Raw genomic sequence first — 57,118 nt, forward strand, 5'->3', positions numbered from 1 at the left:
GGAGTCCACGCAAAACTACCGGTTCGAGTCTTCCTCGCTGATCCTGGACCGAGTCGAATTCGATTCGGAAGCTGCATCGTTGAGAGAGTCCGCCGGCCAGGACGGTTGGATCTGCGGATCCTTTCCCGGCGACGACACAGCGTTGACCGCGTTGTGTGGCGTGCGAGACCGCCAGGGGTGGAGTTGGCAGAGTTGGCATTTGTACCCGGGGGAGGGGACAGGAGTGATCGTGAAGACGCGCAGTAGGTGGCGCCCGTGAGGGGGCGGACGTGGTTTGCTCCGGTGATGGTGGCGGCCGCAATTATGGTGTCGGCGTGCGGTGGTGGAGCCAAAGACTTCATCGCGGACAACTATTCCAAGACGTCCCAGGATGGCGACGTCGTGTTGTACTCGTCGAAAGATCCAGTGGGCACGACCGTCTCACGGATTGTCGACGCGGACGAACCAGCGGCGCGAAGTGCTGACGGCGGCAACGAATACCTGCGCTACGACGACGACATCGTCACTGTCAGTTCGGCTTCGGGCGGTGGCAGCACCATCAAGGTAGAGGACATCGACGGCACGTATCGCAGCGGCGGATACGCGTACCTGGGACCGGGCTTCAACCCGGGATCCCCGGCGGGTGGAAGCAGTGGCAGCGGCGGCTCGGGTAGTGCCAAATGACGGTAATGCTCAATGAGAAGGAGAACGGCGTGACGAACATCTTTGCATCCACTTCCGTCGAGATCGGAACGGTGGATCCGGCATTGCTCGTCGGGGGCGTTCTCGGCACCCTCGCCTACTTCGTCGTCGGTGCAGCGGTTCTGGCGACGGGATTCCTGGTCCTCGACCTCATGACACCCGGAAATCTCCGCCACCAGGTTTACGTCGACAAGAACCCGAACGCTGCGATTCTGTTGGCCTCCAATCATCTTGCGCTGGCGATCATCGTGGTGACGGCAATCCTGACCAGTTCGGACGGCTTTGCTCAGGGACTCGCCGACTCCGCGGTGTACGGACTGTTCGCGATCGTGTTGCAAGCGATCGCGCTGCGATTGATGAACGCATTCCTTCCCGGCAAGTTGGTTGCGCTGGTGCAGGATCCGAAGATGTGTGGCGCCGCGTGGGCTGTGGGTGTGAGCTTGCTGTCCATCGGTTTGGTGAACGCCGCAGCGCTCACCTGATGGTTGCCGCTGATCCCGATGTGACAGTTGACGAGCGTTCGACGATGCTCGGCCCGCGCGCACGCGTCCTTCTCCTTGCGGCTGTTGCGGCGTGCGCTGCGTGTGGCCTGATCTACGAGCTGGCCCTGTTGACACTCAGCGTGAGTCTGACCGGCGGCGGCATCACCCAGACGTCGTTGATCGTCGCGGGATTTGTTGCGGCTCTGGGTATCGGAGCGCTGGCCGCCAAACCTCTGCTGGGACACGCTGCCGTTTCGTTCGTGACGGTCGAGATACTGCTCGGGCTGATCGGCGGATTCAGTGCCGTCACGCTGTACGTGACCTTCACGTTCTTCGGTTCCAGCGCAGCAGTTCTGGTGGCGGCGACCGCGCTGATCGGCATCCTCGTCGGTGCCGAAGTGCCTCTGCTGATGACGCTCTTGCAGTCCGGTCGCAGCGACAACGACGCACAGAGCACCGGAAAGGTACTGGCCAACCTCAATGCCGCCGACTACCTCGGCGCATTGATCGGTGGTCTGCTGTGGCCGTTCGTACTGTTGCCGTGGGCAGGAATGATTCGCGGTGCCGCACTCACCGGCATGATCAATCTCGTGGCTGCGGCAGTGGTCGCGCTGATACTCCTTCGGTGGCAGCTCAGCCTGCGCGCACGATCGATCGCCGTCGTCGCAATGCTGTTGGCAGCAAGTTTGATCGGATGGTTGCTGATCGCGGCCTCGGACATCGAGACCACGTCGAGGCAGCGGCTCTACACCGATCCCGTGGTGGCCGCCGAGCGATCGGTGTACCAGGAAATCGTCGTCACCGAGCGGGGGAACGACGTGCGCCTGTTCCTCGACGGAGACCTGCAGTTCTCCAGTGTCGACGAGCATCGGTACACGGAGTCGCTGGTGTATCCGGCCCTGGTGAACGACCCCCGGCGCGTGCTGATTCTGGGCGGCGGTGACGGCCTCGCTGCACGGGAAGTGCTGCGAATGAGCAGCGTCGAGCAGATCGTTCAAGTGGAACTTGATCCGGCAGTCATCGAGTTGGCCAACACGCGTCTTCGTGATCTGAACGAGGGAGCGCTCGAGGATCCACGGGTGGACGTCGTACTCGACGACGCGTTTCGGTGGCTGCGAGAGCGTCCGGAACCGGGTTTCGATGCGGTGATCGTCGACCTCCCGGATCCTGACACCCCCGCACTTGGCCGCTTGTATTCGATGGAGTTCTACGGACTTGCCGCTGCCGCGATGAATCCGGGCGGGCTGATGGTCGTCCAGTCCGGCAGCCCGTACTCGACACCGGATGCGTACTGGAGAACGGTGTCGACGGTATCGGCTGTCGGACTGAGCGTCTCGCCCTATCACGTTTTCGTGCCGAGCTTCGGTGACTGGGGATATGTGCTCGCGCAAAGAGGTTCCACGCCGCCCGAGCTTCGTCTGCCCGCTGATGTGCCGAACCTGCGGTTCCTCGACGAGCCGACGCTGGCGTCGGCCTCGGTGTTTCCTCGCGATCGCCCGAGGCGGGAGTTGGAACCCTCGACGCTCGACCGGCCACGCATCGTCGACGATATGCGCAAGGGCTACGAACGCTGAACTCCCGACCGAGTAGCTTGAATCGAGACTCTCGGCCACGACGGAGGTACGGATGACTGTTCGGATCGAGGAGCACGCACCGGGAGTTCGGTTGCTCACGATGAAGCGCAGGAAGCATTCGCAGCTTTTCATGAAGAAGAGGTGATCGAAATGAACGGTGCACAGTCGCTCATCCAAAGCCTGGTCGACTCGGGCGTCGAGGTGTGCTTCGGCAATCCAGGAACGTCCGAGATGCATTTTGTCGCCGCACTCGATTCCGTTCCGCAGATGCGGGCGGTACTCGGCTTGTTCGAGGGCGCCGTGACCGGTGCCGCGGACGGCTACGCACGGATCGCCGGAAAGCCTGCCGCGACGCTGCTCCATCTGGGCCCCGGTATGGCGAACGGACTGGCGAACCTTCACAACGCGCGCCGCGCCCACACACCGATCGTGAACATCGTCGGGGACCACGCGACCTACCACCACGGTTTCGACGCTCCTCTCGAATCGAACATCGATGCGCTGACCGAATGGTTGGAGGGGTGGAGTCGACGTTCCGAATCCACCGCGACCGTCGGTAGCGACGCGGCCGACGCCGTTGCCGCCTCGATGAATCCGCCCGGACGCATTGCCACACTTGTCCTCCCTGCCGACGTCTCGTGGGGCGAAGGTGGAGTTCTTGCGGGTCCTCGGGACATACCGGGGCGGGCGGAAGTTTCTGCAACACAGATCGACTCGGTGGTGGGCGCGCTCAATGCCGAGGGTCGCGCCACGCTACTGCTGGGCGGCGCAGCCTGTTCCGAAGCTGGGCTGCGCGCCGCTTCCCGAATTGCGGTCGCGACCGGTGCACAGATTCTGATCGAGACTTTTCCAGCCAGGCTTCAACGAGGTGCGGGGCTACCGTCATTCGAGCGCTTGGGATACTTCGCCGAGCACGCCACCGAACAACTTCGCGGAACAACTCAGCTGGTTCTGGCCGGAGCGGTTTCGCCGGTCTCGTTCTTTGCGTATCCCGGAAAACCGAGCGATCTGGCACCGGAGGGTGCTGCGGTGACAACGCTGGCAAGCGTCGGCGACGATGTTGCCGGTGCACTGGAGGCAGTGGCCGAACTCGTGGCACCGGGAGTCGAACCTGTTTTGCAGGAAGCGAATCGGCCGGCGCTGCCGAGCGGGCCTCTGGACGTTCGAAATTGGGCCGACGTGATCGGCGCCCTGCTGCCAGGCGACGCCATCATCTCCGACGAGGCGGCGACTTCCGGTTGGGCGATCCCGATTGCCCTTGCCGGAGCGCCGCGCCACGACGTGCTCACGCTCACCGGAGGTGCCATCGGCCAGGGCATCCCGGTGGCGACGGGCGCCGCTGTGGCAGCGCCGGAGCGACCGGTGATCAATCTCGAAGCCGACGGAAGCGCGATGTACACCATCACGGCGTTGTGGACGCAGGCGCGAGAGATGTTGAACGTCACGACGATTCTGCTCAACAATCGCGCATACGCCATCCTGCGTGGCGAACTGCAACGAGTCGGCGCAGAAGGTGGCGGCGTCGTCGCACAGTCGATGCTGGATCTGTCATCTCCGAACATGGACTACGTCAAGATCTCCGAGGGGTTGGGAGTGCCCGCGTCGCGGGCGAACACAGCGGAGGAGTTGGCCGAACAGTTTGCCGCAGCGCTGGCGGAACCCGGCCCGCATCTCATCGAGGTCATGCTGCCTCCGACGTCGTGATTTCGACCTCGAATCGATCGTCGATCGTGCATTCAACTGGAGGTTTTCGGTGCTAGCTGCGATCGGTTTGTCTCTTCCGGCCTGCTTTTCGTCTCGATGCCCATGGCGGTGATCGTGCTCGTCATGATCACCGCTGGAGCACATCGAGGGGCGGCATCTTTTCTACTCGGGTGGGTCCTCGGAATCTCGGCAGTCGTTGCAGCGACCATCGTGATCGCGGACTACTCGTTCGCGGAGTCGCAGTCGTCGCAGACTTCGGTGTGGTCGAGTGTCGTACGAATCGTGTTGGGTCTTGTCCTGTTCGGCTTGGCATACAAGCAGTGGCGCGCGCGTCCGCGAAACGGGAGTGAGCCGACAGTTCCGAAGTGGATGAAGAGCGTCGACGGGTTGACTCCGCGGAAGGCGTTCGGGTTGGCGTTCTTGTCCGCGGCGGTCAATCCCAAGAATGCAGCGCTGGCGGTATCCGGTGCGGCCACTATCGCGGTCGCCACGAATGTCGTTGCCCAACAGATTGTTGCCGCGGTGATCTTCACGGTCATCGCGAGCGTCGGCATCGCGTCGCCGATCCTGGTGAAGGTGTTCTCCGGCAAGCGTGCCGACGAGATCCTCGCGTCCGCGAAGGCATGGATGACCGCCAACAACGCGGTGATGATGACGGTCATCCTGACGATCCTCGGTGCGACCGTGCTGGGCGAGGGGCTCAGTGGGCTGCAATAGGTCGCCTACCATTGGCGGGTGACTGATTTCGACGACGACGCTGCCGGTTCCATTGCCTCCGCTGCTTTGGCTGTTCTGCGCGAGCAAGGCCCGCTGAGTCTCGAAGAGTGGGCGACCCATCTCGAGGAGTACGGAACTGCGACCGAGTTGGCCGATGTACTCGAGTACCTGTCCGAACCGATGCTCGGGTACCTGCCCAACGGAAAGTACGTCGCTCTCGACACGGTCCTCGAAGGGCTCGTGTTCACTCACCGGCTCAGCGAAGTCGAAATTGCGTCGGACATCCTTGACGCGAGCCCCGACCTGGAACCGATCTTGGCATTCGGCGACGACGACGGGGCGATCCGGGTGGCCCTGGCGGAAGAAGCAGCCTCCGAACGCGGAGCTGCTCCCTTCCGGAGTCGACGAGTTGTGGTACTTCCGGCCGGAACCCTCGTCGAGTGCGCCGACGGTGATCTCGTCGGCTTGGCTGTCGAAGACGGAACACTTGCGTTTCGTCTGGTCGAGATCGAGGACGAACCCGATCTTGCTCCGGCGCTCGGCGAACTCTTCGAGGAGGACGGAGTCGAGGCCCTGGATTCTGTGTGCTGGCAACTCCTGATCGAGGATCCGTCACTCTTCACGGTTCCTGTTGCGCCGCTGGGTGAGATCTTCGAGGTGGCAGGTTACGAGCACGAGCGTGAGCTACTGGCTCGGCGGGGATTCGACTTCGACGCCTACGACCTGCAGATTCGGACAGCCTTGGTGGCCAGTACCTACGACCTGACCCACGACGAGGCAGTCTCTGCCGTTGCGTTTGTCGATCTGGCGGACCGCGGATACACCGACGCGGTCATCGCCGACTTCGATATCGCGGACTGGGCCCACCGTCATGTGAGCGCTGCTCCGGACTCTTTTGTCTCACTGGCAGATCCGGGTGCTGCAGTGGCCGTGTTCGATCTCGGATTTCGGAATCAGGACCCGGTGACCGACGCAATCCTCGAAGCGCTTGCCTCCGAACTGGCTGAGCGAGGGCCACGGTCGGTGCGGGCGGCGGCTCATTGGCTCGCCGGTAAGGCTGTCGATCGGCTGGGGCGCGTCCTCGAAGCGGAGGCGCACTACGAGAAAGCGCTCCTTGCCGAATCCGGTTGGGGTCCGGCTTTGTTCGAGCTGGCTCAGTTCGCGTCGGACCGGGGCGACGCGACCCGGGCGCTGTCACTGCTCGGGCGGATCGACGGCGGAACCGAAGAGAATCTCTACGCCGTTCTGCAGGACTTCGTGCCATCCGATCACCCGGAACTCGGTCGAAACGACAAGTGTTGGTGCGGTTCCGGCCGCAAGTACAAGGTTTGCCACCTCGGAAAAGCCGATGAATCCGTCAAGGCGGACGGTCGGTGGCTGTACAAGAAGGCATGCCTGTTTGCGTTCGCCTCCGAATTCGTCGACATCGTGACCGGGCTCGACGATCTCGAAAACGAAAATCTCTCCGAGGACGAACTGATCGCGGCCACGATCTTCGACGGCTCGGCACTGGACGTCGCTCTGTTCGAGGGTGGAATCTTTGCCGAATTCTTGGCCAGACGCAGCGAACTACTTCCGGAGGCGGAAGTTGTGACAGCCGCACAGTGGCTCGGAATCCGGAGGTCGGTGTACGAGGTGATCGAAACGTCCGACACCGGCGTCGTGCTGCTCGATCGTGGGTCCAAGGAGACCGTCACGGTTGCTCACTCGGTCGAAGGCGAGCCAGGTGATGTGATCAGTGCTCGGGTCCTGACGGCCCCCACTGGCGCGTTTGCGGTGGGTGTTGTGGTCATGGCTACGGAATCGCAGGCCGCGAGGGTACTCGAGGTTCTCGCTTCAGAAGATCTCGAGGCCGAAGAACTGGTGCGCGAGTTGCGCGGAGGCGCCGATCACTCGACCGATGACCGGTGACGATGTATCGAGTCGACCCCGTTAAAGTTGGATAGGTGAACGAACCGATGGATGCCAATGACTTGATCGCCGAAGCCGCGATGGAGTTGTTGCGTGAGCACGGCCCGCAGACAGCGGCGGACTGGGGCACCCTGTTGGCTGACGCCGGGCACGGTACAGCCGAGGACATGGCCGAATTTGTCGAGTACGTCGAGGACCCGTTGCTCGGCTACTTGAGTGAGGAGCGGTACGCCGCACTCGACACGTTGTTCGAGCATCGAGTGCTGACCCATCGGCTCACCGAAGCCGAAATAAAGTCCGGCGTTCTCGACGCGAACCCCGATCTGATGATGCTGCGGGTGTTCCTCGATCGTGACGACGACGAGATTCATGGCATCAGCGTCGTGCACCGCGGGATAGACGACGACCTGTTGGCTGATCGTGGGATCGAAGATCCGGAGTTCCCACACGACGAAGGCTTTCTACTCGACACCGACACCCTTGCCGAGTGCTCGGCAGGTGACTTGATCGGATTGTTCGTCGCTGACCGTGAGCTGACGCTCTGCACCATCCCCGAGGTACTGGATCCCGCACCCGGATTCGGCGAGCACCTGGCGACGGTCCTTGCCGACATCGGTGCTGACACCCTCGATGCCATTGTCTGGCAGTTGATGCTCGACGAGCCGTCGCTGTTCCGTCAGCCGACCGCCCCGCTGGGCGAGATGCTCGAGGCGTCAGGTTACGTCCGCGACGGTGACTACGTTGCGGTCGACGGATTCGATTTCGAGGCATACCACCTGGCGAACCGGGCCCGCATGCTCGAGGTCCGCGAGAATCTGCACCCCGAAGAAGCCGCGTCGGTGATCGCCTTCGTCGATGTGGTCATGGCCGCGAAAGCCGAAGGCGTCGACGATGTCTCGGACTGGGCGCGCAAGCAGATCAAGGAGGATCCGCAGGCCTTCGCAGGCCTCGCCGAGCCGCCCGCGGCTGCGGCAGCGTTGGAGCTGTTGTCCGAACTCGACGATCATGATTCCGTATTGCATTCTGTTGCAACTGCTCTCGCCGAAAAAGGGTCGCGTCGTGTCAAGCCGGCAGCGCACTGGCTGGCGGGCAAGGCTTCGGATCGTCTCGGCAAGATCCTGGCCGCTGAGGCGTCGTACGAATCAGCGCACGATCTCGATCCCGACTGGACTCCCGCGATCTTCGATCTGGCGCTACTGGCCGCCGATCGAAGCGATGTGACGCGCGCGCTGGCTTTGCTGGGCCGAATCGAGGGTGGCGAGTCCGAGGTTCTGCACGAGGTTCTTCAGCGCTACGCCCCGGCCGAGCATCCCGAACTCGGACGAAATGACAAGTGCTGGTGCGGTTCCGGTCGAAAGTTCAAGGTTTGCCATCTCGGTAAGTCCGAGGTGACGTTCGACGACCGGGCCAGCTGGCTCTACGTCAAGGCTCAGTTGTTCTCGCGCACGCCGGAGTACTTCGACGCCGTGTTCGATCTTGCGCTCATCCGTGCCGAGCAGTTCAACAGCGAAGAAGCACTGACGCTGGCCGTCGAAGGTGGTTTGGCCGTCGACGCTGCCTTGTTCGATGCGGGTATTTTCGCAGCTTTTGTCGAGCGCCGCGGAGAACTGCTGCCTGCCGACGAACGCGAACTGGCCGATCAGTGGTTGTCGATTCCGCGCTCGGTGTACAAGGTCGCCTCGACGGAGCCGGGACAGTTGGTGACCCTCAGCGACGTCCGCAACGGGCATCTGGTGAAGGTCACGGACGAGTGGGGCTCGCTGAACCTCGAGCCAGGCACACTCGTGTGTGCTCGTGTTCTTCCGGCCGGGTCCACGATGCGCACGTTCGGTGGCATCGAACCGCTTGCGGTAGAAGACAAGAAGGAGTTGATCCAACTGATCGAGTCCGAGGACACCGAGCCGGGTCAGCTGGTGGAGTTCCTCAGTCGCGGCCTTGCCGGTGCGCCTTTCCGGTAGCGTGCACTACCAAAAAGGCGCACGGGGCCGGAGGCCTCAGGGCGTGACCTGAGCCAACATCATCTGCTCGAAACCCTCACCGTACGGCGGGAGCATTCCCCATTCACCGCGTGGGTCATGCTGCGCTGCTTCGAATACCGTTCGCGCGTGACTGAACTCGAGGAAACCCTCACGGCCGTGGTAGTGCCCGATGCCCGAAGCCCCGACGCCGCCGAAGGGTGCGTCGCTCAGCCCGGGGTGAGACATCGCGTCGTTGATGGTGACGCCGCCCGAGACGGTGCGTTCGAGTACGGATTCCTTTTCGTCCAGATCGGTTCCGAAGTAGTACAGCGCCAACGGTTTCGGTCGTGAATTGATGTCGGCGACGACGTTGTCGAGTTGGTCGTACGGCAAGACGACGACGGCCGGCCCGAAGATCTCCTCCTTCATGATCTGCGCGTCGGTCGGAGGGTCGACCACGATTCGCAGTGGGCGACGACGAGTGTCTGCGGAGAGTTCTTCGTCGGGAACGGTGATGATCCGTGCCCCACGTTCTTCGGCGTCCGCGATGTACCCCTCGATGCGTGCGAGGTGACGATCGCTGACTATCGAGACCATGTCTTTGTTGTCGGCGATCGTGGGAAACAGTCCCGTGAACTGGTCGGTGAACGCGTCGATGAATGCTTCCGTGTTCTCGCGCGGAACGTAGATCAGATCGGGAGAGACACAGAGTTGACCGGCGTTGGTGGACTTCGCGATAGCCAAACGCGAAGCAGCAGAGCTGATATCGGCACTGCGGCTCAAGACGCTCGGTGACTTGCCGCCGAGTTCGAGGGTAACCGGCACCAGGTTCTTCGCAGCATTGGCCATGACCAGCTTTCCGACGGTCGTGCTGCCGGTGAAGACGAGGTGGTCGAAAGGCAGCGACGTCAGCAGATCAGCGACTTCCGGGCCGCCGGTCACCACCGCGACCTCCACGGGGTCGAGAGTTCGACGAGCCGCCTCGGCCAGGACGGCCGCAGTATTGGGCACGATCTCCGACGGTTTGAGAACGGCGCGATTTCCTGCTCCGAGGGCGCAGGCGAGCGGGCTCAGGAGAGTGAACAGGGGAGCATTCCAGGTTCCGATGATGCCGATCGAACCCTTCGGCTGGTACGACACGTACGCAGTGGCACCCAACTGGTCCTGCATCGCTCCGGTAGCTCTCGGTGAGCGAATCATCCACTCTTCGAGCGAATCACGAACGTGCTTGAGTGAAACCATCGACCCGAGAACGTCATTCATCACCGAGTAGGCCGGGATTCGGCCGCCGAAGTCTTCGTTGATCGCCTCGGTCAGATCCTTGTGGTTTGCCACCAGGAGATCGACGACGCGTTGAATGCGCTCGCGTCGTGTCTGCGCGGACGGAAGACCAGCGGCTCGAGTTGCTTCCTGCTGAGCGCGCAGAATCTCTTCGAGATCAGTGGTGACGGCGGCATCGGTGCTCATGGGCACTCCTCGTAGTGGCGAAGTATTGACCGGACCGTATCGACGCGGTGCGAGTGGATGTCCTTTTCGTCTCGTTGACCGGGACGGATTCGATTGGTAGAGAGAACACATGTCGCAGACACAGGTAGAAGACACTGCAGTGAAGATTTCCGTAGAGGAATCGGTGGGACTCGGTTTCCTGACGCTCGATCGGCCGGCGCGGCGCAATCCGCTCTCGGCGGAGACCATGCGTGAGGTGACGGCTGCCCTTGTCGAATTGTCTGTAGACGAGCGCGTGCGGGTCGTGATCGTGCGCGCCGAAGGCCCGGTGTTCTCCGCCGGACACGATCTGACGGAGATGATCGGGAGAACCCTCGAGGACGAGCGGGCGATCTTCGACGGCTGTACCGAGATGATGGAGACCGTACAGCGGATTCCGCAGCCGGTGATTGCCGCAGTACAGGGCCCGGCTATCGCGGCGGGCTGCCAACTGGCCGCGTCGTGTGATCTGGTTGTTGCTGCGTCGAATGCTGTCTTCGGCACGCCGGGCGTCAAGATCGGACTGTTCTGCTCGACGCCCATGGTGGCGCTGAGCAGGGCAGTAGGGCGCAAGCGCTCGATGCAGATGTTGCTCACCGGGCAGACGATCGACGCCGACACCGCTGCGGACTGGGGTCTGGTGAACTTCGTCGTCGCGCCCGAAGACCTGGACCGAGAGGTGCGCGAACTGGCCGCCAAGATCACGACGGCCAGCCCCTTGACGGTGAAGATCGGTAAGCAGGCGTTCTATCGCCAGATCGATCTGCCGCAAGCGCAGGCGTACGAGGCGATGGCGGAAACTATGGCAACCAATGCCGTGACCTGCGACGCTCAGGAAGGTATGCAGGCCTTTGTGGACAAGCGAAAGCCCGAATGGCGCAATAAGTAACGATCGCTCTTCCGGTTTAGTTGGACGTCCTATAACCTGAGGCGCATGAGCCTGGATCCACGCACCAACACTGTCGACGGAGTGCTTCGGCGCTCGGCAGCCAAGTACCCCGACCGTGTAGCCGTCGTCTTCGAAGATCGCACTCGCACCTACCGCGAACTCGACGACGCGGTGACGCGGGTCGCCGCCTACTTGCTCGGTCTGGGGCTCGAACACGGCGACCGCGTCGCGGCATACGGAACCAACTCCGACGCCTATGCAATCGGATTTCTTGCCTGTGCACGAGCAGGTTTGGTGCATGTTCCGGTCAATTACGCACTGAAGGGGGAGGAACTCCGGTACCTCGTGGCGCAGTCAGGCGCCCGCGCGGTGTTGGTGGATCCGGCATTGGCGCCGACGCTCGACTCGGTACGCTCCGACCTCGATCTCGATCACGTGATCGCACTGCGGGACGCGGAACTGTCCGTCGTCACGATCGGTGAGGCAGGCGAGGTGCCGGTCTTCGAACCGCGTGCGACGTCGACCGATCTGGCGCAACTCCTGTACACCTCGGGCACCACCTCGAAGCCCAAGGGCGCCATGATGTCTCACGGTGCACTGGTTCACGAGTACGTGTCCTCGGTGATCGCGCTCGGCCTCGACAAGAACGACAACCCGCTGATCTGCATGCCGATGTACCACTCCGCGGGCATGCACGTCTTCATGCTGCCGTACCTGTCCGTCGGCGCGACGGTCAGTCTGATGCAGGCGCCGGACATCCCGGAAATCCTGCGCCGTGTCGAAGCCGAAAAGATCGGATCGCTGTTCCTGGCGCCGACCGTGTGGGTACCGCTGGCCAACCATCCGGACCTCGAGACCCGCGATCTGTCGTCGCTGAAGAAGGCGCAGTACGGCGCCTCGATCATGCCGGTCACCGTGCTCAATCGTCTGCGCGAGCGCTACCCGGACATCGGTTTCTACAACTGCTTCGGCCAGTCCGAAATCGGCCCACTGGCAACAGTTCTCCAGCCCAGCGAGCATGCTGATCGCCCGTCTTCCTGTGGTCGCGCGGTGTTCTTCGTCGAAACCCGCGTCGTCGACGCCGACGGAAACGATGTCGCCGACGGTGAGTCCGGCGAGGTTCTCTACCGCTCACCGCAGCTGTGCAACGGCTACTGGGAGAATCCGGAAGCCACCGCCGAGGCCTTCCGTGACGGCTGGTTCCATTCGGGCGATCTGGTCGTGCGGGACGAAGAAGGTTTCATCACGGTCGTCGACCGGATCAAGGACGTCATCAACACCGGCGGCATCCTGGTGGCGTCACGCGAGGTCGAAGATGCGGTCTACACGCACCCCGCCGTGGCAGAAGTTGCCGTGATCGGTACGCCCGACGAGAAGTGGATCGAGGCCGTCACCGCGATCGTCGTGCTCAAGGACGGCAACGACGAGTTGACGCCCGAGGCGTTGATTGCCCACGTCAAGGAGCGAATCGCTCCGTTCAAGGTGCCCAAGCATGTCCGTTTCGTGGCCGAGCTTCCGCGCAACCAGAGCGGCAAGCTAATGAAGCGGGAACTGCGCACCGTCTGAAGCTTGCTATAGGTTCTGCCTTACCTTCGGTTCGTTTTCAGGTCTTTGACTCCGATTGCCTCACGGTATTGACTTCGGGGGACGGCATGGACTTCGGAAACAGCAAGGTGAGTGGTGGGAATGCAGGTCGACGCAGATGACTTCGCAGATATCTTGGCGACTGCGCGGGAGTTCATCCGTAAGGAAGTAGTTCCGCGTGAGCAGGAGATAGCCGACACCGACGCCATTCCTGAGGACATACGCAAGAAGGCCGCAGCTATCGGGCTCTTCGGTTACGCGATCCCTCAGGAATGGGGTGGGCTCGGACTCGACCTCACCCAAGACGTCGAACTGGCAATGGAATTCGGCTACACGTCTCTGGCGCTGCGTTCGATGTTCGGTACCAACAACGGAATTGCCGGACAGGTGCTGGTCGGCTTCGGTACCGACGAGCAGAAGGCTCAGTGGCTCGAGCGCATCGCCTCCGGTGATGTCGTGGCTTCCTTTGCTCTCACCGAACCCGGCGCGGGCTCCAACCCGGCCGGCCTTCGGACCAAGGCAGTGCTGGACGGATCCGACTGGGTGATCGACGGCAACAAGCGGTTCATCACCAATGCTCCACTGGCACAGCTGTTCGTGGTGTTCGCGCGCACTCGCCCGGCGGATTCCGATGGTCCGGGAATTGCAGTGTTCCTGGTTCCGGCTGACACGCCAGGTGTCACGGTCGGTCCCAAGGACAAGAAGATGGGTCAGGAAGGTGCTTGGACCTCCGAGGTCACCTTCGACAACGTCCGAGTTCCCGAGTCGGCCCTCGTCGGTGGCGACCAGGACACCGGATACCGCGCAGCGATGACGTCTCTCGCGCGCGGACGAGTCCATATCGCGGCGCTCTCGGTGGGAGCAGCACAGCGAGCGCTCGACGAATCTGTCGCGTTCTCCGTGGTCACGGAACAGGGCGGCACCGCGATCGGCGACTTCCAGCTGGTTCAAGCGATGCTGGCAGACCAGCAAGCCGGTGTGATGGCAGGGCGCGCGATGGTGCGCGAGGTGGCCGCGCGGTACGTCAGCGGTGAGGATCGCCGTCTCGGGCCTTCGGCGGCAAAGCTTTTCTGCACCGAGATGGTGGGCAAGGTCGCAGATCTCGCCGTGCAGATCCACGGGGGCAACGGGTACATGCGCGGTGTTCCGGTCGAACGCATCTACCGTGAAGTTCGCCTGTTGCGCCTGTACGAGGGAACCAGCGAGATCCAGCGTCTGATTCTCGGTGGTGGGCTCGTGGCGCAAGCGAAAAAGCAAAACCAACGCTGACACATTTTCCAGACGAGCTTTAACCTCACGAACGGAGTGGACATGGGATTGTTGGACGGCAAGGTTGCGGTAGTGACCGGCGGAGCCCAGGGCATCGGGCTCGAAATTGCGCGCACCTTCATCAAGGAAGGCGCGACCGTCGTTCTCGGCGACATCAACGAAACCGTCGGAACGGCTGCGGTCGCCGAACTCGGTGGAGAGTCGGTCGCCCGTTTCGCTTCCTGCGACGTGCGTGACTCCGGACAGGTCGAGGCCATGCTCGATCTGGCCGAAAGCGCTTTCGGTCCAGTCGATGTCATGGTCAACAACGCCGGCATGACGCGCGACGCCACGATGCGGAAGATGACCGAGCAGGACTTCGACGACGTGATCGCCGTTCACCTCAAGGGCGCCTGGAACGGAACACGCGCTGCCGCCGCCCGCATGCGCGAGCGTGAGACGGGCGCGATCGTGAACATCTCGTCGATCTCCGGCAAGGTGGGCATGCTCGGGCAGACCAACTACTCGGCCGCGAAGGCCGGCATCGTCGGTCTGACGAAGGCCGCGGCAAAAGAGGTCGCGTTCAAGAACGTTCGCGTCAACGCCGTTCAGCCCGGACTGGTCCGCACGGCGATGACCGAGGCGATGCCCGAACGGATCTGGAACGAGAAGCTTGCCGAGATTCCGATGGGGCGCGCAGCCGAGCCTTCGGAAGTTGCTTCGGTTGTGCTGTTCCTCGCGAGCGACCTCTCGAGCTACATGACCGGCACGGTTCTCGAGATCACCGGCGGCCGCCACATCTGATCCGTCCTGTTCGAGTGCAAGAATTCAGAGTGTGAGAATTCTGGGTGTAAAACTTCTGGGGTGACTACTGACATGGGACAGCCGAACTCGGATCTTCCGCTCGACGGAATCACCGTAGTTGCACTCGAACAGGCGGTGGCGGCACCGCTCGCCACCAGGCATCTCGCGGACATGGGTGCGCGGGTGATCAAGATAGAACGCGTCGGCGAGGGTGACTTCGCGCGTCACTACGACCAGGCGGTTCACGGTCAGGCATCACACTTCGTGTGGCTCAACCGTTCCAAGGAATCGATCGCCGTCGACGTGAAGTCGGACCCCGGCCGGCAGATCCTTCTCGATCTGGTCGCGCGAGCCGATGTGTTCCTGCAGAACCTGGCTCCCGACGCAGCCGCGAGACTGGGGTTCGGCGCGGAGGAACTGCGCGATAAATACCCACGGCTCATCGTGATCGACATGTCCGGCTACGGCAGTGCCGGCCCGCGGCGCGAGCGCAAGGCCTACGACATGTTGGTCCAAGCCGAGACCGGAATGATCTCCGTGACAGGCACACCGGAGACGGCCACCAAGACCGGCATCCCGGTCTCCGACATCGCGGCAGGAATGTACGCGCTGACTTCGATTCTGAGCGCCCTGTTCCGTAGAGAGCGAACGGGCAAGGGAGCGCTCGTCGAGGTCTCGATGTTCGATTCCACCGTCGAGTGGCTGGGCCATCCGATGTACATGAAAATGTATGCGGACAAGCAGATTCCACGTGTCGGTCTCGGCCATGCCGCGATCGTTCCCTACGATTCGTATCCCACGGCCGACGGCGAAATCCTGATCGGCGTCCAGAACGATCGTGGATGGCGAGCGCTGATGGTGGACGTGTTCGAGCGAGAGGATCTGGTCGATCATCCGCGTTACCGCACCAACATCGTGCGCGTCGAAAACCGTGGCGAGGTAGACGAATTGGTGGGCTCTCTGACGCGTCTGTACTCGACGACAGATCTGGATCAGCGTCTGGCCGCCGCTGGTGTTCCGGCCGCGGCACTCAACGACATGGCCGGTCTGCTGGAACATCCGCAGCTGGAGAAGCGTGCCAGGTGGCGGTCCGTGGGCACCGAGAACGGTCCGATCGATGCCGTGCTGCCTCCGATGACGTATTCGGATGTCGAAATGCGCATGGGTGACGTTCCAGCACTCGGCCAGCAGACGGATTCTCTGCTGGCCGAGTTGGGACTTACGGGCGACCGGATCGCGGAACTTCGCCGCGACGGATCGATCGGTTAACGCTTCTAGCGTCGCAGGTTCTCGAACACCGCGGCAATCCCTTGTCCGCCACCGATACACATGGTCTCGATCCCGTACCGTGCCTGGCGCCGGTCGAGTTCGCGCAGCAGATTGGCGAGGATCCGCCCACCGGTAGCGCCGACGGGATGTCCGAGCGAGATCCCGGAACCGTTGACGTTGAAGCGCTCCTCGATGTCCTGCGCGCTCAATCCCCAAGCCTTGGCGCACGCGAGAACCTGTGCGGCGAAGGCCTCGTTGACTTCGATGAGGTCGATGTCGTCCAGCGACAGATCGACACGGGAGAGAGCCTTCGCCACGGCAGGCACCGGTCCGATGCCCATCCGGTTCGGCTCCACACCGGCCACACCCCAGCTGACCAGTTTCGCGAACGGCCGCAGGCCCAGCCGTTCGGCGTTGGCCGCAGTGGTGACGATGGCCGCGGCTCCGGCGTCGTTCTGGCCGCAGGCGTTTCCGGCGGTGACTGTTGCTTCAGGGTCGACGCGACCTCGAATGGGGCGCAGTGCAGCAAGATCGGACAGTTGTATCCCTCGGCGCGGATGCTCGTCTTGGGTGACGACTGTCTGCTCACCACGGCGTCCGGGCACCGAAACGGGAATCGTCTCGTCGTCGAAGTACCCACTGTCTTGGGCGTGAACGGCCCGTTCGTGCGATCGCACCGCGTATCGGTCCTGCTCGTCGCGGGTGATCGAGTACTCCCGGCGCAAGTTCTCGGCGGTCTCGATCATGCCGCCTTCCACCGGAAAGTTGACTCCGCCGGAGTTCGTGCGCGGTTTGGCCAATCGGTCGTGGAACTCGACGGAAGGGCGCTTTGTGCCCCAACGCATGTCGGTGGAGTAGAACTCGGTTCCGCTCATGCTCTCGGCGCCGCCGGCGATGACCAGATCACTCATCCCGGTCTGTACCTGCATCGCGGCGTAGATGATCGCCTGCAATCCCGAACCGCAACGGCGATCGAGTTGTATTCCGGGAACAGACACGTCCAGACCGGCGTCGAGTGCCGCGATTCGCCCGATGGCCGCGGCCTCTCCGTTGGCGTAACCCTGACCGAAGATGACGTCGTCGACATCGGTGGACGCAATGCCGGTTCGTTCGACGAGGCCACGCACAACAGTGCCGGCGAGAGTGGTGACGGGAACGTCCTTGAAGACTCCGCCGAATCCGCCCACCGGGGTGCGAACGGGTTCACAGATGACTGCGTCGTGCATGGAATGCGCCTGTCTCGAGGAGAGGTGGGGAATGCGTCGCGTGAACGGGCCGATCGAAGGGCCCGTCGCGACCTGGCCTCTCGAATATCCAGCACGCGTGACGCGGTTGTCAACAGCAGGAACGACCTGTTCGGACATAGTTTCCGCCATACGGTTCGTATGCGAAATCGACTTTGACACATATACCCTTCGGGGATTGAATGGATACAGCGTCTCTGCCGCACACACGTCGCGGCGGGATGAAAGTTCCTGGAGTCGAATCAATTTCGTCGACCGGGAGGGCACGAAGTACCGACTGACAGGTGGAACAGTGACTCGTTTGGCGCAGACGGCGGGATTGACCGAAACTCAGACCGATATCGTCGGGGCGGTACGCGAGTTCGTCGATCGTGTGGTCATCCCCGCGGCGCAGGAACTCGAACACTCGGATACGTACCCGACCGACATCGTCAAGCAGATGAAGGACATGGGTCTGTTCGGACTGACCATCGACCCCGAGTACGGGGGTATCGGCGAATCATTGCTCACCTACGCGCTGTGCGTCGAAGAATTGGCCCGTGGATGGATGAGCGTGTCCGGTGTCATCAACACGCATTTCATCGTGGCTCACATGATTTCGGCGCACGGGACGCCGGAACAGAAGGCGAAGTACCTGCCGCGTTTGGCTTCCGGGGAACTCACCGGTGCATTTTCCATGTCGGAGCCTGCCCTCGGTTCCGATGTTGCTGCCATATCGACCAAGGCGAAGCGGACGGACTCCGGCGATTACGTGATCACCGGCCAGAAGATGTGGCTGACCAACGGGGGTTCCTCGACCTTGGTGGCAGTCCTGGTCAAGACGGACGAGGGCGCGGAGAAGCCGCACAACAATCTGACGACGATATTGATCGAGAAACCCGCAGGTTTCGGCGAGGTACTCCCGGGCCTGACCATTCCGGGCAAGCTCGAGAAGATGGGGTACAAGGGAATCGACACCACGGAGATGATCTTCGACGGTTTCGAGATCGGAGCCGAGGAGGTTCTCGGTGGCACCCCTGGCTCGGGATTTCGGCACATGATGGACGGCGTCGAGGTCGGCCGGGTCAACGTCGCCGCGCGTGCCTGCGGAATTGCCCAGCGCGCTTTCGAACTGGCTGTCACCTACGCCAAGCAACGCGAGACTTTCGGCAAGCCGATCGCCGAGCATCAGGCCATCGCGTTCCGGATCGCCGAGATGGGCACCAAAGTCGAAGCGGCACATCTGATGATGGTCAACGCTGCCAGGCTCAAGGACTCGGGTGAGCGCAACGATGTCGCCGCGGGTATGGCGAAGTATCTGGCGAGTGAATTCTGCTCGGAGGTCACCCAGGACAGCTTCCGTATCCACGGCGGATACGGCTATTCCAAGGAATACGAGATCGAGCGGTTGATGCGTGAGGCGCCGTTCCTTCTGATCGGTGAAGGCACCAGCGACATCCAGAAGCAGATCATCAGCAAGGGCCTGCTTCGCACGTACAACTGAGCCGAGAAGCGGCACCGCGAATATGCGCGGTGCCGCTTTGTCGTGTCGGGTCAGCGGGTGAAGGCCAGGGTTGTCACCGGTGACCGGTTGCCGTATGCGTCAACGGCTTCGACGCGGGCTTCGTATGCGGTGCCCGCTGCGGCATCGGGAATCGGAATGTCGAGGCTGTTCGGCCGCGGCATGAAGTAGAAGTCCGAGAGCACCTTCGACGAGACCACCTTCGCTCCGGTGGCTGTGTCCGTGACCTCGACGGCGTAGTGGTGCACCATCTGATCGTCCTTGGCCTGCGCGATCCTCAGTGCGGTCGCACCGTTTTCGCCGGTCGTCACCGAGAGCGGAGTGCTCGAGGTGAACTCCGGCGCGTGCGTGTTCCGTGCGCCCGAGGTGTAGCGGAAGTTGTCCTTGATCTGCTGGTTGGTCGACCCGTCGAGTTCGACCGTCCACCCCGAACCGCTCAGCGTGCCCGCGCTCGAGTACGGCGGCTGCCAGTTGGCTGACCACGCGCCACCGGCGTAGATGTCGTGCTTGTCTGCCGCCATGTTGATTCGGTTGATTTCCGTGCGGTCCTGGTAGACCTCGACGAAGAGCGCTTGGGCAGTGGGTGATTCGAAACGGTTCGCGAGACCGGACTCGGTCACCATCTGGTAGCCGTGATCGATTTCGATGTACGACATCGAGCCGTCGTTGACCGACGTGAAGTCACGCTGATGGATCGACCGGTCGTCGTTGTTGTTCAGATGTGAGTGCCCGGAGAAGAAGATTGCCTGAGGGAAGGCACTCAGGTCTTCGGTCAATCGAGGGTTCGACGCCTGCTGGCCGTCCATGGCTGTGTTGCTTGCCGGCCGGTGTCCCTGGACCAGGATCGGCTTGGTCAGGTTCCCGGACTCCGCGGTGATTTCGGTCAGGCGGGACTTCAGCCAATTGCGTTGCGCTGAATCATTGTTGTAGGTTTCGGTGTTGACCGTGAAGAGATGGACACCATTGACGTCGGATTCGTAGTATCCGCCACCGGAATCCGGGAACCACTCCGCCGGGTATCCGGCTCTGATCGCCGCGAGACTTGCATCGTGATTGCCGTTGGAGATCAGGAGTTGTGTGTCGTTCATGCCCTTCCGGGCGAGGTTTGCCTGGAAGATTTCTGCGACGATCTTGTGGTCGGGCCCCTTGCCGTCTCCGTTGTCGTTGATCATGTCCCCATTGGAGAGGATGGCGTCGGGTTTCGGGAAGATGGAACCGATTGTGTCGAAGAAGCTTTCGTACTTCTTGTCGTTGTTCGCGTGATCGCCGACGTGGACGTCGGACATCACGACGACCTGAGCCAGCGGCTTTTCCGAGGTCTTGATCAGGTAGCCGAACGAGACGGCCGCGCTCGCGTGATCGCCGCGGAAAGCTGCGACAGTGACGTTGGTGTCCTGTGCGATGTGCAGCGGACGTCCCGGCGTGGCAGCTTGGCTGTCGGTGGTGGGTGTCGTTCCGTCCACGGTGTAGCGGACGGTGGCGCCGCGCTCGGCGGTGAAGGTCAGGTCGACGGGGTGCTCGTACCGTCCGCCGGGGACGCTGACGCCGGGCGCTGCGGGCGGCGTGTTGTTCTCGCCCGAAGAGCTGCCCCATTCGAAGGACGAACTGCCCCAGCCGGGTTCGGCGTGGGATTCGGCGGGGGCGATGCCGGGAACGGCGAGAGCCGCGGTCACGGCTGCTATCGCGATGGTCGTACGTCTCACGAGGATTCCTTGTCTTCGACGCGGTGGTTCAGACCTATCCGTAATTGGTCTGGACCAATTACGGTAGGTGGCGCCGGGTAGAAGAAGGTGTGTCCTGAATGTCCGATTAATGAAGCGTGTGTGAACACCCTGCAGTGCTTGGTACCGGTATACCTGTCTGCGTTTATGGCAAAGTCGATGGAGTGGACCTACGTCAGATCGAGTACTTCCTTGCCGTTGCCGGTGGTGAGTCCTTGTCGACGGCTGCGCAGAATCTGTCGGTCACCAAGCCGTCGCTGTCGCAGGGTATTCGTGGCCTCGAGCGCGAACTCGGAGTCGAACTGTTTCACCGTGTCGGTCGCGGTTTGGTGCTGACGGCAGCAGGTCGGGCGTTGGTAGGGCCGGCGAGGCAGATGACTCGCAGCAGCGCGGCCGCGTTCGACGTCGCGATCGGTACGGCCGACGAGCCTCGTGGCCGGCTCGACATCTGCTCCGCGGCACATGGTCTCGAAGGTCCGATCGCACGCATCGTGGCAGACTTTCGTGAGCGGTGGCCTGCTGTGACCGTTCGGGTCGGTGAGTTGCCGCAGGGTGCAACGTCTGAGCAGGTGTTGGCAGACGGCGCGTGCGAGGTGGTCTTCAGCTATTGGCCACCCGACATGTCGGCGCTGTCCACGAAAGTGTTGGGGGTGAACGAGTACTGGCTGGCAGTGCCGTCGGGGGTTCATCCCGACGTCTGGCCGAATGGTGTGAAACCCGCTGCGGGAGAGCCGGTGTCATTGACGGCATTGCCCGATCTCCCCGTGGTGGGTGTGCTCAAACACTCGCGGGCTCGGCTTGCCATCGAGTCGTCTCTGCAGGCCGCCGGGGCCCGGACTCGGATGTCGACGGAGTTGGCGCAGCGGGAGACCGTCGGCGCGTTCGTCTTTGCTGGTTTGGGCATGGCATTCATGGAGCGTTCGTTGGCCGAGAGGTCGGTCGCGTCCGGCGCGGAGATATTTCCGGTGGAGCCAGCGATCTCACTGAATTACGGCGTCGAGTTCGATCCGGAGACGCTCTCGCCGTTGGGCAGGCTGTTCGTGGAGGGCTTGTGACGTGGGGAGATGTTCTCGATGTACGCAGACCCGGCCGGTGAGAGCGGTCCGTCGCGGTAGACCAAGATCGTCTGCCGGGTGATCGGTGGGAAAAGCGAGCGAACCTCAGATGCCGGTGAGTCTTGTTCGGCGATCGATCTGGGCAGCAGCGCGGCGCCTACACCTTGCCCGACCATTTCCCGGACAGCAAGGCGATCTGGCACTTCCACGACGACGTCGGTGAGTTCCAGATCGTCGTCGATCGAGTGCCCGCGCCGAACTGCGGATGCCTCGACCACCATCGGCAGGCGCGCGACCACGGTGCGCGGAACCGGATCGGGGAGGTCTGTGGCCAGGCGAATGGGGATCGACAAGACCGTTTCCTGGGTGCTCACGGCAATTTCTCGAAGCCCGTCGGAGACTTCGGTACCCGGGTGGGTCTCGAGAAACCCGAGTTCACACGTACCTGCTCTGACGAGCGCGCGCACGTCCTGTGCGTTGGCGGAGGCGTTCGTGGAGAACCGAATTCCGGGTGCCGTCAGATGGAGGCGTCCGGCGACCTCTGCAACAGGGTCGATGGCGAGATCGGACTGAACCGCTACGGCGAGTTCCCCGGCGCGCAAAGCGGTTACCGCAGCCACCGCGGCCTCGGCCCGAGCAACGTCGGCGAGCAACGTACGGGCAGAATCGGCAACTGCCAGTCCGACCGTGGTGGGAGCCAGACCGCGAGTGGTGCGCTCGAAGAGTGTGGCTCCGAGAGCTCGTTCGAGGTTGCGCACGGCCTGCGAGAGGGACGGTTGCGAGATACGCAGGACGTCCGCGGCGGCAGTGACGCTGCCGTGATCGACGACCGCGACGAGATACTGCGCGCTGCGTATGTCCATCCCGGGTGCCTGCATCTGACGAATTCTCCCAGATGACGGAGCCTTGGCGGCGGTGACTTGCTGCGACCTGCGGACATAGGTCTGAGCTATGGCTCTGTGCGCCTTCTCGTCTTTGTGGCGCAGGCCATAGCGATGGTCGACTGTTCCAGTACCACCGACCGCGGTTCGTGCTCGGTGAGTACCTGGAACACAGGAGCGTGATGTGAGCGAGCTTCACCTACCCAACCGGATACGCCACTCGGCGTCGACACGGCCGTCCGATCCGGCAATCACGTGCGGCGACCGAACGTTGACTTGGGCTGAGCTGGATGGCGAGACCAGCACCTTGGCGAGTGCGCTGGCAGAAGTGACCACAACGGGTGCTCGTGTCGGTGCGCTACTGCGTATGGGGCTCGAAGGTGCGGAAACCTTCATCGCATGTGCGAAGGCAGGCGCTGTGTTCATACCGTTGAACTGGCGGCTCAACCCACTCGAACTTGTCGACATCGCCGAGGACGCGGAACTCGACGTCTTGATCGTCGATGACGAGTTCGCCGCGGGGGCGGCGGCGATGTCCGCAGCGTTGCCGGACATCGAGGTCATAACCGTGGGAGCTGCAGGGAGCCTGCCGGATTCGCGAACCTGGGCGGAGTTCGTGGCATCAGGGACCGGTGTCGACCCCGGACACGGGCACGATCCGGACGCAGCAGTTCTGCAGCTGTACACGTCCGGGACAACCGGCCGGCCCAAGGGCGTCGTGGCCACGCACCGGAATCTGTACAACGAGCCCGAGGGGTTCGATGTCTACGAATTCGGTTCGAATGCAGTCGCACTCGATGCACTTCCCCTCTTTCACATCGCCGGTGCCGGCTGGATGAGTACATGCTTGTCGGCCGGAGTGCCTTTGGTGCTGCTCGGAGACATGGCGCCTGCTCGGGTCGCTGATGCCATCGCGACCCACCGCGTCACCCACGCATTTCTGGTGCCTGCAGTCATTCAGACGCTGGTAGATCTGCCGACTCTCGACAGTTTCGATCTGACCAGCCTGGAGGTGGTCGCCTATGGGGCGTCACCGATCACTCCGGCGCTCCTCGCCCACGCGATGACTGTCTTGAACTGCAAATTCGTTCAGCGATACGGGATGACCGAGACGACGGGTTCGGTATCCGTCCTTCGTGCTTACGACCATCATGTGAGCGGGCCGCGTTCGGAGTTGCTTCGCTCTGCGGGCAAGCCGATGATCGGCGTCGAGATCTCGATTCGAGACGTCACCACTGGTGAGGAATTGCCGCCCAATAGTTCCGGTGAGATCGTCGCGCGCAGTAGAAACAACACTCGCGGATACTGGCGACGTGACCGTGAGACCGCCGAATTGTTCACCCACGACGGTTTCCTCCGAACGGGGGACGCCGGCCATCTGGACGACGAGGGGTATCTGTTCGTCACCGATCGACTCAAGGACATGATCATCACCGGCGGAGAGAACGTCTATCCGATCGAGGTGGAATCCATTCTGGCCGAGCACCCCTCGGTCGCCGAGGTCGCGGTGGTCGGGGTTCCCGACAAGCGCTGGGGTGAATCCGTGACCGCAGTGGTCAAACTGGTCGACGGTGCCGACGTGCCGAGCGTCGACGAGTTGATCGCTTTCAGCACAGCGAAGTTGGCGTCGTACAAGAAACCTCGCCAGATCCATTTCGTGGACTCCCTACCTCGCAACGCGAGCGGAAAACTGCTCAAGTCGAGCCTGCGGACCATGCTGAACGCGAGCGGAGAAGCATCATGATCGTGACCGAAGACGTCGGTGTCGCACAACGTGAGGCATGGGCGAACAAAGTCCTTCCACCGGTCGAACAGGTGCGGGACGGATTGTGGTCGATCCCTGTTCCCATGCCGGACAACCCTTTGCGCTACGTACTCGTCTACGCACTCGCGCTCGACGACGGACTTGCCCTCATCGACGTCGGTTGGGATCACGAACAGTCCTGGCAGGCTCTCGTCGACGGCATAGCATCGATCGGATACCACGTTTCCGAAGTGCGCTATGCGGCAATCACGCACCTGCATCCCGATCACTTCGGCCTGGCGCCGCGTCTTCGGCAGGTCAGCGGCGCAACGCTTGCGATGCACGTGGCCGACGCGACGCTCCTCGGGTACCACGGGCCCGAACAGACCCGCGACGACATCAGTGGCTGGAACCTGCAGTTGTCCGAACTCGGCGCACCGGCCGAAGTGCTCGACGCGTCTCGGGTCGACCTGGTGCGGTTCGCCGAGCACGAAACCATCGACATTATTCTGGGAGAAGGGGATTCACTCGACCTACCCGGTTGGAATCTCCGCGCCCAATGGACACCGGGGCACACTCCCGGACATCTCTGTTTCGTGGAAGAGGACAGAGGCTTGTTGTTCAGCGGCGATCACATGCTGCCGAGGATCAGCCCGAACATCTCCACGATTCCCGGTGAACTCGAGAACCCACTTCATCGTTATCTTCTCTCGCTCGAGGCGACGACAACACTGGGCGAGTGCGAAGTGCTTCCGGCACATGAATATCGATTCCGTGGGATCGCCGATCGTGCACGTCAATTGATGGGGCACCACGAGGAGCGATTGGCGGAGATCGTGGCTGCGGTGCAGGATGAGCCTGAATCCACGGCCTGGGAACTCTCACGCACGATCTCCTGGTCTCGCCCGTTCGAACAGATGTCGCCGCGACTACTTCGCTTGGCAGTCCGCGAAACCCATGCTCATCTTGTTGTTTTGGCCAAGCGGGAGATCGTGACACCGTCCGGCGGCACACCCGTGCGCTGGAGCATTCGCGCGCAGTGACCTTTCAAGAATCTCATCACGGAAGTAGGAACCGAACATGAGCGTCGTGCTCACCGACTTCGCCGACGGCGTTGCCGTCATCACCCTCAATCGTCCCGAGGCCAAGAACGCGGTCAATCTCGAACTTGCCGAAGCCTTGGCTGCGGCCATCGACGAGTTCGAGGAACGGGCCGATCTCACCATCGGCATTCTGACCGGATCTGGTGGAACCTTCTGCGCCGGTATGGATCTGAAGGGATTTGCGCGCGGAGAGCGGCCATCGCTACCGGGTCGTGGTTTTGCCGGTCTGACCGAGGCACCGCCGTCGAAGCCGCTGATCGCAGCCGTCGAAGGTTGGGCACTCGCCGGCGGTTGCGAACTGGCCTTGGCGGCCGACTTGATCGTGGCGTCCACGGACGCGAAATTCGGCCTGCCCGAAGTGAAGCGGGGACTTGCCGCGGCCGCCGGCGGACTCCTACGTCTGCCGAAAATTCTTCCGTATCAGTTGGCCATGGAAATCGCGATCACGGGGGATCCACTCAGTGCCACCGTGGCGCATCATCACGGCTTGGTCAATCGGCTCGCCGAACCGGGACACGCGCTGACCGTCGCACGCGAGCTTGCGGCCCGAGTAGCGGCTAACGGTCCACTGGCTGTTCGCGCGACCAAGCAGGTACTGGCAATGTCCGCCAAGTACACCGATCCGGATGCCTTTGTCGCGCAACGCGAATTCATCGATCCGGTCTTCACCTCTCGTGATGCCAAGGAGGGCGCCACGGCATTTGCCGAGAAGCGCTCTCCCGTGTGGAGTGGTTCATGAGTGCCGAGACGATCGAGCGTGCGGCCGTAAGCATCGAACGAGACGGTGCTGTCGCGACGATTGTTCTCTGTCGGCCGCACCGCCGCAACGCTCTCGATCTCGACGCCTGGATCGCTCTACGTGAAGCAGTCCTCGAACTTCAAGAGGACGCGCAGATTCGCTCGGTGATCCTGACCGGCGCGGATGGGACCTTCTGCGCGGGCTCCGATCTGGACAAGCGTGGCTCGTCGCACCCGCTCGATCGCATGCGTGTCATCAACGCAACGGCAATCGCACTGAGTGAGTTTCCCAAACCTCTGGTGGCGAAGGTCGACGGGTTTGCCGTCGGAGCCGGATGGAACATGGCGTTGCTCTGCGACTTCGTCGTGGCGGCCAAGGGTGCGAAGTTCAGCCAGATCTTTGCCAAACGGGGGTTGTCTGTCGACTTCGGTGGTTCGTGGATCCTGCCGAGACTGGTCGGCCTCCAACAAGCCAAGCGACTGGTGATGCTTGCCGAGACGATCGACGCACAGGAAGCCTACGAGCTCGGGTTGGTGACTTATCTGGTCGAACCGGCCGAGCTGGACGAACACACGTCAACACTGGCGCAGCGGCTCGCCGCCGGCCCGCCGGCCGCACTGAGTCAGTCTGCCGCCATGCTCGAACGTCACACCTCCCTCTCGTTGCGGGAGGCCTTGGACAACGAGGCGAGGGCGCAAGCGGTCAATTTTGCGACGGATGCCACCGACGCGGTTCGTGCCTTCGTGGAAAAGCGGGAGCCGATCTTCACCGGAGAGTGGGCCGTACCAGGGGCAACTCGGGTGGAGTGAGCGACGGATCGCTGGTCGTATGATGGATGAGTGGATCTGCACTTCGTCACCTACTTCGTCGCTGTTGTCGACCACGGTGGGATAACGAAGGCCGCTCAGGCTCTCTACATTTCGCAGCCCTCGCTGTCACAGGCAATTCGTACGCTCGAGCGTCGACTCGGCGCCACGCTGTTCGACCGGACGGGCAGGCGGTTGGTTCTTACCGACGCGGGCCGCACGTTCGATCTCGCGGCCAGGAGAATCCTTGCCGACGTCGAGCGCGCGAAGGCGAAAGTGACCGCCGTTCGCGAACTCGAGTTCGGTCGTGTCGACGTCGTCTCGTACTCGGCGTTCTCGATCGATCCGATGGTCGAGTTGGTCCGGCGATTCCGGGCCAACTTCCCGAAGATCGTCGTGCGTGTTCTCGACACGTACGGCCCGGCCGGGGTCGACAATGCGTTGCGGCGAGGGTCGGCCGAGGTCGGCGTCACCGATCTGAGTATCGGGTACGAAGGTTTGGTCACGGCTCCGATTGCCACTCAGGAGTTGGTGCTCGCCACCCATGCGTCGTTGTCCGGCCGACTTGCAACGCCGTTGGCGGATCCGGTTCCGCGAGCGCTCTTGCACAGTTTGCCGCTTGTGGTCGATCTCGGTGATCAATCGAATCAGTTCCGGGGTCTACTGAGCGAAGGCGCCGAGAACGTAGTCGTGGACTGTGTCCACCCTGTGACCACGTGGGAACTGGTTCGCCGCGGAATCGGCGCCACTGTAGTGCCGAGAAGGGTTGCACAACAGCAGATGACAGACGTCTGCGCCTTCTCCTTCGATCCGCCGCTGACACGCGACGTCGGTATCGTCTATCGCTCGGGCGAGCAATCCCCGGCGGCCGCTGCATTCATCGCGACGGCTGCGGAAATGGCCACCTCCGCCGTTCCGTCCACGGAAGAGGAGTGAACTGTGGAGTTCCGGCAGATGGAGTACTTCCTCGCAGTGGTCGAGAACAAGGGGATCAACGGCGCCGCAGCGGCTCTCGGCGTTGCTCAGCCGACCGTGTCACAAGCGTTGCGCGGGCTCGAACGTGAACTGGGAGTGAGGCTGTTCCATCGCATCGGGCGCGGCATGGTGCTCAGTGCTGCCGGTCGCAGTCTGGTCGGCCCGAGTCGACAGGTTTTGCGAGACGTAGCTGCGGCGGCTGAACAGTTGACGGCATCCGATGGCGCCATCGTCGGTCGCCTCGACATCATGGCTTTCCCTGCACTGACCTCGGGGACGATCGTCGATCTGATTGCGGAGTTCTGTCGACGGTATCCGCAAGCACGAGTCAGATTCTCGGAACTCGAGCGTGAGGACAATCTGGAAAGTCTCATCCGGGACGGCCACTGCGAATTCGCGGTGGCTCATCTGCCGCTCGAGGCGGGCGAAGGGCTCGAAATCGTCGAATTGGGGGAGCAGGAATACCGCCTGGTCTACCCGGCGGGAACGGAACTACCCGAGGGGCCGGTACGCCTTTCGGAAATGCCGGACATTCCCATGGTATTCGTTCCTCGCGGGGCAGCGATGGGTGACGCGATCGAAGACTCGATCCGAAAGGCCGGTACCAGAACGGAACTCGCGGTGGTGACCGAGCAACGGGAGTCGCGGCTCCCGATGGTCATCGCCGGACTCGGCGGTTCGTTGGTCGAGCGCTCGGTGGCGAAATCGATGCCTGGTCAGGTGGTGGAACGGGCCTGCGAGCCGAGATTTCTGCGTGCGTACGGTCTCGCCTTCGACCCCTCGACGTTGTCGCCGGTGGGACAGGTATTCGTGAACCTGATCCACGAGTACCTGTCCGACGAACGCCGGTCACAGCACTAGAGTCGGCAGATACGTTCTCGCGCGGCAGAGTACTCGGCGGCGAGACGCTCTACTACTGCATGCGTCGGAAGGACTGCATCGATCGCTCCGATGCCCTGTCCGGCGCCCCAGATGTCACGCCAGGCCTTGGTATCGGTGTCGTTGGTCGCGAAACTCATTGCGGATGGATCGGATTCGGCCAGGTTGTCGGGGTCCAAGCCGGCGGCAACGATGCTGCCCCGCAGGTAGTTTCCGTGTACTCCGGTGAACAGGTTGGAATAGACGATGTCGGAGGCCCCTGAACCCACGATCATCTCCTTGTACGCAGGATCCGCGTTAGCCTCTTCGGTTGCGATGAAAGCTGATCCGACGTATGCCAAATCGGCCCCGGCCGCGAGCGCAGCGAGAATCGAATCACCATGAGCGATGGCACCTGACAACAGCAGTGGACCGGCGAACCACTCACGAATCTCCCGAATCAGGGCAAACGGCGACTGCCTACCGGCATGACCACCGGCCCCGGCAGCTACCGCGATCAGTCCGTCGGCGCCCTTCTCGATCGCCTTGCGTGCAAAGCGATTGTCGATGACGTCATGGAGAACGATTCCGCCGTATGCGTGGACTGCGTCGTTGATGTCGGTGCGAGCGCCGAGGGACGTGATGACGATCGGAACCTCGAACTCGGCGATGGTCGCCAGATCCTCTTCCAGGCGGTTGTTGGACCGGTGGACGATGAGGTTGACGGCAAATGGCGCCGACGGATTCTCCGGGTGCTCACGATCATGGTCCTCACGAGCCACGGTGATCAGTTTGAGCCAATCCCGAAGTGCCGACTGCGGACGAGCATTCAGTGCCGGGAAGGACCCGATGATGCCAGAGGTGCACTGCGCGATGACGAGGTCAGGGGTCGAGATGATGAACATCGGTGAAGCGAGAACCGGGACACGCAGTTGCGACGTCAGGTCTGCGAAGGTCGTCACCTGGAACCGCCTTTCTGATCGACGGATTCGAGAAGTCTCGAGCGGAGGTCGGTCTTGAGGACCTTACCGGCAGCCGATGTCGGAAGGAGTTCTACCTCGACGACTTCGCGAATCTTCTTGTACGGCAGCACCTGCTCGGCGACGAACGCCTTGATCTGCTCGGCGTCGAACTCGGCGCCCGGAATCATCACCACGAAGGCTACGGGCTCCTGGCCGTTGCTCCCCACTTCGCGGCCGACAACCGCAGCAGTCGAGATCGCCGGGTGCGAAACCAGAATCTCTTCGAGTTCCCGCGGATAGACGTTGTACCCCTTGTAGATGAGCATGTCCTTGGCCCGGTCACAGATGAAGAGGTATCCGTCCGAGTCCAGGTACGCGATGTCTCCCGTGTCCAACCAGCCGTCGACGAACTGTTCTGCGGTGGTTTCCGGGTGTCCGAGATAGCCGTCGGTGACCTGAGGCCCACGCACCCACAGTTCGCCGCGTTCGTTCTCGCCCAGAACGGTCTTCCGGTCGAGCTGATCGCGAATCTGGATTTCGGTGTCGAAGATCGGGAGGCCGACGCTGCTCTGCCGATATTCCGAGCCGTTGATCAGCGGTGCGGCCGTGACCACACAGGTGGCCTCGGTCAGCCCGTAGCCTTCGACGACGAGCGCTTTGGGAAATGCCCGGCGGAGTGCGGCGAGCGTGACACTGTCGATCGGGGCGGCACCCGAAGACACGACGCACACGCTGTCGGTGTTGCGCACCGTGGCGTCGGGATGAACCGACAGTGCGTGCCACATGGCGGGAGACCCGGTGAGATAGGTGGCCTCGTGCTTTTCGATCAGCTCGAGCATCCGGCCGGGTTCGAACCGACCGGCAAATACCTGGGTGAGACCGGAAATCAACAGGAACGACGTGTTGAGCAACGAATGTGCGTGGAAGAGAGGGGAGACCACGATGGTCGCCCCGGTCCCGGGCGTCGGACCGAGCACGTCGAGGCCGTCGATGCGTCGAGGCGTGACGAGACCGTCAGGACCTGCTTCCAACTCGTGACCGGTTCTCCACCCACACATCTGCGTGATGTTGCCGACGACGTTGCGGTGAAGAACACGAACACCTTTGGAGACTCCGGTGGTTCCGCCGGTGAACGCGATGTGTGCGATGTCGTCGCTACGAACCGAGGCAGGGGTGAATTCGGTGGGTAGATCGGCGATGAAGGAGTCGAATGCGACGACCGACTCCGGTGTGTCGAGCGCGCCCTCGGTGACCATCACGATCGTACGCACGGAGGTTCCTGAAGCGGCCGCAAGCAGTACGTGCAGCTGCGAACTCTGAGTCACTGCAGCAACGGCGGACGTCTCTTCGATCTGTTTGCGCAGGCCGAGCTCTGGCTGCAGTGGGTTGACCAATGTGACTGTCGCCCCGGCCTGTAGGCATCCGTAGTAAGCCTGGAGGAACTCGACGCAGTTCCCGAGGTGCATCAACACCACGTCGCCGACGCCCACCCCGGCTTGCCGCAGTGCGCCGGCGAATTGCGCACTGCGCTGGCCGAGTTCGCGGAAGGTGCACGTACGCTCGCCGTCCACGACGGCGAGGCGGTCACCGTAGAGCGCCGCCATGCTGGGCGCCCAGTACGCCATGGTGGTATCCGGGTAGTGCATGTTGTGCCGCAGTTGTGGATTGGCGATCACGCTGGTGCCCGTCACCGGGGAGCCATTCGGATAGCGCCGTCGAGTCGGATGGTCTCGCCGTTGAGGTAGCCGTTCTCGAGCATCGAGACGGCGAGCTGGCCGAACTCGTCCGGACGACCAAGTCGTGAGGGATTGGGAACAGAGGCTTCGAGGGCCGTGCGCACGTCTTCGCGTAGGCGCGCCAGGAGGGGAGTGTCCATGATGCCGGGAGCAATGGTGTTGACGCGAATTCCGCGGCTGGCGAGATCGCGGGCAGCGGTGACCGTCATACCGACGATGCCGGCTTTGGACGCTGTGTAGTTGATCTGACCGATCTGACCTTCGAATGCGGCGACCGACGCCGTCATGATGATGGCACCTCGCTCACCGTCCACGGCGTCGAGTTCCGCCATCCGCTCGGCGCCGAGACGGAGTGCGTTGAACGAACCGACAAGATTCAGCTTGACGACGAACTCGAAATCTTCGACCGATCCGGCTTTTCCGTCCTTGTCGAGAATGCGCATACGACGCCCGGCACCCGCGCAGTGGACGACGCCGCGGAGGCCGCCGCGCTCGTGCGCCGCGTCGAGTGCTTCGGCGAATTGTTCGCTGTCGGTGACGTCGGCCGGGGCGAATTGTGCGGCAGCACCGAGATCGGCCGCCACCTGCTTACCGTCGGACGAAGGCAGATCGATCAACGTGACCTGCGCTCCGGCGTCGAGCAGCCGTCGAGCGGTTGCCAGGCCGAGGCCTGAAGCGCCGCCGGTGATCGCGGTGGAAAGTCCCTCGAGTTTCATGGATCAATTCTTCTTTCCTGCTGGATGACGTGTCGGCCCGAAAGCGTTGTCGGGTCAGATCAATTCGAGAATGGTCGCATTGGCCATGCCGCCGGCCTCGCACATCGACTGGAGACCGTAGCGAATTCCGTTGTCGCGCATGTGATGTGCCAGGCGAGTCATCAAGATCGCACCTGATCCGCCGAGTGGGTGGCCGACCGCGATAGCGCCGCCGAGCGGATTCACACGATCGATGGCTGCGCCGGTTTCAGCCTGCCAGGCAAGCGGGACGGGGGCGAATGCCTCGTTGATCTCGAAGGCGCCGATGTCGTCGATGGACAATCCGGAGCGATCCAATGCCTTTGCGGTGGCGGCAATCGGACCGGTGAGCATGATGACCGGGTCGTCGGCTGCGACCACTGCGGTGTGAATACGAACGAGCGGCTTCCACCCGCGTGCCCGGGCGTACTCGCTGGTCGTGACGAGTGTGGCGCCCGCCCCGTCGGAGATCTGAGAAGAGTTGCCGGCGTGGATGGCACCGTCGGCGTCGAAGGCCGGGGGCAACTTCGCGAGCGACTCCACACTTCCGCCTCGCCGAATGCCTTCGTCCTGGGACAAGCCCGCGATCGGAGTGATCTGCCCGGTGAATGCCCCTTCATCGGTGGCACGGGCCGCGAGTTCGTGTGAGCGGAGGGAGTATTCGTCCAGAGCTGTTCGTGTGAGTGCCCATTTGCGGGCCATCATCTCGGCGCCGGTCCCCTGGCTGAAACCGTCCACCCCGTAGCGTTCGAGTACCGAAGCCGGAAAATGCTCACCGTTCTTGCTGGCGGTACCCATCGGTACTCGTGACATCGATTCGACGCCTCCGGCTACGACCACGTCGTTCTGACCGGAGATGACGGTGGCCGCAGCAAAGGAAACTGCCTGCTGGCTCGATCCGCAGGCCCGGGTCAGTGTGACGCCGGGAACGCTGTCGGGCCAGCCGGCAGCGAGTGCTGCTGTGCGGGCGATGCTTCCGGCCTGCTCGCCGACCTGACTGACGCAACCCCAGATCACGTCGTCGACCGTCGCCGCGTCGAGTCCGGTCCGTTCAGCGAGCGCACGCAGTACATGGGCGGACAACTCGGCCGGATGGATCTCCGAGAGGGCGCGGCCGCGACGGCCGATCGGTGTACGTACTGCGTCGACGATGACGGCATCTCGCATGTATCTCTCCTGCTGTTCGTGCCCGGTTCTGCGACTGTGCGGTCGGGGCGTGTCTCGAGTCGATCACGAGCGGGTCGACCCGGCAATGTCTTTCGGTGAATGGCTTTGTTAGCGAATGGCTATACGTGGAGTACTCAGCCTCGGATGAGCTTGCGATCGCGCTCGGGATTGGCGAAGACGAGGACCAGAACCGCGGCGATCACTCCGATGACGCCGATTGCCTGGAAGGACTGGGCGTAACCGTCGGCCGGGGTTGCAGCGTTGTCCACGATGACTCCCGTTGCGTAAGGAGCAATCAGGCCACCGATCGACATGATGGCGAGGAAGAATCCCATCGTTCCGGCAGTCTGCTGCGGCGGGCACAGCTCCGAGATCGCAGCGTTGATGAGCGGGAAGGTGATTGCCGAGAACCCGTAGCCGATCGAGACCATGGCGACAGCGACGATGGGGGTGGAGATCTGTGGCAGGAACAGGAGAATCGATCCGCAGATCAGAACGCCGACACAGGGAACGATGACGCGAACCGTACGAGAGGTGAAGCCGCGGCCGATCAACTTGTCCGTGACGGAACCGGAGGTGATCATGAGGACGAGACCGACGATCGAGGGCAGCGCGAACATCGAACCGGCTTGCATCGCACTGTATCCGAGGCCGACCTCGAAGTACGACGGCAACCAGGTGAGAACGACGGTGGTCAGCGCGTAGATGGTCGCGATGAGGAAGCAGCAGCTGACGAAGGTGCGGGAGAGCAGGATCTTGCGCCACGGAACGTTGGGCTCGGTGACCGCCTTCGTGGCTGTCCCGGCTGCCTCGGTTGCTTCTGTATCTGCAGTCTTGGTCGCCTTGACGGCCTTGCTCGTGTACGGGCCCTCGGACCAACCGGCCAGCCAGCAACCCATCCACACGAGACCGAGAACGGAGAGCGAGAGAACCGCTGCGCGCCAGCCGTAATGAACGGCGATGAAGGTCAGTACCGGCGCGAGGGCGATCTTTGCGACAGAGGCGGATCCGGCGAGCATTGCGCCGGGAAGGCCGCGCTTGGCCGGCGGGTGCCACGAGTACGCCGCGGTGTGCATCAGCGCCGAACTGGGGCCTTCGGCAAATCCGAGGAGCATGCGCGAGACGATCAACATCGCGAGGCTGGCGCCGAGAACGAGGGGGAGCATGACCACGGACCAGATTGCGGCCAGGATCAACAGCGCCCAACGCAGGGTCAGGTACTTGTTGAGCGGTCCGGCGAGGAATCCACCGATGCAGAACATCAGGAAGAAGAGCGAGCCGACCATGCCGATTTGCGAAGACTTCAGTCCGAGCTCACGAGCGAGGGGCTGAGCGATGATTCCGAGGACTGCCTTGTCCGCGTAGTTGACGATGTAGAGGAAAACGACGAGCCCGGTCATCGTCCACGCACGCTTGCGGGTACCGAAGACGGGAACTGCTGACGAATCTGGCGTTGCTGTTGCTTCGGGCTGGACGTCGTTACGCTGTGGCGCGATGGGGGTCACGTGGCGTCCCTTCGAGACTGGTGGGCGGATGCGATCGTGCTCGAAGCGCGGCCTCGAAGCGATCGATGGTGGTGTGTTTGCCGGCTGACTCATTCAACGTGTTCTGGATCACTTTGAGCAATGTCGCGTCGATGATCGGAACGATAGCGGTTGCCTATGTATCGCAGGTCAGGCCATATTGGTACGCCCTATCGGACGCATAGCCGATGAGTGTTGGATCGAATGCGGAACATTGAGGCAAGGTGAGATCAGGATCACCCTGTCCCCTTGACCGACTGGAGTTCATACATGCAGCGCACCGTGTTCAACGAGGATCACGAGGCATTCCGGGCTACCGTTCGCGATTTCATCGCGAAGGAAGTAACCCCGGTCCACGAGAAGTGGGAAGAGGACGGTCACCCGCCCCGTGACTTCTACCGACGACTCGGAGAGCTGGGCGTACTCGGAATTCAGGTGCCGGAGGAATACGGCGGAGGCGGCGAGAAGTCGCTCAAGTTCAACGTCGTCGTCGCCGAGGAAGTTGCTGCCGCCGGGGCGTCATTCGGCTCGCAGTCGGTGCATACGAACCTGATCCTGCCCTACCTGCTCGAGTACGCGAACGAAGAACAGAAGAGCCGCTGGTTGCCGGGCTTCGCTTCCGGAGATCTGATGTTCGCGATTGCGATGACCGAACCGGGAACAGGATCGGATCTGGCGAACATCGCGACCACGGCCAAGCTGTCGGTGGACGGTACGCACTACGTGGTCAATGGTTCCAAGACGTTCATCACCGGTGGAGTACTTGCCGACCGCGTCCTGGTGGTGTGCCGTACCGCGCCCAGCACAGCGGAGAACCGGCGCACGGGGTTGTCGATTCTGGTGATCGATACGTCGTCGCCCGGATACTCGGTGGGGCGCAAGATCAACAAGATCGGGCTCAAGACCTCCGACACTGCGGAGCTTTCGTTTGTCGACGTCAAGGTGCCCGTCGAGGACCGACTCGGAGAAGAGGGCGACGGCTTCAGCTATCTGACCCACAACCTGGCTCAGGAGCGGTTGACCATCGCGTTCGGAGCGGCCGCCACTGCCAGTGCAGCGCTTCGCTTTGCCATCGACTACGTCAAGGACCGCAAGGTGTTCGGCAAGCCGGTCGCGGCCTTCCAGAACACCAAATTCGTTCTGGCCGAATGCGCTACCGAGGTTGATGCCATCCAGCTGGTGTCCGACAACGCACTCGAATGTCATGACCGCGGCACTCTGACGATTCCCGACGCAGCGAAGGCGAAACTGTTCTGCACCGAGGCGGCAGGTCGAGTGATCGACAAGTGCCTCCAATTGCACGGCGGGTACGGCTACATCACCGAGTATCCCATCGCGCGTCTTTACGCAGACACGCGTGTCACACGAATCTACGGTGGCACAAGTGAAGTCATGAAGACCATCATCGCGAAGGATCTTGGTCTCTGACGCACTCTCGACATGTTCTCGGCCTCGGAACAAATGTTCCGAGGCCGAAAACATCTTCCGGGTAGGTCAGTTCGCCGGAACCCCGACGACGCCGTCCGCGATCAGCGTCGAGGCGTGATCGGCGTTGGTTCCGAGGATGTCGGCGAGCACCGCGATCGAATCGCCGCCGACCTCGGAGGCGGGTCCGGTACCCAGGTGTGCGCCGTCGAACGAGGCAGGATTGGCGGCAGCCAGGTAGCTTCCGATTCGAGGTTGATCGAGTGCGGAGAACATCGGGTTGTTCTCCAGTTCGCCAGATTTCACCACTTCCTCGAAACTGCGGTACCTCTCGAACAGAACCGACGATGTGTCCAGCGCTGCAGCGATCTCGGCGCCGCTGTGTTCCCGGAACCAATGTGAGAACAGAGCAGTGAGTACCTCTCGATGACGGTAGCGATCCGCTTCGGTGGAGAAGTCGGCTCCGAGTGCAGCTTCGACAGCGTCGACAGCCGCCGTGGTGCCGGTGACCGACGCAAGGTCGCGGAAATGGCGGGTAGTGAGTGCAACGATCATGAACCGGTCGTTGTCGCTGGAGACGAAATCGATTCCGTACGTGCCGTAGACGGCGTTTCCGCCGGACTCGCGACTGCGACCGTTCACTTGTACTTCGGTGAGGTAACCGAGGGTTCCCGCGGTGGCCAATGCGACGTCTTCGAGTGGGAGCGTGATCCGAGATCCATGTCTGGTCGAGTCACGTTGGCGCACTGCGGCAGTGATCGACAGGGCGGCGTAGAGCCCGCATGCGACGTCCCAGGCGGGCAGTGCGTGGTTGACAACTCCGGCGTAGTCGGCGGGGCCGGTGATCTGTGGAAATCCCAAGGCGGCGTTGACCGTGTAGTCGACTCCGGGGCTGCCGTCGCGGCGTCCGAGGATCTCGAGGGTGATGACGTCGCTACGCAACTGGGCCAGGGAGTCGTGGCTCATCCACTTACGGCCGCCGGCGTTGGTGACCAGGATTCCGCCGCCAGGTCCCGGCGCCGTGATCAGTTGGCGTATCAGTTCTTGGCCGCGTTCGGCGCGCATGTCCACTGACAGTGACCGTTTGCCTTTGTTGAGTCCGGTCCAGTAGATGCTCTCGCCCTTGTCTGTGACGGGCCAGCGGTTGTAATCGGAGGCACCTCCGATCGGGTCGATCCGGATCACCTCGGCGCCGAGTTGGGAGAGCGTCAGTCCGCACAGCGGCGCGGCGACAAAGCTCGAGACCTCGACGATGCGAAGCCCGGACAGCGGGCCTGGGCTCTGAGTCATGTGTGGTCCTCCGTGATAGAAGAGTGTGTGCTCATGCCATCAACACGGTGAAACGCCAGTCGAGAACCGGAGTTTGTGTTGCAGAAGCATTGTGGGAGAACACGAGCGAACGCAGTTGCACTGCGGTTCCGTGTTCGAGGGGCGACGAGTTTTCGACGTGCAGTTCGCTCGTGAGGGTATCGCCCTCGTGAACGGGTCCGGTGTGATCGCACGAGTGCCACCCGAGAACCGTCACCACGTTGGGCAGAGCGCGAGTCGCCTGGGCGAGTGCGATCCCGATGGTGTGGCCGCCGTAGACGAGGCGACCGTGGGCGCCGACGCGATCGTCGTGGTGCGTCGCTGCGATGTTCAAGCTCAGCCGGGCAAGTTCGGGTGCGCTGGAGACGACGTCGCCGCTGCTGTGGAAGACGGAGCCCACCAAATCGGAATCGAAGTGCCTGCCGGGTACCCGCTCTCGATACGTGTCGAGGTCCCAACCGTCAGGTGATACGTACGGAGCCGGTTCGGACGGACCGATCGCCCCGAGGTCGTCGGCGTGGCGAGTTCTCGCCTCGATCGGGTCGGGGCTCAGGGGGAGCATGGCGCAGCGGTAGAAGTCGAGGACCGTGTTGCCGTTCTGATCAGCAGACGTCATCCGTAGCGCGGCAAGTCCGGTGGCGCCGCGTCCCGGCTTGGCCGAGTTCTCGCGTAGACCGACAACCTCGGTGCGCGTGTACAGGGTGTCACCGAGTACCGGGAAACGGTGGAATCGCAGTCCACGGTAGAAGAGGTTCGCCTTGACGTGGTGTGTGACCACGGTTGACTGGCCGATGGCGATGTCGGTGACCAGTCCTGGATTTGCCACTGGTGCACCGGAACCCGTGACGCTCGACGACAAGTGTGCGTCGAGAGGCAGGCGCATGCGGTCACCGAGGATCGCCTGATGGGAGGCGGCGAGTCCACTGGTCAACGTCACCGCGGGGGCTTCGTCGAAGATCTGACCATGGGTGAGCTCGTCGAAGTACGGGCCTCCCACGTAGTGCTCGCTCATACGGTGACTCCTTCGGCTCGGGCAAGCGTACGACGCGCTGCCACGGCCACAGCTTCGTCGAGCATCTGGCCGTCGAGTTGGGCGGCACCCGAACCCAGGGTTTCGGCTTCTTCGAGTGCGGTCAGTACCCGTCGGGCGTCATTGACGGCGTCGTCCGAAGGAGTGAATGCGGTAGTGGCCGAGTCGATCTGCGCCGGGTGGATGACCCATTTGCCGTCGAACCCGAGAGCGCTGGTCCAGTGCGCGGCGCGGCGGAAAGCGTCGTCGTCGGTGATGCCGAGAAAGGGCCCGTCGATGGCTGCGACGCCGGCTGCGCGGCAGGCGATCAGAATTCTGTCCTGGACGGCAAGCCAGTGTTCAGGCAGTGCCGAGCGTGAACGGCCGAGCGCTGCACCGAGATCGGCGTATCCGATGATCGCGGCTTGGAGACGAGGGGTCGCGCGGGCGATGGAGTCGGCATTCTGGACGCCGAGCGGAGTTTCGATCAGGGCTTGCAGGGTGGTGTGGTGCCCACCGGCAGTGAAGAGGATGTGCTCGGCCTCGAGTAGTTCGTCGGCGGACTCGACCTTCGGGACGATCACGCTCGTCAGCGATTCTCCCAGGGCGCCGCAGGCGATCAGGTCGTCGCGGGCCCATGGTGTGGTCAGGCCGTTGATTCGGACCGAGATGGTGCGCGCCCTACCGAACTCGTGCACCAAGGTGCTCACGAGGGTTCGCGCCAGGTTCTTGTTCGCCGAAGTGACGGCATCTTCGAGGTCGAGAATCACCTCGTCTGCGTTCGAGAAGAGTGCTTTGCGTGCCTTGCGCTCGTCTGAACCCGGCGCGACCAGGGACGCGCGACGTCTGGTGGCGCGGTGGTGGTTCTCGTCCATAGTGTGTCGATTACCTCGATCTGGAAATCAAATGTACGGCCAGTTGTGAAGTGGATGAGCTGCCGTGAACGGCGTTGATGTGCACCGAACTGCCTCGATGCTGGCAGTTGCTGCGTATCGATGTCAAGGCGCGGTATTGACATTGCGCGAACAATATCGAAATATGGCCGTACAAACTTATTTCAAGTCGAGGCGGATTAATGCTCAAGCTCAACGACGAAGAGACATTCCTGATCGAAACCGTGCGCCGGTTCGTCGACCGAGAGGTCAAGCCCACGGTCCAGGAGGTGGAGCACGCGAACGAGTATCCCGAGAAGTGGATCGATCAGATGAAGCAGATCGGGATCTACGGGCTCGCGATTCCCGAGGAGTACGGCGGATCGCCGGTGTCCATGCCCTGTTATGCGCAGGTGACGCAGGAACTGTCACGCGGATGGATGTCCCTGGCGGGGGCGATGGGCGGTCACACGGTGGTCGCGAAACTCATCTCGCTGTTCGGTACCGAAGAGCAGAAGGTGAAGTACCTGCCGCGAATGGCAACCGGCGAGATCCGGGCAACGATGGCCCTCACCGAGCCCGGCGGAGGTTCCGATCTGCAGGCCATGACAACCAACGCCAAGAGCGACGGCACAGATCTGGTCGTCAACGGAGCCAAGACATGGATCACCAATGCCCGCCGATCCGGCGTGATCGCCTTGCTGTGCAAGACCGATCCAAGCGCAAGCCCTCGTCATGCGGGCATCTCGATCGTTCTCGTCGAGCACGGCGAAGGGCTGACCGTCTCCCGCGACCTCCCGAAGCTCGGATACAAGGGCGTCGAGAGTTGTGAACTGTCCTTCGACAATTACCGCATCTCCGAGTCGGCCATTCTGGGCGGTACTCCCGGAAAGGGCTTCGGGCAGATGATGAAGGGGCTCGAGACCGGCCGTATCCAGGTGGCTTGCCGCGCACTGGGCGTCGCCACGGCCGCACTCGAAGATTCACTTGCGTACGCGCAGCAGCGCGAGAGCTTCGGCCAGCCGATCTGGAAGCACCAGTCGATCGGCAATTACCTTGCCGACATGGCAACGAAGCTGACGGCCGCACGGCAGCTGACGTGGCACGCGGCGCAGATGTACGACAGTGGGGAGCGGTGCGACATGGAGGCAGGCATGGCCAAGCTGTACGCCTCCGAGGTGGCGATGGAAATCGCTTTGTCCGCCGTCCGCATCCACGGCGGTTACGGCTACTCGACGGAGTACGACGTCGAGCGGTATTTCCGTGATGCACCACTGATGATCGTCGGGGAGGGAACCAACGAAATTCAGCGCAACGTGATCGTTTCGCAGCTGGTTGCCCGCGGCGGTCTGTGACGGACCGGTGAGCAAGTAGGATCATGTCGCTATGAGCGGTAAGGAAAGAGAGACGGAGCCGGCGTACCAACGCCTCTCTCGTGAGCTTCGTCAGCAGATCTCTGCCGGTACCTACCGCGACGGCATTCAACTGCCCACCGAATCCGAACTGGCGCAGCATCACGGCGTGAGTCGGCAGACGGTCCGCCGAGCCTTTCACGATCTGGTTGCCGAGGGCATCGTGTACCGAGTACCCGGGCGCGGAACGTTCGTGACCGAGAACAGCGGCCGCTATCTCCGTCATCTCGGATCCATCGAAGATCTCATGAACCTTTCGCGGGACACGACGATGGAAGTTGTGTCACCGCTGCAACGGCGCGTGGACATCGAGGCGGCCAGTCGGCTTCGGCTCGACACCGACGTCGTGTACACCGTGGTCTTCCGGCGGATACACGAGGGAGTTCCGTTCGTGCAGACGACGGCGCATCTGCCGGAGGCGATCGCGCGGCAGATCGTCGACCTGCCCGCCATGGCGGCCGGTGCGGTGAGCGCCAATACGGTGATCGGCTTGCTGGAACCGCTGATCGACAGTCCGATTGTCGAAGCAGCACAATCGATCACGGTGTCCCCGGCCACGGCGGACGTTGCCAGGGACGTTGATTGCGAAATCGGCCACGCCATGTTGCGGGTGGACCGTTTGTACTCCAACGCGCAGGGCGTTGCCAACGAGTTGTCGGTGAGCTATTTCTTGCCGGAGCAGTACACGTATCGGGTCACGCTGCGCCGCGGCGCACATTGACGCTGCGCCGCGGCGCACATTAACGCCTCACTTTTCTTTGCTGTTCAACACCTTTCAGGAGAGAACTATGCGAATTTTCAACGGAATCGACGAAGTAGAGACGGCTGTCGGTGAGCACTTGGGCTACAGCGCGTGGTTCCCGGTCACACAGGACCGGATCGACAAGTTCGCCGACGCCACCGAGGATCACCAGTGGATTCACGTGGATCCCGAGCGCGCAGCGCAGGGTCCGTACGGCGGCACCATCGCCCACGGCTATCTGACTCTTTCGTTGTTGCCGGTGCTCGGCGCTCAGGTGATGCGTGTCGACGGAATCTCCATGACCGTGAACTACGGAAGCAACAAGGTGCGATTCCCCGAACCGGTCAAGGTCGGTTCTTCGGTGCGGGCAGGTGCGGAGATTCTTTCCTTCGAGCGCACCGCGAAGGGCGCGACGATAGTCGTGCGGTACACGATCGAAATCGAAGGAGCGGGTAAACCTGCGCTGGTAGCGGATACCGTGCGCCTGTTGGTCTCCTGAATCCTTTTCCATTCTTCCAGAACGAGATTCGAGGTCAGTTGTGAAACGAGCAGCATTGGTCGCGCCGGTCAGAACCGCGGTGGGCCGTTTCGGAGGGGCACTTCGTGACGTGCCTGCGGAAAGTCTGGCTGCCACCGTCGTCAAGGAGACCGTGCGTCGTAGCGGAATCGATCCGTCCCGCATCGACGACGTCGCGATGGGGCAGTCGTATGCCAATTCGGAGGCACCGTGCATCGGAAGGTGGGCGGCGCTCGAGGCCGGGTTGCCGATTTCGGTAGCCGGCTTCCAGACGGATCGCCGATGTGGAACGGGTCTGCAGGCCATCGTTTCCGCGGCCATGATGGTCCAGACGGGTGCGGCCGACGTGGTTCTCGCGGGTGGCGTCGAATCGATGAGCGGGATCGAGCACTACACCACCGGAGCGCGGTGGGGCACCAGATCCGGTGGGCTGCAACTGTTCGACCGCCTCGATCGTGGCCGCGAGCGCTCGCAACCCGAGTGGCGATTCGGTCGGATCAGCGGAATGATCGAAACGGCCGAGAACGTCGCGACACGCTGCGGGATCACGCGGGAAGAGTCGGACGCCTTCGCCGTCGACAGTCACCGAAAAGCAACACTGGCAAGAGAAGCCGGCCGATTCGATGCTGAAATCGTCGCCGTCGAACAGACGGATCGAAAAGGGAACGTCACACAGTTTCGTGCTGACGAGGGGATCCGTCCGGATACCTCACTCGAAACCTTGGCACGGCTGCGTGCGGTGACCGAGGGAGGCGTCGTGACCGCCGGTAACGCCAGCCAGCAGAATGACGCTGCGGCAGCGATGTTGGTGGTCGCCGAGGATCGTCTGGACGAGCTGGGGCTGGAACCCATCGGGTTCCTCGACAGCTGGGCCGCGGCCGGTTGTGAACCGGCGCTGATGGGCCTCGGGCCGGTTGCCGCCGTCTCGAAACTGTTTGCTCGCACCGGGGCAGGCTTTGCCGATTTCGATCTGGTCGAGCTGAACGAGGCGTTTGCGTGCCAGGTTCTCGGCGTCGTGAAGGAATGGGGATTCGAGGACCTCGATCGCCTGAACGTCAACGGTTCCGGCATCTCGCTCGGGCATCCTGTGGGAGCGACGGGTGCGCGTATGGCAACAACCGCGCTTCACGAACTCGGCCGACGCGGCGGCGGAAAAGCGCTGTTGACCATGTGTATCGGCGGTGGCCAGGGTATGGCGGCCGTGGTGGAGTCCGCCTGACGAGGTTCGCTTCTGGGTACACTTGCGGCGGGGGATCGGAAGTTCTACGGAGGCAGTCGGTTGACGAATGCAGGCGCAGCAGACACCAGTGGCGCGCTGAGCGTCGAGGATGTTCGTCGCGCCAGGGCCGCACTCGAGGGTTTGGACGTCACCAGTTGGTCCGGTCGCTTCGAGCTTCTCTCCGACACCAATCGTCTGCGTCTGTTGCTCTGCCTTCATCACGCACCGGGTATCTGCGTCACGGATTTGTCCGTGGCGCTGGGGATGAGCGGCACAGCCGTCTCACATGCGCTGCGGCTACTGCGTAGCCAGGGGTGGGTGAGCGCGACCCGCGACGGCCGATCGATGCGATACCAACTGGCGGACGACACCGTTCACCAGCTGCTGCATTCGATCGGCGCCACACATTTTCACGACGAGACACCCACCCCCGGGCACACGCACAGCTGAGCGCTACTCAAGGAGTCGCGAAGAACTTCTCGACGGCCGGCGCAGCGTTCGGGTTTCCGTTGGTGATTCCTGCGCCGACTCCGGCAACCGTGCCGATGACTCCACCGACGATGCAGCCGGCGATGAAGTTCGGGAAGATCGACAGGCAGCCGATTCCGACGCCGAGGTTGGCTCCGATCAGGGTCGACTGCAGACCACCGTTGTTCCAGCCGATATTGACCTCGTTGGCCATCGTGTCGAACGCGGCCTGCTTCGGATCGTTACCGGGGAAGAGCATCAACGCCGCCTGGCTGTTCGACTCTGCGGTCGGTGTCAGTAGGGGTTGGGACGGATCGAAGCCCGCATTCGGGGGCGCTGCGACCGCGGTGCCGGCTCCGGCGCCGACTGCGGCGACGACGAGAACGGACATGGTGAGAGTTCGGGACAGTTTCATGGGGACGGCCAATCTGTCTGTGTGGAACCAGTCGTGAATGGTGGCGGTGCAGTTCGTTAACCAGAACTCCACCGTCTGGATCGATCGTGCGGACCTCCTCGGGCACAACGGGACCCGTCGTCTCCGCGCGACGGGCCGTGTTTGGTGGCTACCCGACTCCGAGTGCCCTGAAACCGCCTAGTCTCATTCGTTTTTCGACAACCGCGCACGCAATTCTTCGACCTCGGCAGTAAGCCGATCTACCTCGGCTTGCAGGGGTTGGCGTGCCAGAGCGAGGGATTCGTCCATGCGCTCCTTGTCGAAGCGTGGCGTGATGTTTCGACTGCAGTTCCAGTCGAACGCTTCGACGTCGATGACGATGGAACGCTGGGCTTTTGCCGTCATGGTGCCGCCGGGGACTTGCAAGAGCTGTTGCAGTAGTGCAGGGTCCTCGTCCGCTTCGATCACCTGCGCACGCCCGTAGATCTTCAATCTCGTTCGCGTCGGGTAATCGATGACGAACAGCGAGATGCGATTGTTCTCTTCCAGATTGCCGAGCGTCACGAATTGCTGATTGCCGGGGAGATCGGCGAATCCGATTCGATTCGGGCCCAACACATGCAGGAATCCGCGCGGGCCGCCGCGATGTTGGACGTACGGCCAACCGTCGGGCGTCACCGTGGACATGAAGAAGGAATCCACGGATTTCACGAATCCCTGCGCGCGGAAATCGAATTCCATCGGGCCTTCGTCGGGCTGATCGAGTTTCGAACCGTACACGGTGAAACTTCCGGTCGACCGCTGACGCTCCACCGCAGCGGGGGAGAAGGCGATGTGTGCGTATCGGGTCGACATTTTCCAACTCCTGATGCTCAGTGCCAACGGTGGTCGGCAACGGCAGTTCGCGGACCGAACTTGGGTTTGACGGCTTGCCCGCTGACCTGCAGGAGCCTCACGGCGCGGTATCGATGCGGTTGAAGGGGAGCGAGGTACTGCACCATCTCGGCGTCGTCGATCGGTTCACCCAGCAGTGACCACCCGACGACGGCAGCGAGGTGGTAGTCGCCGACCGAGAGTGCATCTGAATCGCCGAATGCACGCTGAGCCACTTCGGCGGCAGTCCAGATCCCGACGCCGGGTACCGCTCGCAACCGTTTGGTCGCCTCGGTTCTGGGGAACGTGGATGCCTGCTCGAGGCGGTCGGCGACGCGAGCGCACTGAACGATCGTCTTGGACCTCGTTGGATCGACGTTCGCGCGATGGAATTCCCATGACGGCATTCGACGCCATTGGTCCGCGGTGAGTGGAACTCGCATTCCGTCGGGCGCGGGGCCGGGTGGGCGCTCCCCGAACTTGGTCAGCAGGCGGCGCCACGCGGCAAATGCGTCGATGCCGTGGACTCGTTGCTCGAGGATCGCGGGAACGAGAGCTTCCATGACGCGGCCGGTGCGGCCGATGCGCAGATGAGGGAAGCGTCGATGAGCTTCGGCGAGCTTGGGATGTTCGGGGGCAAAATCTTCGGCCTCGTCGTCGAGACCGAGCAGCGCTTCGGCGCCGGTCAGGAATTCCGTGGCGCCGGGACCCCAGGCCTGTACCCGGACCGTATGGCGATCCGACTGGGTGATGCGGTAGGTCACAGGACCCGAAAGTTGGCGGGAAACTCGCCAGATCGCTCCGTCGGCTGACCGTCGATGTGCGGGGTCGCCGGGTCCGCGCTGATGCGGGCTGAGCGTCAGCGCGGCATCGAGTGGTCGCTGAGAAGTCACCGTGACTTCGTCGACCGGAGATAGCGGCGTCATCGAGGTCAGCGTATCGCCACCGTCCATCCTCCGTTAAGGCGTGTGTCGGTGACGCAACGTATTGTCCGAGCCATGATCATCGTGAGCACCGACGGATCCTGTCTGCGAAACCCCGGTGGGGCTATCGGCTGGGCGTGGGTCAATCACGAGGGTCCGAGCATGTCCGGCGGAGAAGCGTCCGGTACCAATCAGATTGCCGAGTTGCGTGCGCTCTTCGAGGCCGTCGTCGCCCATCCCGGTGCTGATCCTCTGCTCATCGAATCCGACTCGCAGTACGCCATCAAGTGCGCGTCGGAATGGCTGCCGAGTTGGAAGCGCAAGGGCTGGAAGACCGCGAGCGGCGGGGCGGTCAAGAACCTCGATCTGGTGCAGAGTATCGATCGAGCCATCACCGATCGTGTCGGACCGGTGCGCTTTCGCTGGGTGCGCGGGCACGTCGGCAACCACTACAACGAAATGGCAGACAAGCTGGCCGGCGAAGCCGCACGCGCCATCGTCTCGGGGGACATCGCATCGGTGCCGCTTGCTGCCCCGGTGAAGAAGGAACCGACCGCCGTGAACTCCCCCTACAAGGAGAAGTCCACGACGGCCGAAGAACCGGCAGATCTGTTCACACTTTTCTGAGCGGTTCAGAATCCGTCGGCAACCTGAACCAGCGCCCGGCCGGTGTACTTGCCTTCGCGGACCTGATCGATCACCGAGACGACGTCGCGGACGGCAACGAGGTTCGTGATCTCCTTCAGATGACGTGGGGCCAAGTCGGAGCCCAGCCGGGTCCACAGCGCGCGACGGGGTTCGATCGGCATCAATACCGAGTCCATGCCCAGCAGTGAGACTCCGCGGAGAATGAACGGCAGCACGGTCGTAGGCAGCGCGGCGCCGCCGGTCAATCCGCTGGCAGCGACAACACCGCCGTAGTTGATCGTGCTCAGAACGTGAGCGAGGGTCTTTCCACCGACGCAGTCGACGGCCGCCGCCCACTGAGATTTTCCGAGCGGGCGAGGCTTGGCGTCGGGATCCTCGGGGAGCCGGCCGATCACCGAAGACGCACCGAGTGACGTCAGAAGGTCTGCCGCGCCGGGCTTACCGCTGGAGGCGACCACGTCGAAGCCTGCGCTTGCCAGAAGGTCGACGCTGACGGTGCCGACTCCGCCGCTCGCGCCAGTCACCAGGACGGGACCGTCGGCTGGCTTCACTCCGCTGGCCAGAATGGCTTGGACGCTCATGGCTGCGGTGAATCCTGCCGTGCCGATCGCGGCAGCGTCGGCGGTGGAAATGCCGTCGAGCTTCACGACCCACTCGGCAGGCAAACGGGCGATCTCGGCGTAGCCGCCGTTGCGGGCGGTCCCGATCTCGTAGCCATGTGCGACGACCTTGTCTCCCGGGGCGAATGCGTCGGACTCGGAGGCAATGACCTCGCCGGCGACGTCGATGCCGGGGACGATCGGGTACTCGCGAACCACCCCGCCTTTCGGCGTGACCGCGAGCGCGTCCTTGTAGTTGACGCTCGAATACTCGACGCGAATGGTGACCTCACCTGCCGGGAGGAAGGATTCGTCGACGGTTTCGGGGGCGAAGTCGATGGTGCCGTCGCTGTCGCGGGCGACCCAGGCGTTGAAAGTAGTCATGGGTCGAACATAAAGGCCTTCGGCCCTGTGCGCCTTTTTGGTAGTGCGAACTACCGGAAAGGCGCACAGGGGCGGAGTCCCTAGATCAAGCTGCCCTCATGCACCGCTCGATCGAACGCCGGTAGCGGGCCACCGGCGCGCAGGGTAGTTGCCAATGCAGGATCGGCGAGATGGAGACGGCCGATCGCGATCAGATCGAACTCTCCGCTGCCGATGCGCTCCTCGAGCTGTGGGATGTTGTCGACTACAGGTGCGACGCCTTCGATGCGGCTGTCCCGCAGCGACTTTCCGATACCAACGCTGCCGACGGCCATCGTGACGGCGCCGGTCAGCTTCTTCGCCCAACCCGCCAACGAGAGATCGCTGCCTTCGAAGGCCGGCACGTCGAAACGCCTGATGCTGGCGTCGAGAACGTCGACTCCGGCGTCGACCAGCGCGCCCAGGATGACGCCCAACTCTTCGGGGGTTTCCGCGATCTTCGCGGTGAAATCCTGCTGCTTGTGCTGTGAGAAACGGTAGATGATCGGCAGATCCGGTCCGATGGCTGCGCGGATCGCGGCGACGACGGCGGCCGGGAACCTGGTTCGACGCTCCAGGTCGCCTCCCCACGCGTCGTCGCGCTGGTTGGTGCCCTCCCAGAAGAAGGAATCGAGGAGATAGCCGTGACCGCCGTGGATCGCGATGCCGTCGAAGCCGAGTTCGACGGCGTGCTTCGCGCTACGGACGTACGCGTCGATGACGTCCTGGATGTCCTGCTCGGTCATCGCTTCGGTGCTGGCCTGTGCGCGTTCGACGTAGGCAGCGGAGTACGAGGTGACGCCGAGCGGGCCCCACTCGCCTGAGGGGCGCATCGGCTTGAGTGAGGGGTCCATCTGCGTCATCGCGCCCCACAAAGGTCCGACGTGCCAGAGCTGAGGCACGATCTTGCCGCCCGCAGCGTGCACATCGTCGACTACCTTCCGCCATCCGGCCTGAGCAGCGGGAGTGTGGAGGTTGGGGACGTTGGCGTGGTCGACAGCAGTCTCGTGATCGATCGCGACGCCTTCGGTGACGATCAGTCCGGTGCCGCCCTCAGCTCGTCGGCGGTAGTACTCGGCGACGTCCCAGCCAGGCACGCCCTCGATGGAGTACGTGCGCGTCATCGGCGACATGACTATGCGGTTGGACAGTTCGAGCGAACGGATGCGGAGCGGTTGGAACAGCGGGTTGGTCACTTCGTCACAGCGCTTTCATGAATCGGAAGAATCCGGGGTCCTGGTCGACACGGAGCCGGGTGAGGGTTCGGTAGCTGATCAGCCACTTGCCGTCTTCTTTGCGGTATTTCTCGTGGTAGTGGCCGTAGCCGTGTAGGTGCAGTTCTTTCTCGCCGTCGTTCCACCACAGCATGTCCTCCATCGCCCAGATGCCGGTTGCGGTGGTGGGCGAGGTCAGCACGATTTCGGGAGTGTGTGCGTGGTGCGCCGTGGTGAGGGGGATGTCGCCGTCGAGCATGTTCCGAATTGCCGCGGTGAGTTTGTCGATGCCCACTACCTGGTTCGAGGTGTCGCCGGTCTTGGGTTGCTTGTCTGTCGGGAGTCCGCCCCACGTCTCGCTGACGACGTCTGCGGTGTGCAGGGTTGGGTAGACGTGCCACTGCTTGGTGTCCATGCAGCGTAGGCGCGCGGCGAACACACGCTTGATTTCCTCGATTGCGAGCAGTTCCTCGACGGCACTGATCGACCCCACTTCGGACTCGGCCTGAGACATTCAACCTCCAACGGTGATCGGCAAGATGGGTTCACATTCGGGTGCTCCGGGCGGGCCGTCAACGACCTGTCCCGGTGAGCGCGACGGCACTCGGTATGGTCGAGCGAACGAAAGGGGTGTCAGACGTGTGTACCGAAGAGGTCCCATCGACTGGACCGGAGGAGATCGCCGAGGTTCGGGCTTTTTGGCGCGAGTTGGGTGTTCCTGGCGTGATCGACGTCCATACCCATTTCATGCCGAAGAGCGTCATGGACAAGGTGTGGGGCTACTTCGATTCGGCGGGACCGATGATCGGTCGACCTTGGCCGATCGCGTACCGACTTGCCGAGGAGGAGCGGGTACACCGTCTCCGCGAGTTCGGTGTCCGGGCTTTCACGTCGATGATCTACCCGCACAAGCACGCGATGGCCGAGTGGCTCAATCAGTGGGCCGTCGAATTTGCCGCGCAAACGCCCGATTGCCTGCACACGGCCACGTTCTATCCCGAGGAGTCGGCGGCGTCGTACGTCGGCAAGGCATTGGAGTCGGGCGCGCGAATCTTCAAGTCCCACATCCAGGTCGGAAACTACGACCCGAACGACCCTCTGCTCGACAAGGTCTGGGGTCAGCTCGAGGACTCCGAGACGCCCATCGTGATCCATTGTGGATCGGGACCGGCGCCGGGGGAGTACACGGGACCTGATCGCATTGCTTCGCTGCTCGCACGGTACCCGCGCCTGTCGTTGATCGTCGCCCACATGGGGATGCCCGAGTACAGCGAATTCCTCGATCTGGCAGAGGCTTACGGCAATGTCCGCCTGGATACGACCATGGCGTTCACCGACTTCACGGAAGAGCAGTGTGCCTTCCCGAAGGCGGACGTATCACGGCTCGTCGACATGCAGGACCGGATTCTGTTCGGTAGCGACTTCCCGAACATTCCGTACCCGTATCTCACGGCCTTGCAAGCGGTTACGCGCTTCGATCTCGGAGACGAATGGCTGCGAGCCGTCGTGCACGACAACGCCGCCAAGCTCTTCTCGGTGAGCTGAGCTCACCGAGAAGAACTTCGACTCAGCGCAGTTTGATGCTGCCGCCGTCGGCCATCAACGTCTGACCCGTCATGTACTTGGAATCGTCGCTCGCCAGGAACACCACGACGGGAGCGATGTCGGTTTCGGGATCACCGATGCGTCCGAGAGGCACCTTGGCAACCGATGCGGCTGCGCGCTCAGGGAAGGCTTCCTGCCACTTGACGACGCCTTCGGTGGCGGCGAACGGGCAGACCACGTTGACCCGAATGCCTTCCGGCGCCCACTCGTTGGCGACGACGCGCGTCAGGCCTCGCACAGCTTCCTTGGCCGCAGCGTAGGACGTCTGGGTCGGCATTCCGTCCAAACCTGAACCCGACGCGAAGTTGACGACGGAACCCTTGGTCTTCGCGAGTTCGTCGTGGCACGCCTGCATGAGGTGGACAACGGGGTAGAAACCGGTGTTGAAGGACAGGTCGAACATGTCCTGCGTGGTTTCGAGCAACGGAGCCTGACGGGACGCGTGAGCGTTGTTCACCAGGATGTCGAGCTTGCCGAAAGCCTCGAGCGCGGCGTCACGGATCTGCTCGGCCGAACCGGCGGCAGCAAGGTCGACGTTCAGGAACTTGCCGGAGCCGGCCAGTTCTTGTTCGAGGGCCTGGCCCTGCTCGTCGTTGATGTCGACGAACAGGACCTTCGCGCCTTCACGGGCGAAGACTCGGGTGATGGCACGACCGATTCCACCGGCGCCGCCGGTGACGATCGCTACCTTGCCGTTCAACCTCATGAAACGCTCCTCTTCGTAAGTGCTGCTCAAACTGTTGCGGTCTCGTCGACTGCAAGTGCAATCTTTTCGAGGCCGGCGATGCTGTAGGCGGCGTAGGTCTCGTACGGCCCACGGCCGGAGAAGTAAGACGAGAGCTGGCCACCGAGTTCTTCGACGGTGAACGCGGATCCGGCTGCGTCGAAACGGTTCTCGACCTTGGGTGCTTCCATCAACGCCACCATCTTGCCGTAGACGACGAAGACCTGTCCGTTGATCTCGTCGGAATCGGGGGATGCGAGGTAGCTGACCAGGGTCGCGACGCGCTCGGGTGCAAGCGGATCGAGGCCGACGACGCCGGTGTTGTTCTCGCCGAAGGCTTCTGCCGTCATGGCGGTGCGGGCACGGGGGCAGATCGCGTTGGTGCGGACGCCGTAGCGGGAGAGACCTGCTGCGCTCGAGAGCGTCAGAGCGGTGATGCCGGCCTTGGCTGCCGAGTAGTTGGGCTGTCCGGCGCTGCCGAAGAGGAAGGCCTCGGAAGAGGTGTTGATGATGCGGCCGTAGACCGGTGCGTCGGCTGCCTTGCTGGCTGCGCGCCAGTGGACTGCGGCTGCGTGCGAGGTGGCGGCGTGGCCCTTGAGGTGCACGCGGATGACGTCGTCCCAATCGGATTCGGTCAGGTTGAAGATCATCTTGTCGCGCAGGATGCCTGCATTGTTGACGAGGATGTCGAAGGATCCGAAGTTCTTGACAGCCTCTTCGATGATGCGCCCGCCGAGCGACCAGTCGGAGACGTCGCCGGTGATGGCGAGTGCCTGTCCACCTGCGGCCTTGATCTCGTCGACCACGTCGTTGGCCGCTGCACCCATGTCGTTGACGATGACGGCTGCACCGGCAGCCGCGAGTCCGAGTGCTTCGGCGCGACCCAGGCCGGCGCCGGCGCCGGTGACGGCGGCAACTTTGCCTTCCAAGCTCAGTGATTGCGTCATGTCGTGCTCCTTCGATCCGGGCGGTCGGGTACGTCTTGCAAAATTAGTATTCATTCTAATTTGAAGTCGAGAGTTCGGTAGTCGTTCCGAAAAAATCATTCGAGCGAAATCAGAATTAGTTCTAGTTTTGAACAGAAGTTTGGCCGACTGAGGAGGAGTCTCACTCAGCGGGAGCGGTGATCTGGGTCACGAGCGCTGCATGCCACCTTGGGGCGACGCGGCGATCCCACCGCGTACGCGTTTGCGTCACCACCGATCCGCTCAGTTCTCGGCCGCATTCGTCGGCTCCAGGGTCGGATAGTTCTCACCGAAAACGCAGTACGGTCGGCCCTGAATTCACCGGGCCGGACATCAAGGAAGGCACCAGCAGTGTCACTGAATTTGGCAGATCTGTACGAGGGCATCTCGGATCTGATTCCGGACCGCACGGCGCTCGTGTGCGATGGTCGTCGTCGCACCTACGTCGAGCTGGACGAGGGCTCGAATCGCATCGCCCGCCACCTGGCGAGTGTCGGTGTCGGGCCCGGCGATCACGTTGCTCTGCACATGCGCAACAGCATCGAGTTCGTCGAGAGTTTGCTCGGGTGCCTCAAGATTCGTGCGGTCCCGATCAACGTCAACTATCGCTACGTCGACGCCGAACTGACCTATCTGTACAACGATTCGCAGTCGGTGGCACTGATCGTGGACGAGGAGTTCGTTTCCGTCGTGGAGACGGTTCTCCCGGCCGCGCCCGGCATCAAGCACGTCGTTGTCGTCGGCAAGTCCGTGGTCCGCGATATCGAAGGTGTCGACGTCGTTGGATACGCCGACGCTGCCGCGGAGCAGCCCGCCACTCGTGACTTCGCGCCCCGCAGCAACGACGACCTCTTCGTCATCTACACCGGCGGCACGACAGGGATGCCCAAGGGTGTCATGTGGCGTCATGAAGACTTCTACTTCGCGGCGCTCACCGGCGGAAATCCGTTCGGTCCGCCGCACACGACCGCTGAGGCTCTGTTCGCCGCGGTGCCGAACGTTCCCGCGATGAACATGCTCAGTACCGCACCCCTGATGCACGGTGCGGCGTCGTACTCGCTGTTCACCGGATTCTTCATGGGCGCCAACGCAATTCTCATGGCGCGGTTCGACGCGAAGACGACGCTGCAGCTCGCCGGAAGTGAGAAGGCCGTCTCCATCACCGTCGTCGGAGACGCGATGGCACGTCCGCTCGCAGACGAATTGGCAGCAAACGCAGCAGATTACGACCTCAGCACGGTCGGAATGGTCTCGTCGGGTGGAGCCTTGTTCTCGCTCTCACTGCGGGAGCAGCTCAAGTCGATGCTTCCGAACCTGGTGATCCGCGACGGATTCGGCTCCTCGGAGTCGGGCGTCGACGGCAATCTGGAGATCGGCGAAGACGGCCTGATGCGCATCGCCGCTCGCGACGAGACCCGCGTCGTGGACGAAAGGATGCGGCCGCTGGAGCCGGGATCGCCCGAGACCGGCTACATCGCTCGCAGCGGTCACGTGCCGGTCGGCTACTTCAATGATCCGGTCAAGACCGCGGCTACGTTCCCGGTGATCGACGGGGTGCGGATGTCGGTGCTCGGCGACGTCGGGCGCGTGGAAGCCGACGGCTCGATCGTCCTGCTGGGGCGTGGTTCTCAGTGCATCAACACCGGCGGGGAGAAGGTGTATCCGGAAGAGGTCGAGCAGGCGCTCAAGAGTCACCCGGCGGTGCTCGACGCTCTGGTCGCGGGAATTCCGGATGCGAAGTTCGGTGAGCGCGTCGCTGCGGTCATCACGACCCGCGAAGGCTTCGACGTCCCGGACGCTGCCGAGATCGGTGAGCATTGCGCGTCGCAGGTCGCTCGGTACAAAGTGCCGCGCACCGTCATGAACGTTCCGTCGATCAGGCGTTCTCCCAGCGGAAAGGCCGACTATCGCTGGGCCAAGGCCACTCTCGCCGAGCAAGTCTCCTAGTCCGGCCGGAGCCGTCCAGCGCGTTTGTGAGGGACGCGTTGGGTGGCTCCGGTGCTCTAGCCTGTCACCGTCAGAACCAGCAGAGCGACGTTGAGTGCAACGATCAAGCCCGCCGCAATCCACGCCGCGACGGTCGTGAGCGGGGCATTGCGCGCGTCGCCCATGAGTTCGGGGTCCGAGGTCATTCGCACCAGCGGGATGATCGCGAAGGGGATGCACAGGCTCAAGACCACTTGGCTGAGCACGAGCGCCAGCGTCGGGTCGACGCCGAGTCCGAGCACGATCAGTGCCGGGATGAGCGTGACGATCCGGCGTGTGATCACCGGAATCCGAATGGCCAGAAGACCATGCATGATCTCGGCGCCGGCCGCGCATCCCACGGAGGTCGACGCGAGTCCGGAGGCGAGGAGGCCGATCGCGAACACCACGGCTACGCCCGGGCCGAGCGAATTCTCGATCGCGGCATGCGCGCCGTCGATGGTGTCGGTGCCGGGTACTCCGCGCAGCGCCGAAGCGGCCAGAAGCAGCATGCCGATGTTCACGCCACCGGCGATGATCAACGCGACGACGACATCCCAACGGGTGACTTTGAGTAGTCGCTGCAACCGTGGGCCGGGTTTGATGTGGCCGTGGCGATCACGTGCCAATGCGGAGTGAAGGTAGATCGCGTGCGGCATGACCGTTGCTCCGAGCATGCTGGCGGCGAGCAGTACGGTCTCGGTTCCTTCGAAGCGGGGGACCAGTCCGGCGACGGCCTCGCTGCCGGAGACGTCGGTGAAGGCGAGCCCGGTCAGGAAGCCGATGGTGATGATGGCCAGCAATCCCATGACCACGAACTCGAAAGTGCGCTGTCCGCGCCGACTTTGGATCGTCAGGATGACCATCGACACGCATCCGGTGATCAGTCCGCCGAGGAAGAGCGGGATGTTGAAGAGCAGGTTGAGTGCGATGGCGCCGCCGATGACTTCGGCGACGTCGGTCGCGATCGCCATCATCTCGGCCTGGAGCCAGAAGGCGCGGCGGTTGTTCTTACGCAGGCGCTGACCCAGCATTTCGGGCAGGGATCTGCCGGAGACGAGACCGAGTTTCGCGGACAGATACTGCACGAGGACGGCCATCGCGTTGGCGAGTACGAGTACCCAGATGAGGAGGTAGCCGTACTTGGCGCCGGCGGTGAGGTTGGCGGCGACGTTGCCCGGATCGACGTACGCGATTGCCGCGACGAACGCCGGACCGAGCAGGGCGATGGATCTCCCCGTGGGTCGTCGGCGCGGAGTCGTCGGCTCTTGCGTACTGGTGCTCATCGGTCTCCTGGTCACACGTACTCGGACCTGTTGGTTCGAATAAGTGAACTATAGAGTTCGGGGAGCCGAACTTTCAACAGCTGTGCGCGGTCAGCGACCGCAGAGGGTCCCTAACCGCGCACAGGCCGGTTAGGCCGTCACGCCGGCAGCCAGGAGAGCGCGAGCCTCGGGTCGGCCGTCGAGGAGGGCGTTGGTACGCAGTTCGACCTTCCACTCGCCGTCCGTCTTGATCAGTTCCCAACGGTTTGCGGTGATGCGGAGGACCTTGAATCCCGTCGGGTTCTCGGGATCTTTGATGACCAACTGCGAATGGCAGGTCGCGACGGCCTTGTTGCCGTCGATGCGGATGTGGGCGGGTGTCATCATGTGGGCCGCGCCGTTCATGATCCAGTTCTGGTGTGAGGCGCTGTGAACCATCGCGCGCAGTTCGCCGCGGCCGTGCATCGCACCGGTATCGACGTCGTAGACGCCGTCCTCGAGCCACAGGTTCGCGACCTCGTCGGCTGATCCGCTGTCGACGGCAGGGCTGTATGTGGTCAGCAGTTCGGTGATCGCGAGCTTGTCCTCGAGCAATTCCACTCGGGCGAGCAGGGATTCGATCAGGGCGGTCGAGTCGGTCATCGGTACGTCCTTTGCATTGAATTGTCGGGGAATCAGGAAGTGGTGAAAGCGAAGCCCTCGGTGAGGGCGATTCGGTGAAGTTCTTCGAGTTGTTCGCAGTAGTGCTCGACGCTTCGAGCGCCGACCGAGCAGCTGGCGATGGTCGCCCCGGCGTCACGGACGCGAGTCAAGGCGCGAAGGGTGGATTCGCGATTGCCGAGAGGATCGAGCGGCGCACCGGCGGGAAGCACCACGTCGAATCCGTCGGGGAGCGTCGTGGCGTCGAGCATTTCCTTCAGTTCGGAGAATCGCAGCCCGAACGGCACCCACCCGTCGCCGTGTGTGGTGGCCCGGCGCAGCGATCTCTTGGTCCGGCCGCCGATCCACAGCGGCACCCGTTTCTGGACGGCGTGGGGTTCGACGACAAATCCGGAGTAGTCGTAGAACTCGCCGTGATACTCCGGAGTCGGCGTCGACAGTGATGCCCGAAGTGCGGCCAAGGCATCGTCAGCGCGCGCTCCTCGGTCGGCAAATGGAGCATTTATGAGATCGAATTCTTGTTTCAGAGTCCCCACCCCGAGGCCGAGTATCAGGCGTCCATTGCTGACGCGATCAAGCGTTCCGTAACGCTTGGCGATCTCGAGGGGGTGGTGGTAGCCCAACACCAGCACCTGGGTCGCCAGCAGGATTCTTGATGTACGCGCGGCGAGAAAACCAAGGGTGGCGAGCGGATCCCAGTAGGTTCCGCCGCGCTCGGCGGCAATCTCCTCGGGGACCGCCACGTGTTCACTGCAGGTCAGATGATGGAAACCGAGTCGATCCGCCGTGGCGGCCACTGTGGCGATCTCGCCGATGTCAGCACTTGCCTCCCACTCCGAGCGCGTGCTCGGGTG

The 57,118-nt window shown here is 62.8% G+C and carries 53 protein-coding genes (2 of these 53 cut by a window edge); 30 read left to right on the forward strand and 23 right to left on the reverse strand.

All coding sequences use genetic code 11. The features are described from left to right. The 8 genes from G4D79_RS09510 to G4D79_RS09545 form a co-directional block, all read left to right on the forward strand. Positions 1 to 259: the 3' portion of a DUF2617 family protein gene (locus tag G4D79_RS09510; RefSeq protein WP_099698102.1), read on the forward strand. The gene continues 242 nt to the left of window position 1, outside the view; only the last 259 of its 501 coding nucleotides appear in the window; its start codon lies beyond the left edge, outside the window; its stop codon occupies positions 257 to 259. 26 nt (positions 260 to 285) lie between these two features. Beyond that, positions 286 to 663, forward strand: a complete 378-nt coding sequence (locus G4D79_RS09515) for a DUF4247 domain-containing protein (protein WP_099698123.1) — start codon at positions 286 to 288, stop codon at positions 661 to 663. Then, positions 660 to 1,163 (forward strand): DUF350 domain-containing protein, encoded by a 504-nt coding sequence (locus tag G4D79_RS09520; RefSeq protein WP_042448576.1) that lies wholly within the window; start codon positions 660 to 662, stop codon positions 1,161 to 1,163. The genes G4D79_RS09515 and G4D79_RS09520 overlap by 4 nt, the downstream gene beginning before the upstream one ends. Beyond that, positions 1,163 to 2,737 carry a polyamine aminopropyltransferase gene (locus G4D79_RS09525; RefSeq protein ID WP_099698101.1) on the forward strand — a complete coding sequence of 525 codons (1,575 nt, stop codon included), beginning with the start codon at positions 1,163 to 1,165 and terminating at the stop codon, positions 2,735 to 2,737. Before G4D79_RS09520 ends, G4D79_RS09525 begins: the two co-directional genes overlap by 1 nt. Positions 2,738 to 2,887: 150 nt before the next feature. Further along, positions 2,888 to 4,441 carry an acetolactate synthase large subunit gene (locus tag G4D79_RS09530; protein ID WP_042448668.1) on the forward strand — a complete coding sequence of 518 codons (1,554 nt, stop codon included), beginning with the start codon at positions 2,888 to 2,890 and terminating at the stop codon, positions 4,439 to 4,441. Positions 4,442 to 4,564: 123 nt separating this feature from the next. After that, the gene (locus G4D79_RS09535) at positions 4,565 to 5,158 is read left to right on the forward strand and encodes a GAP family protein (protein WP_235867871.1); all 594 of its coding nucleotides are present in this window, start codon (positions 4,565 to 4,567) and stop codon (positions 5,156 to 5,158) included. Positions 5,159 to 5,176: 18 nt separating this feature from the next. Continuing rightward, positions 5,177 to 7,069, forward strand: a complete 1,893-nt coding sequence (locus G4D79_RS09540) for an SEC-C domain-containing protein (protein ID WP_099698100.1) — start codon at positions 5,177 to 5,179, stop codon at positions 7,067 to 7,069. 35 nt (positions 7,070 to 7,104) lie between these two features. Further along, entirely contained in the window at positions 7,105 to 9,027 is a 1,923-nt protein-coding gene (locus G4D79_RS09545; RefSeq protein WP_235867869.1) for an SEC-C domain-containing protein, read from the forward strand. A 36-nt stretch (positions 9,028 to 9,063) separates the two neighbouring features. Here the strand turns inward: G4D79_RS09545 and G4D79_RS09550 are convergent, their stop codons facing one another. Beyond that, on the reverse strand, positions 9,064 to 10,494 hold the full coding sequence (locus G4D79_RS09550) for a coniferyl aldehyde dehydrogenase (protein ID WP_007729546.1): 1,431 nt from the start codon (positions 10,492 to 10,494) through the stop codon (positions 9,064 to 9,066). Positions 10,495 to 10,603: 109 nt separating this feature from the next. On the opposite strand from G4D79_RS09550, the gene G4D79_RS09555 reads away from it, so the two are divergent. The 5 genes from G4D79_RS09555 to G4D79_RS09575 all read left to right on the forward strand — a co-directional run bounded on the left by G4D79_RS09555 (position 10,604) and on the right by G4D79_RS09575 (position 16,306). Beyond that, positions 10,604 to 11,401, forward strand: a complete 798-nt coding sequence (locus tag G4D79_RS09555) for an enoyl-CoA hydratase (RefSeq protein WP_003939812.1) — start codon at positions 10,604 to 10,606, stop codon at positions 11,399 to 11,401. A 45-nt stretch (positions 11,402 to 11,446) separates the two neighbouring features. Then, positions 11,447 to 12,967, forward strand: coding sequence for an acyl-CoA synthetase (locus G4D79_RS09560; protein ID WP_099698099.1), 1,521 nt, complete (start codon positions 11,447 to 11,449; stop codon positions 12,965 to 12,967). Positions 12,968 to 13,087: 120 nt separating this feature from the next. After that, complete coding sequence (locus G4D79_RS09565) at positions 13,088 to 14,254, forward strand: acyl-CoA dehydrogenase family protein (protein WP_007729538.1); 1,167 nt, start codon at positions 13,088 to 13,090, stop codon at positions 14,252 to 14,254. A gap of 42 nt (positions 14,255 to 14,296) precedes the next feature. Continuing rightward, the gene (gene fabG / locus G4D79_RS09570; protein WP_003940214.1) at positions 14,297 to 15,037 is read left to right on the forward strand and encodes a 3-oxoacyl-ACP reductase FabG; all 741 of its coding nucleotides are present in this window, start codon (positions 14,297 to 14,299) and stop codon (positions 15,035 to 15,037) included. A gap of 72 nt (positions 15,038 to 15,109) precedes the next feature. Next, positions 15,110 to 16,306, forward strand: a complete 1,197-nt coding sequence (locus G4D79_RS09575; protein ID WP_099698098.1) for a CaiB/BaiF CoA-transferase family protein — start codon at positions 15,110 to 15,112, stop codon at positions 16,304 to 16,306. A 5-nt stretch (positions 16,307 to 16,311) separates the two neighbouring features. On the opposite strand, the gene G4D79_RS09580 is transcribed toward G4D79_RS09575, so the two are convergent. Beyond that, positions 16,312 to 17,532, reverse strand: a complete 1,221-nt coding sequence (locus tag G4D79_RS09580; protein ID WP_007729531.1) for an acetyl-CoA C-acetyltransferase — start codon at positions 17,530 to 17,532, stop codon at positions 16,312 to 16,314. Positions 17,533 to 17,842: 310 nt separating this feature from the next. Between G4D79_RS09580 and G4D79_RS09585 the strand changes: the two genes are divergently transcribed. Then, positions 17,843 to 19,033, forward strand: coding sequence for an acyl-CoA dehydrogenase family protein (locus tag G4D79_RS09585; RefSeq protein WP_007729528.1), 1,191 nt, complete (start codon positions 17,843 to 17,845; stop codon positions 19,031 to 19,033). Positions 19,034 to 19,083: 50 nt separating this feature from the next. Here G4D79_RS09585 and G4D79_RS09590 read toward each other — a convergent pair whose 3' ends face one another. After that, positions 19,084 to 20,754, reverse strand: a complete 1,671-nt coding sequence (locus tag G4D79_RS09590; protein ID WP_007729525.1) for a chitobiase/beta-hexosaminidase C-terminal domain-containing protein — start codon at positions 20,752 to 20,754, stop codon at positions 19,084 to 19,086. Positions 20,755 to 20,936: 182 nt separating this feature from the next. Here G4D79_RS09590 and G4D79_RS09595 point away from each other — a divergent pair, with 182 nt between their 5' ends. Then, positions 20,937 to 21,827 (forward strand): LysR family transcriptional regulator, encoded by an 891-nt coding sequence (locus tag G4D79_RS09595; RefSeq protein WP_030537198.1) that lies wholly within the window; start codon positions 20,937 to 20,939, stop codon positions 21,825 to 21,827. Here G4D79_RS09595 and G4D79_RS09600 read toward each other — a convergent pair. After that, positions 21,761 to 22,705: a LysR family transcriptional regulator gene (locus G4D79_RS09600; RefSeq protein ID WP_099698097.1), complete on the reverse strand. Its 945-nt coding sequence runs from the start codon at positions 22,703 to 22,705 to the stop codon at positions 21,761 to 21,763. The genes G4D79_RS09595 and G4D79_RS09600 overlap by 67 nt on opposite strands. A 187-nt stretch (positions 22,706 to 22,892) precedes the next feature. Between G4D79_RS09600 and G4D79_RS09605 the strand changes: the two genes are divergently transcribed. Genes G4D79_RS09605 through G4D79_RS09630 form a run of 6 tightly spaced genes read left to right on the forward strand, consistent with a single transcriptional unit; the run spans position 22,893 to position 28,936 of the window. Next, complete coding sequence (locus tag G4D79_RS09605) at positions 22,893 to 24,452, forward strand: long-chain-fatty-acid--CoA ligase (RefSeq protein WP_099698096.1); 1,560 nt, start codon at positions 22,893 to 22,895, stop codon at positions 24,450 to 24,452. After that, positions 24,449 to 25,495, forward strand: coding sequence for an MBL fold metallo-hydrolase (locus tag G4D79_RS09610; protein WP_064114211.1), 1,047 nt, complete (start codon positions 24,449 to 24,451; stop codon positions 25,493 to 25,495). Before G4D79_RS09605 ends, G4D79_RS09610 begins: the two co-directional genes overlap by 4 nt. A gap of 37 nt (positions 25,496 to 25,532) precedes the next feature. Then, complete coding sequence (locus G4D79_RS09615; RefSeq protein ID WP_065351440.1) at positions 25,533 to 26,294, forward strand: crotonase/enoyl-CoA hydratase family protein; 762 nt, start codon at positions 25,533 to 25,535, stop codon at positions 26,292 to 26,294. After that, positions 26,291 to 27,103 (forward strand): enoyl-CoA hydratase/isomerase family protein, encoded by an 813-nt coding sequence (locus tag G4D79_RS09620; RefSeq protein WP_030537193.1) that lies wholly within the window; start codon positions 26,291 to 26,293, stop codon positions 27,101 to 27,103. The genes G4D79_RS09615 and G4D79_RS09620 overlap by 4 nt, the downstream gene beginning before the upstream one ends. 30 nt (positions 27,104 to 27,133) lie before the next feature. After that, positions 27,134 to 28,036, forward strand: a complete 903-nt coding sequence (locus tag G4D79_RS09625; protein WP_007729501.1) for a LysR family transcriptional regulator — start codon at positions 27,134 to 27,136, stop codon at positions 28,034 to 28,036. A gap of 3 nt (positions 28,037 to 28,039) precedes the next feature. After that, positions 28,040 to 28,936: a LysR family transcriptional regulator gene (locus tag G4D79_RS09630; RefSeq protein WP_003939949.1), complete on the forward strand. Its 897-nt coding sequence runs from the start codon at positions 28,040 to 28,042 to the stop codon at positions 28,934 to 28,936. On the opposite strand, the gene G4D79_RS09635 is transcribed toward G4D79_RS09630, so the two are convergent. The 5 genes from G4D79_RS09635 to G4D79_RS09655 all read right to left on the reverse strand — a co-directional run bounded on the left by G4D79_RS09635 (position 28,933) and on the right by G4D79_RS09655 (position 35,130). Next, on the reverse strand, positions 28,933 to 29,838 hold the full coding sequence (locus tag G4D79_RS09635; protein ID WP_250887741.1) for a nitronate monooxygenase family protein: 906 nt from the start codon (positions 29,836 to 29,838) through the stop codon (positions 28,933 to 28,935). The two genes, G4D79_RS09630 and G4D79_RS09635, sit on opposite strands and share 4 nt — an antisense overlap. A gap of 53 nt (positions 29,839 to 29,891) precedes the next feature. Continuing rightward, positions 29,892 to 31,541: a class I adenylate-forming enzyme family protein gene (locus G4D79_RS09640; protein ID WP_180279623.1), complete on the reverse strand. Its 1,650-nt coding sequence runs from the start codon at positions 31,539 to 31,541 to the stop codon at positions 29,892 to 29,894. A gap of 41 nt (positions 31,542 to 31,582) precedes the next feature. Then, a complete protein-coding gene (locus G4D79_RS09645) occupies positions 31,583 to 32,347 on the reverse strand; it encodes an SDR family NAD(P)-dependent oxidoreductase (RefSeq protein ID WP_007729494.1) in 765 nt (254 codons plus the stop codon). Positions 32,348 to 32,401: 54 nt separating this feature from the next. Then, positions 32,402 to 33,532, reverse strand: a complete 1,131-nt coding sequence (locus tag G4D79_RS09650) for a thiolase family protein (protein ID WP_003939840.1) — start codon at positions 33,530 to 33,532, stop codon at positions 32,402 to 32,404. A gap of 134 nt (positions 33,533 to 33,666) precedes the next feature. Further along, entirely contained in the window at positions 33,667 to 35,130 is a 1,464-nt protein-coding gene (locus tag G4D79_RS09655; protein WP_174519483.1) for an MFS transporter, read from the reverse strand. Between the two features lie 195 nt (positions 35,131 to 35,325). Between G4D79_RS09655 and G4D79_RS09660 the strand changes: the two genes are divergently transcribed. Continuing rightward, a complete protein-coding gene (locus G4D79_RS09660; protein ID WP_099698094.1) occupies positions 35,326 to 36,483 on the forward strand; it encodes an acyl-CoA dehydrogenase family protein in 1,158 nt (385 codons plus the stop codon). Between the two features lie 66 nt (positions 36,484 to 36,549). Here the strand turns inward: G4D79_RS09660 and G4D79_RS09665 are convergent, their stop codons facing one another. From G4D79_RS09665 to G4D79_RS09675, 3 genes are read right to left on the reverse strand one after another with little or no spacing between them, the layout of a single operon-like run. Beyond that, positions 36,550 to 37,770 carry a CoA transferase gene (locus G4D79_RS09665; RefSeq protein WP_099698093.1) on the reverse strand — a complete coding sequence of 407 codons (1,221 nt, stop codon included), beginning with the start codon at positions 37,768 to 37,770 and terminating at the stop codon, positions 36,550 to 36,552. Between the two features lie 31 nt (positions 37,771 to 37,801). Then, positions 37,802 to 38,800, reverse strand: coding sequence for a MaoC family dehydratase (locus tag G4D79_RS09670; protein WP_030537188.1), 999 nt, complete (start codon positions 38,798 to 38,800; stop codon positions 37,802 to 37,804). Next, positions 38,797 to 39,672, reverse strand: a complete 876-nt coding sequence (locus G4D79_RS09675; protein ID WP_099698092.1) for a CoA ester lyase — start codon at positions 39,670 to 39,672, stop codon at positions 38,797 to 38,799. The genes G4D79_RS09670 and G4D79_RS09675 overlap by 4 nt, the downstream gene beginning before the upstream one ends. 200 nt (positions 39,673 to 39,872) lie before the next feature. Here G4D79_RS09675 and G4D79_RS09680 point away from each other — a divergent pair, with 200 nt between their 5' ends. From G4D79_RS09680 to G4D79_RS09700, 5 genes are all read left to right on the forward strand, one after another. Then, the gene (locus G4D79_RS09680; RefSeq protein WP_003940468.1) at positions 39,873 to 41,024 is read left to right on the forward strand and encodes an acyl-CoA dehydrogenase family protein; all 1,152 of its coding nucleotides are present in this window, start codon (positions 39,873 to 39,875) and stop codon (positions 41,022 to 41,024) included. A 31-nt stretch (positions 41,025 to 41,055) separates the two neighbouring features. Next, on the forward strand, positions 41,056 to 41,802 hold the full coding sequence (locus G4D79_RS09685; RefSeq protein ID WP_099698091.1) for a GntR family transcriptional regulator: 747 nt from the start codon (positions 41,056 to 41,058) through the stop codon (positions 41,800 to 41,802). A 67-nt stretch (positions 41,803 to 41,869) separates the two neighbouring features. Continuing rightward, positions 41,870 to 42,322 (forward strand): MaoC family dehydratase, encoded by a 453-nt coding sequence (locus tag G4D79_RS09690; protein WP_003940415.1) that lies wholly within the window; start codon positions 41,870 to 41,872, stop codon positions 42,320 to 42,322. 40 nt (positions 42,323 to 42,362) lie between these two features. After that, the gene (locus G4D79_RS09695; protein ID WP_099698090.1) at positions 42,363 to 43,559 is read left to right on the forward strand and encodes an acetyl-CoA C-acetyltransferase; all 1,197 of its coding nucleotides are present in this window, start codon (positions 42,363 to 42,365) and stop codon (positions 43,557 to 43,559) included. A 60-nt stretch (positions 43,560 to 43,619) separates the two neighbouring features. Further along, positions 43,620 to 44,009 carry a metalloregulator ArsR/SmtB family transcription factor gene (locus G4D79_RS09700; protein WP_003940184.1) on the forward strand — a complete coding sequence of 130 codons (390 nt, stop codon included), beginning with the start codon at positions 43,620 to 43,622 and terminating at the stop codon, positions 44,007 to 44,009. 7 nt (positions 44,010 to 44,016) lie between these two features. On the opposite strand, the gene G4D79_RS09705 is transcribed toward G4D79_RS09700, so the two are convergent. The 3 genes from G4D79_RS09705 to G4D79_RS09715 all read right to left on the reverse strand — a co-directional run bounded on the left by G4D79_RS09705 (position 44,017) and on the right by G4D79_RS09715 (position 46,247). Continuing rightward, the gene (locus G4D79_RS09705) at positions 44,017 to 44,514 is read right to left on the reverse strand and encodes a hypothetical protein (protein WP_003940625.1); all 498 of its coding nucleotides are present in this window, start codon (positions 44,512 to 44,514) and stop codon (positions 44,017 to 44,019) included. Positions 44,515 to 44,625: 111 nt separating this feature from the next. Further along, on the reverse strand, positions 44,626 to 45,276 hold the full coding sequence (locus tag G4D79_RS09710; RefSeq protein WP_003940212.1) for a pyridoxamine 5'-phosphate oxidase family protein: 651 nt from the start codon (positions 45,274 to 45,276) through the stop codon (positions 44,626 to 44,628). Between the two features lie 17 nt (positions 45,277 to 45,293). Beyond that, the gene (locus tag G4D79_RS09715) at positions 45,294 to 46,247 is read right to left on the reverse strand and encodes a DNA-3-methyladenine glycosylase (protein WP_099698980.1); all 954 of its coding nucleotides are present in this window, start codon (positions 46,245 to 46,247) and stop codon (positions 45,294 to 45,296) included. Positions 46,248 to 46,292: 45 nt separating this feature from the next. On the opposite strand from G4D79_RS09715, the gene G4D79_RS09720 reads away from it, so the two are divergent. Next, entirely contained in the window at positions 46,293 to 46,844 is a 552-nt protein-coding gene (locus G4D79_RS09720; protein WP_099698979.1) for a ribonuclease H, read from the forward strand. A gap of 5 nt (positions 46,845 to 46,849) precedes the next feature. On the opposite strand, the gene G4D79_RS09725 is transcribed toward G4D79_RS09720, so the two are convergent. From G4D79_RS09725 to G4D79_RS09735, 3 genes are all read right to left on the reverse strand, one after another. Continuing rightward, positions 46,850 to 47,848, reverse strand: coding sequence for an MDR family oxidoreductase (locus tag G4D79_RS09725; RefSeq protein WP_064074261.1), 999 nt, complete (start codon positions 47,846 to 47,848; stop codon positions 46,850 to 46,852). Between the two features lie 80 nt (positions 47,849 to 47,928). Continuing rightward, positions 47,929 to 49,062 (reverse strand): 12-oxophytodienoate reductase, encoded by a 1,134-nt coding sequence (locus G4D79_RS09730; protein WP_099698978.1) that lies wholly within the window; start codon positions 49,060 to 49,062, stop codon positions 47,929 to 47,931. Between the two features lie 4 nt (positions 49,063 to 49,066). Next, positions 49,067 to 49,594, reverse strand: coding sequence for a nuclear transport factor 2 family protein (locus G4D79_RS09735; RefSeq protein WP_003939692.1), 528 nt, complete (start codon positions 49,592 to 49,594; stop codon positions 49,067 to 49,069). 125 nt (positions 49,595 to 49,719) lie between these two features. Between G4D79_RS09735 and G4D79_RS09740 the strand changes: the two genes are divergently transcribed. After that, positions 49,720 to 50,625 (forward strand): amidohydrolase family protein, encoded by a 906-nt coding sequence (locus G4D79_RS09740; RefSeq protein ID WP_003940342.1) that lies wholly within the window; start codon positions 49,720 to 49,722, stop codon positions 50,623 to 50,625. 22 nt (positions 50,626 to 50,647) lie between these two features. Here G4D79_RS09740 and G4D79_RS09745 read toward each other — a convergent pair whose 3' ends face one another. Both G4D79_RS09745 and G4D79_RS09750 read right to left on the reverse strand, forming a co-directional pair. Next, complete coding sequence (locus G4D79_RS09745; RefSeq protein WP_030537180.1) at positions 50,648 to 51,391, reverse strand: SDR family NAD(P)-dependent oxidoreductase; 744 nt, start codon at positions 51,389 to 51,391, stop codon at positions 50,648 to 50,650. A gap of 26 nt (positions 51,392 to 51,417) precedes the next feature. Next, the gene (locus G4D79_RS09750; RefSeq protein ID WP_007729451.1) at positions 51,418 to 52,356 is read right to left on the reverse strand and encodes a 3-oxoacyl-ACP reductase; all 939 of its coding nucleotides are present in this window, start codon (positions 52,354 to 52,356) and stop codon (positions 51,418 to 51,420) included. Between the two features lie 369 nt (positions 52,357 to 52,725). Here G4D79_RS09750 and G4D79_RS09755 point away from each other — a divergent pair, with 369 nt between their 5' ends. Continuing rightward, a complete protein-coding gene (locus G4D79_RS09755) occupies positions 52,726 to 54,321 on the forward strand; it encodes an acyl-CoA synthetase (RefSeq protein ID WP_065351432.1) in 1,596 nt (531 codons plus the stop codon). Between the two features lie 56 nt (positions 54,322 to 54,377). On the opposite strand, the gene G4D79_RS09760 is transcribed toward G4D79_RS09755, so the two are convergent. The 3 genes from G4D79_RS09760 to G4D79_RS09770 all read right to left on the reverse strand — a co-directional run. Then, positions 54,378 to 55,625 (reverse strand): Nramp family divalent metal transporter, encoded by a 1,248-nt coding sequence (locus tag G4D79_RS09760; RefSeq protein WP_020909201.1) that lies wholly within the window; start codon positions 55,623 to 55,625, stop codon positions 54,378 to 54,380. Between the two features lie 129 nt (positions 55,626 to 55,754). Beyond that, positions 55,755 to 56,246: a nuclear transport factor 2 family protein gene (locus G4D79_RS09765; RefSeq protein WP_003939809.1), complete on the reverse strand. Its 492-nt coding sequence runs from the start codon at positions 56,244 to 56,246 to the stop codon at positions 55,755 to 55,757. Between the two features lie 32 nt (positions 56,247 to 56,278). Beyond that, positions 56,279 to 57,118: the 3' portion of a TIGR03619 family F420-dependent LLM class oxidoreductase gene (locus G4D79_RS09770; RefSeq protein WP_099698976.1), read on the reverse strand. It continues 36 nt past the right edge of the window; only the last 840 of its 876 coding nucleotides appear in the window; its start codon lies beyond the right edge, outside the window; its stop codon occupies positions 56,279 to 56,281.

It is taken from the genome of Rhodococcus sp. WY5 (assembly GCF_018588185.1).
GTDB lineage: Bacteria > Actinomycetota > Actinomycetes > Mycobacteriales > Mycobacteriaceae > Rhodococcus_F > Rhodococcus_F qingshengii.

Excerpts from the sequence above, each read along its gene's own strand:
- G4D79_RS09645 (WP_007729494.1), bottom strand. The coding sequence starts at position 32,347 with ATGAAACTCGAGGGACTTTCCACCGCGATCACCGGCGGCGCTTCAGGC.
- G4D79_RS09655 (WP_174519483.1), bottom strand. The coding sequence starts at position 35,130 with ATGAGTCAGCCGGCAAACACACCACCATCGATCGCTTCGAGGCCGCGC.
- G4D79_RS09555 (WP_003939812.1), top strand. The coding sequence starts at position 10,604 with ATGTCGCAGACACAGGTAGAAGACACTGCAGTGAAGATTTCCGTAGAG.
- G4D79_RS09725 (WP_064074261.1), bottom strand. The coding sequence starts at position 47,848 with ATGACTACTTTCAACGCCTGGGTCGCCCGCGACAGCGACGGCACCATC.
- G4D79_RS09615 (WP_065351440.1), top strand. The coding sequence starts at position 25,533 with ATGAGCGTCGTGCTCACCGACTTCGCCGACGGCGTTGCCGTCATCACC.
- G4D79_RS09550 (WP_007729546.1), bottom strand. The coding sequence starts at position 10,494 with ATGAGCACCGATGCCGCCGTCACCACTGATCTCGAAGAGATTCTGCGC.
- G4D79_RS09565 (WP_007729538.1), top strand. The coding sequence starts at position 13,088 with ATGCAGGTCGACGCAGATGACTTCGCAGATATCTTGGCGACTGCGCGG.
- G4D79_RS09660 (WP_099698094.1), top strand. The coding sequence starts at position 35,326 with ATGCAGCGCACCGTGTTCAACGAGGATCACGAGGCATTCCGGGCTACC.
- G4D79_RS09560 (WP_099698099.1), top strand. The coding sequence starts at position 11,447 with ATGAGCCTGGATCCACGCACCAACACTGTCGACGGAGTGCTTCGGCGC.
- G4D79_RS09535 (WP_235867871.1), top strand. The coding sequence starts at position 4,565 with ATGATCACCGCTGGAGCACATCGAGGGGCGGCATCTTTTCTACTCGGG.
- G4D79_RS09520 (WP_042448576.1), top strand. The coding sequence starts at position 660 with ATGACGGTAATGCTCAATGAGAAGGAGAACGGCGTGACGAACATCTTT.
- G4D79_RS09760 (WP_020909201.1), bottom strand. The coding sequence starts at position 55,625 with ATGAGCACCAGTACGCAAGAGCCGACGACTCCGCGCCGACGACCCACG.
- G4D79_RS09640 (WP_180279623.1), bottom strand. The coding sequence starts at position 31,541 with ATGCACTACCCGGATACCACCATGGCGTACTGGGCGCCCAGCATGGCG.
- G4D79_RS09680 (WP_003940468.1), top strand. The coding sequence starts at position 39,873 with ATGCTCAAGCTCAACGACGAAGAGACATTCCTGATCGAAACCGTGCGC.
- G4D79_RS09745 (WP_030537180.1), bottom strand. The coding sequence starts at position 51,391 with ATGAGGTTGAACGGCAAGGTAGCGATCGTCACCGGCGGCGCCGGTGGA.
- G4D79_RS09720 (WP_099698979.1), top strand. The coding sequence starts at position 46,293 with ATGATCATCGTGAGCACCGACGGATCCTGTCTGCGAAACCCCGGTGGG.
- G4D79_RS09715 (WP_099698980.1), bottom strand. The coding sequence starts at position 46,247 with ATGGACGGTGGCGATACGCTGACCTCGATGACGCCGCTATCTCCGGTC.
- G4D79_RS09650 (WP_003939840.1), bottom strand. The coding sequence starts at position 33,532 with ATGCGAGATGCCGTCATCGTCGACGCAGTACGTACACCGATCGGCCGT.
- G4D79_RS09515 (WP_099698123.1), top strand. The coding sequence starts at position 286 with ATGGTGGCGGCCGCAATTATGGTGTCGGCGTGCGGTGGTGGAGCCAAA.
- fabG (WP_003940214.1), top strand. The coding sequence starts at position 14,297 with ATGGGATTGTTGGACGGCAAGGTTGCGGTAGTGACCGGCGGAGCCCAG.
- G4D79_RS09610 (WP_064114211.1), top strand. The coding sequence starts at position 24,449 with ATGATCGTGACCGAAGACGTCGGTGTCGCACAACGTGAGGCATGGGCG.
- G4D79_RS09665 (WP_099698093.1), bottom strand. The coding sequence starts at position 37,770 with ATGACTCAGAGCCCAGGCCCGCTGTCCGGGCTTCGCATCGTCGAGGTC.
- G4D79_RS09710 (WP_003940212.1), bottom strand. The coding sequence starts at position 45,276 with ATGTCGACCCGATACGCACACATCGCCTTCTCCCCCGCTGCGGTGGAG.
- G4D79_RS09575 (WP_099698098.1), top strand. The coding sequence starts at position 15,110 with ATGGGACAGCCGAACTCGGATCTTCCGCTCGACGGAATCACCGTAGTT.
- G4D79_RS09675 (WP_099698092.1), bottom strand. The coding sequence starts at position 39,672 with ATGGACGAGAACCACCACCGCGCCACCAGACGTCGCGCGTCCCTGGTC.
- G4D79_RS09670 (WP_030537188.1), bottom strand. The coding sequence starts at position 38,800 with ATGAGCGAGCACTACGTGGGAGGCCCGTACTTCGACGAGCTCACCCAT.
- G4D79_RS09600 (WP_099698097.1), bottom strand. The coding sequence starts at position 22,705 with ATGCAGGCACCCGGGATGGACATACGCAGCGCGCAGTATCTCGTCGCG.
- G4D79_RS09530 (WP_042448668.1), top strand. The coding sequence starts at position 2,888 with ATGAACGGTGCACAGTCGCTCATCCAAAGCCTGGTCGACTCGGGCGTC.
- G4D79_RS09635 (WP_250887741.1), bottom strand. The coding sequence starts at position 29,838 with ATGTTCATCATCTCGACCCCTGACCTCGTCATCGCGCAGTGCACCTCT.
- G4D79_RS09765 (WP_003939809.1), bottom strand. The coding sequence starts at position 56,246 with ATGACCGACTCGACCGCCCTGATCGAATCCCTGCTCGCCCGAGTGGAA.
- G4D79_RS09525 (WP_099698101.1), top strand. The coding sequence starts at position 1,163 with ATGGTTGCCGCTGATCCCGATGTGACAGTTGACGAGCGTTCGACGATG.
- G4D79_RS09690 (WP_003940415.1), top strand. The coding sequence starts at position 41,870 with ATGCGAATTTTCAACGGAATCGACGAAGTAGAGACGGCTGTCGGTGAG.
- G4D79_RS09750 (WP_007729451.1), bottom strand. The coding sequence starts at position 52,356 with ATGACGCAATCACTGAGCTTGGAAGGCAAAGTTGCCGCCGTCACCGGC.
- G4D79_RS09685 (WP_099698091.1), top strand. The coding sequence starts at position 41,056 with ATGAGCGGTAAGGAAAGAGAGACGGAGCCGGCGTACCAACGCCTCTCT.
- G4D79_RS09620 (WP_030537193.1), top strand. The coding sequence starts at position 26,291 with ATGAGTGCCGAGACGATCGAGCGTGCGGCCGTAAGCATCGAACGAGAC.
- G4D79_RS09735 (WP_003939692.1), bottom strand. The coding sequence starts at position 49,594 with ATGTCTCAGGCCGAGTCCGAAGTGGGGTCGATCAGTGCCGTCGAGGAA.
- G4D79_RS09580 (WP_007729531.1), bottom strand. The coding sequence starts at position 17,532 with ATGCACGACGCAGTCATCTGTGAACCCGTTCGCACCCCGGTGGGCGGA.